This window comes from Paenibacillus sp. SER-28 (assembly GCF_052906305.1).
This window is the reverse complement of sequence record NZ_JBRECM010000002.1, coordinates 57,672-115,342: the sequence shown is the minus strand read 5'-3', so window position 1 is coordinate 115,342 and position 57,671 is coordinate 57,672. Positions and strand designations below refer to the sequence as shown.

At 43.7% G+C, this 57,671-nt stretch carries 55 protein-coding genes, 2 tRNA genes and 1 pseudogene (2 of these 58 cut by a window edge); 15 read left to right on the top strand and 43 right to left on the bottom strand.

What is annotated here, in order from left to right:
- The 9 genes from ACUYLD_RS06125 to ACUYLD_RS06085 all read right to left on the bottom strand — a co-directional run.
- On the bottom strand, window positions 1-3,844 hold the 5' end (the start) of the coding sequence (locus ACUYLD_RS06125) for an amino acid adenylation domain-containing protein (RefSeq protein ID WP_446674617.1). Its footprint begins 7,298 nt before the window's first position; only the first 3,844 of its 11,142 coding nucleotides appear in the window; it begins with the start codon at window positions 3,842-3,844; its stop codon lies beyond the left edge, outside the window.
- A gap of 220 nt (window positions 3,845-4,064) precedes the next feature.
- The gene (locus ACUYLD_RS06120) at window positions 4,065-4,814 is read right to left on the bottom strand and encodes a polyketide synthase (RefSeq protein WP_446674616.1); all 750 of its coding nucleotides are present in this window, start codon (window positions 4,812-4,814) and stop codon (window positions 4,065-4,067) included.
- Window positions 4,815-4,859: 45 nt separating this feature from the next.
- Entirely contained in the window at window positions 4,860-5,621 is a 762-nt protein-coding gene (locus tag ACUYLD_RS06115; protein ID WP_061828470.1) for an enoyl-CoA hydratase/isomerase, read from the bottom strand.
- Window positions 5,618-6,880, bottom strand: coding sequence for a hydroxymethylglutaryl-CoA synthase family protein (locus tag ACUYLD_RS06110; protein ID WP_069289930.1), 1,263 nt, complete (start codon window positions 6,878-6,880; stop codon window positions 5,618-5,620). The genes ACUYLD_RS06115 and ACUYLD_RS06110 overlap by 4 nt, the downstream gene beginning before the upstream one ends.
- 15 nt (window positions 6,881-6,895) lie before the next feature.
- Window positions 6,896-8,134 (bottom strand): beta-ketoacyl synthase N-terminal-like domain-containing protein, encoded by a 1,239-nt coding sequence (locus ACUYLD_RS06105; protein ID WP_446674615.1) that lies wholly within the window; start codon window positions 8,132-8,134, stop codon window positions 6,896-6,898.
- Complete coding sequence (locus ACUYLD_RS06100; RefSeq protein ID WP_254350025.1) at window positions 8,131-8,370, bottom strand: acyl carrier protein; 240 nt, start codon at window positions 8,368-8,370, stop codon at window positions 8,131-8,133. Before ACUYLD_RS06100 ends, ACUYLD_RS06105 begins: the two co-directional genes overlap by 4 nt.
- A 48-nt stretch (window positions 8,371-8,418) precedes the next feature.
- Complete coding sequence (locus ACUYLD_RS06095; RefSeq protein ID WP_446674614.1) at window positions 8,419-9,168, bottom strand: 4'-phosphopantetheinyl transferase family protein; 750 nt, start codon at window positions 9,166-9,168, stop codon at window positions 8,419-8,421.
- A 144-nt stretch (window positions 9,169-9,312) separates the two neighbouring features.
- Window positions 9,313-9,834, bottom strand: a complete 522-nt coding sequence (gene loaP / locus ACUYLD_RS06090) for an antiterminator LoaP (protein ID WP_061828474.1) — start codon at window positions 9,832-9,834, stop codon at window positions 9,313-9,315.
- Window positions 9,835-10,327: 493 nt separating this feature from the next.
- Window positions 10,328-10,963, bottom strand: a complete 636-nt coding sequence (locus ACUYLD_RS06085) for an MBL fold metallo-hydrolase (protein ID WP_254329811.1) — start codon at window positions 10,961-10,963, stop codon at window positions 10,328-10,330.
- Window positions 10,964-11,760: 797 nt separating this feature from the next.
- Here ACUYLD_RS06085 and cysK point away from each other — a divergent pair.
- Complete coding sequence (gene cysK, locus ACUYLD_RS06080) at window positions 11,761-12,702, top strand: cysteine synthase A (RefSeq protein WP_254329812.1); 942 nt, start codon at window positions 11,761-11,763, stop codon at window positions 12,700-12,702.
- Between the two features lie 459 nt (window positions 12,703-13,161).
- Here the strand turns inward: cysK and ACUYLD_RS06075 are convergent.
- Window positions 13,162-13,501 (bottom strand): annotated as a pseudogene (locus ACUYLD_RS06075) (YolD-like family protein).
- 146 nt (window positions 13,502-13,647) lie between these two features.
- Between ACUYLD_RS06075 and ACUYLD_RS06070 the strand changes: the two are divergent.
- Window positions 13,648-14,247 carry a YgdI/YgdR family lipoprotein gene (locus tag ACUYLD_RS06070; RefSeq protein ID WP_254329813.1) on the top strand — a complete coding sequence of 200 codons (600 nt, stop codon included), beginning with the start codon at window positions 13,648-13,650 and terminating at the stop codon, window positions 14,245-14,247.
- Between the two features lie 922 nt (window positions 14,248-15,169).
- On the opposite strand, the gene ACUYLD_RS06065 is transcribed toward ACUYLD_RS06070, so the two are convergent.
- Both ACUYLD_RS06065 and ACUYLD_RS06060 read right to left on the bottom strand, forming a co-directional pair.
- Window positions 15,170-15,979: a discoidin domain-containing protein gene (locus tag ACUYLD_RS06065; RefSeq protein WP_446674613.1), complete on the bottom strand. Its 810-nt coding sequence runs from the start codon at window positions 15,977-15,979 to the stop codon at window positions 15,170-15,172.
- Between the two features lie 546 nt (window positions 15,980-16,525).
- A tRNA-Leu gene (locus ACUYLD_RS06060) sits at window positions 16,526-16,611 on the bottom strand.
- 248 nt (window positions 16,612-16,859) lie between these two features.
- On the opposite strand from ACUYLD_RS06060, the gene ACUYLD_RS06055 reads away from it, so the two are divergent.
- Together ACUYLD_RS06055 and ACUYLD_RS06050 are read left to right on the top strand one after the other, a co-directional pair.
- Complete coding sequence (locus tag ACUYLD_RS06055) at window positions 16,860-17,018, top strand: hypothetical protein (protein WP_013311032.1); 159 nt, start codon at window positions 16,860-16,862, stop codon at window positions 17,016-17,018.
- Window positions 17,019-17,148: 130 nt separating this feature from the next.
- A complete protein-coding gene (locus ACUYLD_RS06050) occupies window positions 17,149-17,337 on the top strand; it encodes a hypothetical protein (RefSeq protein ID WP_023989396.1) in 189 nt (62 codons plus the stop codon).
- 77 nt (window positions 17,338-17,414) lie between these two features.
- On the opposite strand, the gene ACUYLD_RS06045 is transcribed toward ACUYLD_RS06050, so the two are convergent.
- From ACUYLD_RS06045 to ACUYLD_RS06035, 3 genes are all read right to left on the bottom strand, one after another.
- On the bottom strand, window positions 17,415-17,567 hold the full coding sequence (locus tag ACUYLD_RS06045) for a hypothetical protein (protein WP_165149143.1): 153 nt from the start codon (window positions 17,565-17,567) through the stop codon (window positions 17,415-17,417).
- 95 nt (window positions 17,568-17,662) lie between these two features.
- Window positions 17,663-17,989 carry a YnfA family protein gene (locus tag ACUYLD_RS06040; RefSeq protein WP_069291997.1) on the bottom strand — a complete coding sequence of 109 codons (327 nt, stop codon included), beginning with the start codon at window positions 17,987-17,989 and terminating at the stop codon, window positions 17,663-17,665.
- Window positions 17,990-18,041: 52 nt separating this feature from the next.
- On the bottom strand, window positions 18,042-18,224 hold the full coding sequence (locus tag ACUYLD_RS06035) for a hypothetical protein (RefSeq protein WP_013311035.1): 183 nt from the start codon (window positions 18,222-18,224) through the stop codon (window positions 18,042-18,044).
- A gap of 353 nt (window positions 18,225-18,577) precedes the next feature.
- Here ACUYLD_RS06035 and ACUYLD_RS06030 point away from each other — a divergent pair, with 353 nt between their 5' ends.
- Both ACUYLD_RS06030 and ACUYLD_RS06025 read left to right on the top strand, forming a co-directional pair.
- The gene (locus ACUYLD_RS06030; protein WP_446674612.1) at window positions 18,578-18,856 is read left to right on the top strand and encodes a hypothetical protein; all 279 of its coding nucleotides are present in this window, start codon (window positions 18,578-18,580) and stop codon (window positions 18,854-18,856) included.
- 31 nt (window positions 18,857-18,887) lie between these two features.
- Window positions 18,888-19,919, top strand: coding sequence for a glycosyl hydrolase (locus ACUYLD_RS06025; protein ID WP_348620070.1), 1,032 nt, complete (start codon window positions 18,888-18,890; stop codon window positions 19,917-19,919).
- Window positions 19,920-19,991: 72 nt separating this feature from the next.
- Here ACUYLD_RS06025 and ACUYLD_RS06020 read toward each other — a convergent pair whose 3' ends face one another.
- The 6 genes from ACUYLD_RS06020 to ACUYLD_RS05995 all read right to left on the bottom strand — a co-directional run bounded on the left by ACUYLD_RS06020 (window position 19,992) and on the right by ACUYLD_RS05995 (window position 24,587).
- The gene (locus ACUYLD_RS06020; protein ID WP_013311038.1) at window positions 19,992-20,207 is read right to left on the bottom strand and encodes a hypothetical protein; all 216 of its coding nucleotides are present in this window, start codon (window positions 20,205-20,207) and stop codon (window positions 19,992-19,994) included.
- A gap of 187 nt (window positions 20,208-20,394) precedes the next feature.
- A complete protein-coding gene (locus ACUYLD_RS06015; RefSeq protein WP_446674611.1) occupies window positions 20,395-21,498 on the bottom strand; it encodes a glycerol dehydrogenase in 1,104 nt (367 codons plus the stop codon).
- Window positions 21,499-21,631: 133 nt separating this feature from the next.
- Window positions 21,632-22,180, bottom strand: coding sequence for a GNAT family N-acetyltransferase (locus ACUYLD_RS06010; protein ID WP_134903680.1), 549 nt, complete (start codon window positions 22,178-22,180; stop codon window positions 21,632-21,634).
- A gap of 201 nt (window positions 22,181-22,381) precedes the next feature.
- Window positions 22,382-23,368, bottom strand: a complete 987-nt coding sequence (locus ACUYLD_RS06005; protein WP_446674610.1) for a ketoacyl-ACP synthase III — start codon at window positions 23,366-23,368, stop codon at window positions 22,382-22,384.
- Between the two features lie 31 nt (window positions 23,369-23,399).
- Window positions 23,400-23,750: a hypothetical protein gene (locus ACUYLD_RS06000; RefSeq protein ID WP_029517714.1), complete on the bottom strand. Its 351-nt coding sequence runs from the start codon at window positions 23,748-23,750 to the stop codon at window positions 23,400-23,402.
- 183 nt (window positions 23,751-23,933) lie between these two features.
- Window positions 23,934-24,587 carry a cell wall hydrolase gene (locus ACUYLD_RS05995; protein WP_165178363.1) on the bottom strand — a complete coding sequence of 218 codons (654 nt, stop codon included), beginning with the start codon at window positions 24,585-24,587 and terminating at the stop codon, window positions 23,934-23,936.
- Between the two features lie 457 nt (window positions 24,588-25,044).
- Between ACUYLD_RS05995 and ACUYLD_RS05990 the strand changes: the two genes are divergently transcribed.
- On the top strand, window positions 25,045-25,710 hold the full coding sequence (locus tag ACUYLD_RS05990; protein WP_069289961.1) for a cupin domain-containing protein: 666 nt from the start codon (window positions 25,045-25,047) through the stop codon (window positions 25,708-25,710).
- Window positions 25,711-25,822: 112 nt separating this feature from the next.
- Complete coding sequence (locus ACUYLD_RS05985; RefSeq protein WP_025719727.1) at window positions 25,823-26,053, top strand: hypothetical protein; 231 nt, start codon at window positions 25,823-25,825, stop codon at window positions 26,051-26,053.
- Window positions 26,054-26,240: 187 nt separating this feature from the next.
- Here ACUYLD_RS05985 and ACUYLD_RS05980 read toward each other — a convergent pair whose 3' ends face one another.
- A complete protein-coding gene (locus ACUYLD_RS05980) occupies window positions 26,241-26,369 on the bottom strand; it encodes a hypothetical protein (RefSeq protein ID WP_013371969.1) in 129 nt (42 codons plus the stop codon).
- Between the two features lie 168 nt (window positions 26,370-26,537).
- Here ACUYLD_RS05980 and ACUYLD_RS05975 point away from each other — a divergent pair, with 168 nt between their 5' ends.
- Entirely contained in the window at window positions 26,538-26,804 is a 267-nt protein-coding gene (locus ACUYLD_RS05975; protein ID WP_025719729.1) for a DUF2642 domain-containing protein, read from the top strand.
- A gap of 72 nt (window positions 26,805-26,876) precedes the next feature.
- Here the strand turns inward: ACUYLD_RS05975 and ACUYLD_RS05970 are convergent, their stop codons facing one another.
- Both ACUYLD_RS05970 and ACUYLD_RS05965 read right to left on the bottom strand, forming a co-directional pair.
- Complete coding sequence (locus tag ACUYLD_RS05970; RefSeq protein ID WP_250260959.1) at window positions 26,877-28,421, bottom strand: GH25 family lysozyme; 1,545 nt, start codon at window positions 28,419-28,421, stop codon at window positions 26,877-26,879.
- A 240-nt stretch (window positions 28,422-28,661) separates the two neighbouring features.
- Window positions 28,662-29,687, bottom strand: coding sequence for a YeiH family protein (locus tag ACUYLD_RS05965; RefSeq protein ID WP_446674609.1), 1,026 nt, complete (start codon window positions 29,685-29,687; stop codon window positions 28,662-28,664).
- Between the two features lie 118 nt (window positions 29,688-29,805).
- Between ACUYLD_RS05965 and ACUYLD_RS05960 the strand changes: the two genes are divergently transcribed.
- The gene (locus tag ACUYLD_RS05960) at window positions 29,806-30,693 is read left to right on the top strand and encodes a LysR family transcriptional regulator (protein WP_446674608.1); all 888 of its coding nucleotides are present in this window, start codon (window positions 29,806-29,808) and stop codon (window positions 30,691-30,693) included.
- A 64-nt stretch (window positions 30,694-30,757) separates the two neighbouring features.
- On the opposite strand, the gene ACUYLD_RS05955 is transcribed toward ACUYLD_RS05960, so the two are convergent.
- The 7 genes from ACUYLD_RS05955 to ACUYLD_RS05925 all read right to left on the bottom strand — a co-directional run bounded on the left by ACUYLD_RS05955 (window position 30,758) and on the right by ACUYLD_RS05925 (window position 38,888).
- Window positions 30,758-32,335, bottom strand: coding sequence for a glycoside hydrolase family 43 protein (locus ACUYLD_RS05955; RefSeq protein WP_442436309.1), 1,578 nt, complete (start codon window positions 32,333-32,335; stop codon window positions 30,758-30,760).
- 16 nt (window positions 32,336-32,351) lie between these two features.
- A complete protein-coding gene (locus tag ACUYLD_RS05950; RefSeq protein WP_446674607.1) occupies window positions 32,352-33,308 on the bottom strand; it encodes a pectinesterase family protein in 957 nt (318 codons plus the stop codon).
- A gap of 25 nt (window positions 33,309-33,333) precedes the next feature.
- On the bottom strand, window positions 33,334-34,218 hold the full coding sequence (locus ACUYLD_RS05945) for a dienelactone hydrolase family protein (protein ID WP_446674606.1): 885 nt from the start codon (window positions 34,216-34,218) through the stop codon (window positions 33,334-33,336).
- A gap of 23 nt (window positions 34,219-34,241) precedes the next feature.
- Window positions 34,242-35,603 (bottom strand): glycoside hydrolase family 28 protein, encoded by a 1,362-nt coding sequence (locus ACUYLD_RS05940; protein ID WP_446674605.1) that lies wholly within the window; start codon window positions 35,601-35,603, stop codon window positions 34,242-34,244.
- Between the two features lie 131 nt (window positions 35,604-35,734).
- On the bottom strand, window positions 35,735-37,255 hold the full coding sequence (locus ACUYLD_RS05935) for an extracellular solute-binding protein (protein WP_028540499.1): 1,521 nt from the start codon (window positions 37,253-37,255) through the stop codon (window positions 35,735-35,737).
- A gap of 28 nt (window positions 37,256-37,283) precedes the next feature.
- Entirely contained in the window at window positions 37,284-37,907 is a 624-nt protein-coding gene (locus ACUYLD_RS05930; protein ID WP_013311055.1) for a YesL family protein, read from the bottom strand.
- 21 nt (window positions 37,908-37,928) lie between these two features.
- Window positions 37,929-38,888, bottom strand: coding sequence for an ABC transporter permease (locus ACUYLD_RS05925; protein ID WP_023989418.1), 960 nt, complete (start codon window positions 38,886-38,888; stop codon window positions 37,929-37,931).
- 269 nt (window positions 38,889-39,157) lie between these two features.
- Here ACUYLD_RS05925 and ACUYLD_RS05920 point away from each other — a divergent pair, with 269 nt between their 5' ends.
- Window positions 39,158-40,057, top strand: a complete 900-nt coding sequence (locus tag ACUYLD_RS05920) for a carbohydrate ABC transporter permease (protein WP_013311057.1) — start codon at window positions 39,158-39,160, stop codon at window positions 40,055-40,057.
- Here the strand turns inward: ACUYLD_RS05920 and ACUYLD_RS05915 are convergent.
- Window positions 40,054-42,309 (bottom strand): helix-turn-helix domain-containing protein, encoded by a 2,256-nt coding sequence (locus ACUYLD_RS05915; RefSeq protein ID WP_446674604.1) that lies wholly within the window; start codon window positions 42,307-42,309, stop codon window positions 40,054-40,056. The genes ACUYLD_RS05920 and ACUYLD_RS05915 overlap by 4 nt on opposite strands.
- A gap of 168 nt (window positions 42,310-42,477) precedes the next feature.
- Between ACUYLD_RS05915 and ACUYLD_RS05910 the strand changes: the two genes are divergently transcribed.
- The 3 genes from ACUYLD_RS05910 to ACUYLD_RS05900 all read left to right on the top strand — a co-directional run bounded on the left by ACUYLD_RS05910 (window position 42,478) and on the right by ACUYLD_RS05900 (window position 45,638).
- The gene (locus ACUYLD_RS05910) at window positions 42,478-43,974 is read left to right on the top strand and encodes a GDSL-type esterase/lipase family protein (protein ID WP_446674603.1); all 1,497 of its coding nucleotides are present in this window, start codon (window positions 42,478-42,480) and stop codon (window positions 43,972-43,974) included.
- Between the two features lie 284 nt (window positions 43,975-44,258).
- Window positions 44,259-44,387 carry a hypothetical protein gene (locus ACUYLD_RS05905; RefSeq protein WP_257785365.1) on the top strand — a complete coding sequence of 43 codons (129 nt, stop codon included), beginning with the start codon at window positions 44,259-44,261 and terminating at the stop codon, window positions 44,385-44,387.
- Between the two features lie 543 nt (window positions 44,388-44,930).
- Window positions 44,931-45,638, top strand: a complete 708-nt coding sequence (locus ACUYLD_RS05900; RefSeq protein WP_446674602.1) for a DUF4352 domain-containing protein — start codon at window positions 44,931-44,933, stop codon at window positions 45,636-45,638.
- 235 nt (window positions 45,639-45,873) lie between these two features.
- Here ACUYLD_RS05900 and ACUYLD_RS05895 read toward each other — a convergent pair.
- The 11 genes from ACUYLD_RS05895 to lspA all read right to left on the bottom strand — a co-directional run bounded on the left by ACUYLD_RS05895 (window position 45,874) and on the right by lspA (window position 57,125).
- Window positions 45,874-45,947: transfer RNA gene (locus ACUYLD_RS05895), tRNA-Ile, on the bottom strand.
- Between the two features lie 124 nt (window positions 45,948-46,071).
- Window positions 46,072-46,236 (bottom strand): hypothetical protein, encoded by a 165-nt coding sequence (locus tag ACUYLD_RS05890; RefSeq protein WP_014282411.1) that lies wholly within the window; start codon window positions 46,234-46,236, stop codon window positions 46,072-46,074.
- Between the two features lie 146 nt (window positions 46,237-46,382).
- Complete coding sequence (pyrE, locus tag ACUYLD_RS05885) at window positions 46,383-47,024, bottom strand: orotate phosphoribosyltransferase (protein ID WP_061828494.1); 642 nt, start codon at window positions 47,022-47,024, stop codon at window positions 46,383-46,385.
- Complete coding sequence (gene pyrF, locus ACUYLD_RS05880) at window positions 47,021-47,815, bottom strand: orotidine-5'-phosphate decarboxylase (protein WP_081112405.1); 795 nt, start codon at window positions 47,813-47,815, stop codon at window positions 47,021-47,023. Before pyrF ends, pyrE begins: the two co-directional genes overlap by 4 nt.
- Window positions 47,816-47,882: 67 nt before the next feature.
- Window positions 47,883-51,098, bottom strand: coding sequence for a carbamoyl-phosphate synthase large subunit (gene carB, locus ACUYLD_RS05875; protein ID WP_446674601.1), 3,216 nt, complete (start codon window positions 51,096-51,098; stop codon window positions 47,883-47,885).
- 1 nt (window position 51,099) lies between these two features.
- Complete coding sequence (gene carA / locus ACUYLD_RS05870; RefSeq protein WP_235309402.1) at window positions 51,100-52,236, bottom strand: glutamine-hydrolyzing carbamoyl-phosphate synthase small subunit; 1,137 nt, start codon at window positions 52,234-52,236, stop codon at window positions 51,100-51,102.
- A 61-nt stretch (window positions 52,237-52,297) separates the two neighbouring features.
- On the bottom strand, window positions 52,298-53,620 hold the full coding sequence (locus ACUYLD_RS05865) for a dihydroorotase (RefSeq protein ID WP_446674600.1): 1,323 nt from the start codon (window positions 53,618-53,620) through the stop codon (window positions 52,298-52,300).
- Window positions 53,621-53,678: 58 nt separating this feature from the next.
- On the bottom strand, window positions 53,679-54,593 hold the full coding sequence (locus tag ACUYLD_RS05860; protein WP_069289975.1) for an aspartate carbamoyltransferase catalytic subunit: 915 nt from the start codon (window positions 54,591-54,593) through the stop codon (window positions 53,679-53,681).
- Window positions 54,590-55,156 (bottom strand): bifunctional pyr operon transcriptional regulator/uracil phosphoribosyltransferase PyrR, encoded by a 567-nt coding sequence (gene pyrR, locus ACUYLD_RS05855; protein WP_043882258.1) that lies wholly within the window; start codon window positions 55,154-55,156, stop codon window positions 54,590-54,592. Before pyrR ends, ACUYLD_RS05860 begins: the two co-directional genes overlap by 4 nt.
- Before the next feature lie 504 nt (window positions 55,157-55,660).
- Window positions 55,661-56,632, bottom strand: a complete 972-nt coding sequence (locus tag ACUYLD_RS05850; protein ID WP_069289976.1) for an RluA family pseudouridine synthase — start codon at window positions 56,630-56,632, stop codon at window positions 55,661-55,663.
- 1 nt (window position 56,633) lies between these two features.
- Complete coding sequence (gene lspA, locus ACUYLD_RS05845; protein WP_023989430.1) at window positions 56,634-57,125, bottom strand: signal peptidase II; 492 nt, start codon at window positions 57,123-57,125, stop codon at window positions 56,634-56,636.
- A gap of 235 nt (window positions 57,126-57,360) precedes the next feature.
- On the opposite strand from lspA, the gene ACUYLD_RS05840 reads away from it, so the two are divergent.
- Window positions 57,361-57,671 carry the beginning of a TraR/DksA C4-type zinc finger protein gene (locus ACUYLD_RS05840; protein WP_043882260.1) on the top strand. Its footprint extends 424 nt past the window's final position, so only the first 311 of its 735 coding nucleotides appear in the window; the start codon lies at window positions 57,361-57,363; the stop codon falls past the right edge of the window.

Genomic DNA, 57,671 nt, shown 5'->3' with positions numbered 1-57,671 from the left:
GGACAATACAGCTAACGTTGTTCCCTTCCAAACGTGACACTTTCTCCAACAACCCCGATTGCGTAATGACCAGTGAAACTTTGGAATCCTGTAGCATATACTCCAATCGGTCCTCCGGATATTCCGGATCGAGCGGCACGTAGGCTCCACCGGCCATCAGGATTCCCAACAGCCCAATCACCATATCTAAAGAACGTTCCATGCAAATCCCCACAAGAGTATCAGGAGTTACCCCATGTTTCTGCAAATATAAGGCCAGCAAAGTGCTCTTTTCTTTTAGTTCCCCATAGGTAAGCGATTCCTTTTCATATACAACTGCAATAGCCTCAGGTGTTTTTCTTGCCTGTTTTGCGAATAATTCAGGGAAGCACTTATCAGGATAACTTGTTCCGGTAGCATTCCAGTCATTAAGGATGATGTCCTTTTCCTCTGGTAAAAGTAACGAATGCTCCTCCAAGGGCCAAGTGGGATTCTCTATAAGTGCTTCCGCTAATTCTATATAACGCTCTGCCATCTGTATGATGATTGAATGATCGAACAAATTGGAGCGATATTTGATATTTAATATCATTTCCTCTTCCTGCTCTTGCATTTCCAATACCAACTCGTATTCGCCTTCCTGGTGAATTTCTTCAACCAATTCGACGAAAAAGATATCTTTATATGGCTTGCAAAGCTGCCGAAAGCTTGAAGTTGGAAGGAAGTTTTGATAAGAAAAGGCTGCTTGGAAAACAGGTGAGCTCGTCTGTATCCGCGGCACATTCAATTCTCGGACCAGAGCCGGAAAAGGATACGAGGCATGATCCATTCCATCGACTACTGTCAGCTGCAATTTTTTCATGAAATCCAGGAATGTCTCTGTTTCCGATACCTGACTCCGGATTGGAAGCATATTGACAAAATAGCCGATTAAATTATCAAAACGCTGCTCCGGGCGCACCATAACTGGCATTCCAACAATGATATCTTCCTGTCCCGAATACTGGTTAAGCAATACCGTATACATACCTAACAAGACTGTAGATAAGCTCGTATATTGCGCTTGGGCAAAAGACTTTACCCGTTTGACCCATTTAAGCGGAAGCGGCTTGGAATATGTTTGTGCTTCCATGCTTTGAGCCGGAAAACCAGAGCGGTCATATGGCAGCTCCAGGGTCGGTAAAGCACCTGACAGCTGTTGTGTCCAGTAGGAACGATACTTCTCCCCTTCTGCACTCGCTAACATCGTTTGCTCCCATTTAACAAAATCGCCGTAGCTCGCTGCGGGTGGCAACACTGTCGATGTCTTTCCCTGTACCACGTTCTTATAGGCATCTAAAAAGCTTTGTATAAACATGCCGAAAGAACTTCCATCAAAAATAATATGGTGGATGACAACCAGTATGAAATGTTCCTGTTCAGATCTGGACATAACATAAATACGCATCAAAGGATCCTGTTCCAGCATGAATGGTTGCTTTGTTTTATTGCTAATAAATGGAATAATCTTATCTACTTCCAAGGCTGAAATATCCTCCACTTGCACATGAAGCGGCTGCGTGGGCTGCAGCTTTTGATAAGGTATCCCATTTTCCTCTTCAATCACACTTTTTAAAATAGGATACTGTTCTAAAACGATGTGAAAAGCCCGTTTAATGCTCTCAATCTCAATCTTCGTATTAAACCGGAGGCATATTGGTATATTGTAAGCATTCATCTCAGGGGACATTTTATGTAATAGCCACAACCCTTTCTGAACTTCAGAAAGCGGATTCCTTCGGAAACTGAGCGAATTTTTCTCAGTATTGACCTGTACAGTGGATTTATCTTCTTCAACCTTTTGGGCTAAATATGCCGATAATAGTTGAATCGTCGGGTTCTCTAAAATTTCTCTTGCTTTAACCTTGATCGGATAGGACTTCTCAAGGCCGCGTATAAGCTTCATGACAAGAATAGAATCGATGCCATAAGCATGAAGATTTGTATTCAAATTCATTTCCTCGTGCTTGAGATTCAGTTCCCAACACAAAAATTGCACTATATACTCCTGAATCTTCGACTGAACCAACGAAATGGCATTTATGGTAGCATCATGGTTTTCTGCGGCGGTTTCTTCCATATTCGAATGTGATGGTGAAAACCCACTCCGATATTGATAAAGTGCTTGAAGCTCTTGTTTGATATAAGCATTGCGGCAGATCTTTCTTTGGATTTTCCCACTTCCCGTTTTGGGTATACTTCCCTTAAGCAGCAAATAGATATCGTAAATTTCAAGTTGATGCGTATTGGATACGGCATTCAGTATGTTTTCGACCAACCGTTTATATTCCTGCTCATGAAGGGGCGCTTCAATTTCCTGTACGACGATTACTTTTTCCTGACCATTGATTTCAGAGGAAAATACAGCGATGGGCAAGGTCAACTCTGGCATATTCTTTTGGATGGTCCATTCAATATCGACGGGATGATGATTTTTGCCGCGAATAATGATGACTTCCTTCTCTCTGCCGATGACATAGATATGATTATCCGCAATGAAGCCAAGGTCCCCGGAACGAAAAAAGCCGCCTTCTTTTGTATCGGAAAGGGCTACCTCAAAAGTGCTATTCGTTTCTTCCTTCCTGTTTAAATATCCCTCTGCCATCCGTGCGGATTTAATCCAAATCTCGCCGACTTCCTCCGGTAAGCATTGTGTATGTCTCTCAGGATGAACAATTCGTATTTGCGTCGGATCTTCAATCTCCCCACAGCTCACTACGGACTTCGATTTGTTCTTCTCATCCGTGTATTGGACTCTTCGTTGCTCCAAGCTAGGGATATCTAAATTAAGGAATCTCATCGACTGACCTGGTTTTATACTGGCGACAGGGCACAGCTCCGATAAGCCAAGGAGGGGACAAAATATATCCTCTCGTAGCCCTAATGCCCGGAATTTATGGATGAAGTTCTCGTAAGTTTCCTTCCGGATAGGCTCACCTGCACATATAATCGCTTGGAGATGGCGAAGTGAATATTGCTTAATTGAAGCGATGTCCAGTGTGGAGCAGCAATAATCGAACGCAAAATTTGGCGCTGCCGTATGGGTAGCCTGATACTTGTCCATCATATGAATCCAATTTTCCGGATTTTTAGCGAAGCTTTCTGGCGGGAGAATAATGCTCGATGCCCCGTTTAAAAGTGGGACTAAAATATTGTTATGCAGTCCAAAAGCATGAAATTGCGGCGTCCAGGAAACAACACGACTATTCCGGTCAATTCTCCATTGCTCAGCCTTGGCCTGATTCATCAAGCAGCTGTGACTAAGGATTACACCTTTTGGTAAGGATGTTGAGCCCGATGTATACATCAAAAGAGCAGTATCCTGCGGCACTGGCATTCTCATTTCTATGTCAACGTTAACGGCGTCTTCTTGAAAGATTTCATCAATATTCAGGATACGGATTGAATTAAACTCCTCCCGTGTTTGGAGAAATGCTTTGAAGTCCGTATTAGTTATGATACATACGGCTTGGGAATCCTTATAAATAGGCATCATCTTCTCAAAGATTTTTTCATCCGGCTCCGAATCTGTAATAGGTGTAGGTATGGCCACGATATTTGCATAAAAACATGCCAGCATGCTGCTGATATATTCCAGGCCCTGAGGAAATACAAGAAGTGCCCGTTCCTGCTCAGCCAGTTCTTTCAATAGGATGCTGCCCAAAGCCTGTATTTGATGTAGAAGCGTATTTCCGGAAAGAATTTGAGGACTCTGGCCTTCTTTCTCAAACGTAAATAACTCTTTTTCAGGAAATTTCCGGCAAGTTTCAATAAAAGAAGCGATCGGAATATCAAGGTTCCATGTTTGGTCATGTTTTCGCATCATTCTCCACCAACTCCTCAAAACACAAAGTTTATATAACATGAGCTAAAGGCTTATCACCCTGTCCATTTTGAGCTATTATTCACGTTTGAAGCATTGCCGGGAGTTGCCTGCTAAAAATATCAAAGAAAAAACGAGTGATGAGGAAGGCTATATGCTTCTTTCACATTCGTTGCTGGTTCGCATGAACAACCACAAAGGCATTCAAGGAATCTCTATTTGGTTATTTTCCAAACAAGTTGATAATTCGTTCTTTAACCTCCTCTTGATGAAAGGTCTTCTCATGCATGATAAGCTCTTGTTCTACGATTTTGGGAAGCTGTTCCCGGAGTGGAGCAACCAAATGATCCTTTAGCGTGATTAAAGAAAATCTGGGTTTCTCGGCTAGCTGCCGGGCAAGATCCATTACATAGCCCATCACTTCTTTGCGGGGCAGGGTCGGAAACGGAACTCCCCGTTTCTCCAGTTCAACGCCTCGATAATTGCCCCCATTTAACAATAGTTCTTCTCCCAAGCTGAACCCTAGCTTTTTAGGAATAATATACGTGGCACCCATTCCCGGTGTGAATCCGTATCTCATAAAATTAGTCGTGTACACACTTTCCCTGCTTAGGACTACAAAATCAGCAAATAGCCCCATTACAAAGCCTCCGCCCACCGCATGTCCCTGCATGGCAGCTATCACTGGAACTTTGCAGCCCAATGCAAGAGAGTAAATATTTTCATCAGTAAACCTCGAGATTCCTTCATGTAAAGCCAACAGTCCCTCTTGCGTCCCACCCGTGGCAAAGTAATTATCGTATCCTGTTAGAATTACGACTTTGCAGGTTGAATCTTCTTGGATCGTCTTGAACGCTTGTCTTAGTCCATGGGTCATTTCAAGCGTAAATGTATTTTTATGAACTCTATCTTGCATTTTCACTTGAATAATACCTCGTTCGATTTCAAGTAATTCAACCACGGATTGTGACATTATGATCTTCTTCCCTCCTACATCCCCATCTTGTGGCGTACGTCATCAGTCCATCCAAGGAAATTGCCCCGTTTCAACGTACCGGAAAATCCCTTTAAGATTTTGAGAATCTGAAAACACCTCTTGATTGGACGCCAACGCTAGTGGTTTACATTGACGCAAATCGTTGAGTTCATCCATAAAGCGCTTGTAGCGTAAGATCCCCTTCTTGGTCAATCGTCTGAGGCGTAATAAATGTTTGCGTAGCACCATCTCGCTCTGAGCATCGTACGCATCAACCAATCCCCATACATGGGCCTGTTGAACCGAAACGGGCTGCGTCATTAGTGTTAAATAATGCGCTTTTTGGAATCCAATCCTGCGGACTAAAAATGGTAGAACGCAAGCAGGGAAAAGTCCGAATAGCAATTCTGATAAGCTGAACTGTGCCGTCTCGTCAGCTATCACAATATCGCTGGCAGCAATAAATCCGACGCCACCAGCGTTTGCTTTTCCTCGCACATGAGAAATCGTGATATAAGGCCCAGTTGCTAGTTTTAACCACAGATCATACATAGGCTCTGGACTCATTGCATGTTCTTGTCCACTTTCCACTTTTTCACGCATTCCCTCAAAATCCGCCCCAAAACAGAACACCTCTGGCAGACCCTCCAAAACTACGATCGTAACCGACTCTTCACACAGTGCCAGCACATGCAAGCACTCCTCGATGAGGGTATTATTAATCGTATTGTTTGCCTCAGGTCGGTAAAACCGAATATAACAAATCGATTCTTGAAAGCGAACCTGAATCGTTTGATAACTCATGATTCCCACCTGTATTTACGGTGGAATTCATAGATTTCTTCCAAATACAACCGCTGTCTCCCTTTCCCGGAAGCTATGACCCCCGGAATCAATTGAAAATCCAGCTTGGCGTTGCGGGTTCCAAATCGTACGGCGCCACTGCCTTTTAGCAGGGATTCATATTCGTCCATAGATAACTGATAGCGATCATTCAAATTACGCTCGATTTCAAAACGCCGCAGATGTTCCTGGCTTTGCGGCATAACAACCCCGCTATAAAATTCAGAGCAGCAGCCTGACCCGTAGGAAAAACAGCCTATTCGCTTTGGAGCATCGAATGTACCCTGATCAATCGTACCTGCCAAGGAGAGGTACAAAGTTGCCCCCATAATATTTCCGACCCGTTGGCAATACGCTAATCCAGGCTTAACACGTTGTAAATAATCTGCCTCAATCTCATTTGGTTTGGATTGAGTCAACCTTCGCATCATCGTGCGATGCGCCCCTTTTACCATTCCGCCAAAAGGAGTATGAAAGGCAAGATACTGAAAGGTATCTTTATAATCCACTCCTTTCACCCGTTTTTGATATTCCAAAAACGCTTGCTCGCAACAATCCAGATAGGACATTAAAGACAAGTCTGCATCCCCAGCCTCGCTATCTGGAATCGGCCGACAAGTATCCATCACCTCATAGCCGTAATATCCATTAGCGCCTGCATCGATTTGAAAAACATGAGGATTTTCACTAATGAGCATTGCCACGGCCCCTGCGCCTCCACTTGGCTCAGCATAAGACCAATCCTCACTCAAGACATCCCCGCCTTCAGCAGCAATAAATCGTGAAATATCACTGGCAATTACAAGCGCTTTTGCTCCTGGCGAGACCTGAGAAAGAATAAAATTCACCGCCATTTGGAGTCCTGCAGTACCGGAATAGCAGGCTTGCTTGAGCTCAAATAATCTGCAATTCCGATTCAACCCCAAGTAGTGGTGAATATATGTACTGATTGATTTCCCAAAATCAATACCTGATTCTGTACAGGTGATAAGCATTTCAATTCGGTTTTTTTCCGCTTCTGAAAGAGCGTCCACCAGCGGTTTTGCCGCATTTACTCCAAAGGTAACTGGATCTTCATAAGGCAGGGCAACCGCCTTTTCCTTCATTAATAAATTTTCGAACCTTGCAGGATCCAATTGCCTGTGTTGGGCTAATTGCATAACATCCAGATAGGCAGAGCCACCAAAAACGTTCATTGCCTCAATTCCCACGACAACCATAATCGTCCCCCTCTCTCAAATACGCGACTCACATTTTTGCATACAAATGGCAGTATTGATTCCACCAAATCCCATGCTCAGATTCATGGTATTGTGAATAATTGCTGGTACAGACTCATTCTTCACCCAATTGCAGTCCAAATGGATAGGCTCCTCCAAATTACGGGTAGGGTGAAGTCTCGACTCTTTCATTTGTAAAAGAGTAGCCACAATTTCAACCGTTCCTGCCGCGCTCAAGCCATGACCGATAATGGATTTGGTTGCATTGATATAGGCATGTGACAATTTACAATCCTGTAGTGCCTTTATTTCTATCTCGTCTCCAACGACCGAGCCTGTCCCATGGGGATTAATATAATCAATCTCTTCCGGTATTAGCTTTGCTTTCTCCAAAGCTCTTCTAATCACTCGGGCTTCGCCTTCGTAAGAGGGATTGGGATTCCGGTTTCGATCCATTCCCATATCCCATCCTGCAAGTTTGGCATAAGGTTTCTCCCGATGCCTCACGGCAGAATCGGCCCGTTCTATGACTACAACCCCGCAAGATTCCCCATAGATGAACCCGTCCCGCGACTGATCAAATGGTCGACACGCCATTGCAGGTTCATCGGCATATCGGTCGCTTCCCATCGCTCCCAAGGACCGCAATGCCTGGCATTCCATATATGAAATATCCATCAATGCCCCCATTGCAATACAAACATCAACACGATCTGCTTGAATGGCCTCAATTGCTTGAATGATTGCGACTTGTCCACTCGCGGATGCACCACCGACGGTATAAGCTAATCCCTGAATGCCGAACTGTTCGGTACATAGTCCGCACAAATCAGTATCCATAAAGGAAACCCCATAGGTCGGCGGTACAAAGCACATTTTTTCCCGATAGGCCTCATAGGTCTGAAATAGCTCCCGTTGCTGAAAATTGGAGCCTCCAACCACCAGTCCAATACGGCTAGGATCAACGTTATCCAATTGGGCATCATCCCAGGCTTCTTGAAGGGTTACCATGGCTACCTGCCCCGAAAATGATGCTGTACGTAACATTCGTTTGGATAATGCCTTCGGATAAGACAAGGTTGGCAGCTCCGCACCTATAAATGAAACTTCGCCTCTTCTGCCAGGGCGCTGCATGAAGCCAAATGCATGCTGCCCTTTGAACAACGCGGAGGCAAAAGCAGCCTTCCCCTGCCCAATCGCCGAAGTCACGCCAATCCCCGTAACGACTAACTCAGACTTTTCATAATTTTTCATAATTTCGCATAAAGTGCATCTGTCAATTCTCCTATATTTTTCACGCCAGACAATTCGACACGCGGAATATGAAGAGATAATGTTTCCATCGTCTTGTTTACAATTTCGGCCCGATCTACTGAATCTGCACCCAAATCCACCAATCTATCGCTATACTCGAACGTGTGATCTTGTAATTCAGGAAGCACTTCACGAATACAACGTTTAACAATATCGAATACTTCTTCCTTATGCATGGGTATCCTCCTAAAAGATAAATGTTTTAAAACTCAACAACCCGGTATTCAATAAGCATGACCTACAAACGGATTTCGATGAAAAATTGTATTGAATTTCTCATAAATCCGAGAAGTATTCATACTCCATTCCGTCTTCCTTGGTGCTACAATCGTGCAGATATAGTCACCTAACCGGTAAGACTGGGCAGCATATTGTGGAAAATGTGAAAATGTACTTTGGAAGTATCCATCCACCAATCTGGTCTCATTCATTTCAAGTACATGCAGCGATGTTGTAAAACCTGTGCGCAATATTTTCGACAAGGCCTCCTTCACTGTCCAAAAAACCGTCAATAAAGCTGAATACTCCCCTACTCCCCGCACGACAGAGATTCTTTCCATTTCTTCCGTCGTCAGTTGGCTTTCAATTGTCTTATTTCGCTTAGAATCAATCCTCTCAATATCAATGCCCATGGGATGAGCTTCGGGAAAAACAACAGCCGCTCCGATATAGTCGCAATGGGCAATGCTCACCTGGTAACTGTGGACACCATTGATTCGAAGCATGGGCTGGCCAAAGACACCTGTCTCCACACTTACGTTGCGCAGGTTTGGCTCGCTTAACAGCACCGAAACCGCTTGTTTCGCACTTAGCCTGCCAAGCACAAAGTTGGTTTTCCGCCGATGGAATACCAAACTCTCGAAGTAATTACACTCATCCGAATGAAAAACTTCCCGATCAAGGGGAGCGTCTGCGTTATAATCTGCATGGACAAAACTGACGGCCGCCTTCATCACGGCATCTTCCCGCTTCAATATTAGTTGTTCTGCATACGAGGCTACGCATATCCCCCCTAGTAAACTACTAACTTAGCAGTCCAAATCAAAAAAGGCCTTCAAATCCCTTAAGGGTTCTGAAAGCTTCCTCATGGAGTATGAACTCGTCATAAGTTCTCCACTTTAAACCTTACTTATAATTTCCAACGCTACCCTCACTAACCTAATATCACCCATAAATTCCAACTGAATGACCGCTTGTCGTTTATGTCTATCTATTTTCTTGACTATACTCCCCCTTCCTTTAAGTGGGCCATCTAGAATACGTATATTGTCTCCTTCAATAATTCCAGTTGATGATTCTATACAATAGCTATCATTGCATAGACTCTCTAACATTTGTTTCTCTGAATCTCTCATTGAAGCTTCAAACTTCGAGTATCTCAATAAACGAATGATATCACTAGAAGTGCAAATCATTGAATTTGTACTGGTTACGAACTGCAAGTCAGGTAAATTCGACTCAATAAATACATAGCTTGGGAACAAAGGAGCCCATTCTTTCTTTACTATTCCTGCTACTTTAAAAAGTCTCTCTTGGAGAGGTATAAAGGGTTTGTAGACTTCAGAATCCAACCACTCATTAATAAGCTGCTTGACCTGTTCTTCCCTACCCGTTCGCACAAAAAACACGTACCAGCTCACTTAACTCATCTCCTATAAAAACGTACTGCCAAATCATCTTCTATAATGTCTACTACCCATATACATAGCTTCGCCCTTTCACTTATCCTACTTGATAAGCTACAATCTCTCACGATATATCCCTCATTAATGGTTAACGTGACCCGCCAGCGATTAACCACAGACAAGTTCCTTTATTTTTCATATAATCATATAATTGGAATAATGTTTTTCCATTATAATCCTCTACTCAAACCCTGTCAATTCACAGTTGATTGGGAACGGCAAGTTCATCATTGGATTCGCAAACCTTTCTGAAAATGGCTCAATTTGAGGTCATTATTATCTTTCGAGTACAGATTTTGTGTTTCTAGCGGCTCATAAAAAAACTGATCTGGGTGTTTTATACTAGTGAACTTGAGCATCTGAGGCATACACAAGCGATAGATCGTTATGTACTATTTTTTATATTCAATATTTTTTCTCACCATTAGAACTGGGCCACAATACAGACTCATTTGAAATCGAACAGTCCCTTTTGGTTCGGACGCATTCTAAATTTAATAAAAGATTCCTTACTCGTAAATTGAAAATAAATATTTTCATCCATGAGGTGATTGAGTGTAAAACCAGGCGCTTTACCAAATGAATGAGCAGGATAAATTTGAATAGAGTCATCAATTTCTCGCTTTATTTTTTGAACGCTATTATATAATTCTACCGGATCTCCTCCATTTGGGTCACAAAAGCCACAACCTTCAATGAAAATTGTATCCCCAGTAAATAAGCGATCTGACAACAGGTAGCATACACTTCCCACGGTATGTCCGGGGGTCAAAAGACTTTTGATTTCCGTTTCACCAACCTGGATTGAATCCTTGTCTTTAATTGAATGTAAATTTCTACATCTAAAATTATAAAAATCGATTTCGTTTATTGACATGAATACTTGCGGGTTATATTTTTCCAGGAGTGGATTTACCAAATTAATATGATCCCAATGTGAGTGAGTTAATAGTATCGCTTTGAGATCGCCATTCAATTGTTGAAGATAGGATTCTACATTCAATAAATCCCATGATGGGTCAACAATAGCTATGTCTCTTGTTTTCTCATCCATTACAAAATATACATAGTTAATGAAATTCATAAAACAAACTCTTAACTGTTCCATATGATAAGTCAGATTCATATCAGCTTCACTGAACCACCTTCCCAATGATTAATTAAAAACAACAAAATTCTGTTTGAAGGATTTATACCTCTTCATTTTTGGAGATAATTTACACTCAATTATAAAGCCCCCATTTCGTGGTACCTACGATTATAACCATTGATGCAATAGAAAGGCTCCGACTCTCTGTTACAAGATCGCTTAATCTTGCCAAAAAACATGAGTTTTCAATATACTGTACTGGCATACAGTTCCAAAATCCAGCATCCTCAAGGCTTTTGTGTGTTCGTATATGTTCTCATTTGGACTGTATTCTACACAAAATACTACAGTCTGTTCCCAATAAAAAGAGCAGAAGGGATTAATTCCTTACTGCTCTTTTTGCCTTCTACTAAATACAAAATCATTATCCGCCGACCACTAGGTTAGCGGGTAGTATCTTTTGCCGTATGTGTTGTCTTACCTCATGCCACTATCGTTTATTACACTGTAATCTAATTTCTATCCTCCAACGCATCCTGGAAAAAAGCTATTATGAACCGTGATAATTATTCCGAAATTAAAAAATGATACACGGTATACATTCTTAATGACTCTCTTGGTTCTGAATAAGCTTGAACTACTTTTTTATGAGTAGTAACTTTAGGCTTAGACTGTCTCCATCCGTTCCCGCTCCGCACTATGAATTAACAGGACATGGTTATGAAGAAAAATTCGTGATAATATCTATGTCATAGTAAGTAGATATGAATTAATTGTTTGGAGGGATAATTTTGACTAAAATTCACCAAAAGTTGACAGAGTTAATTGGAAACACTCCTTTGTTAGCACTGTTGAACTACAGCCAAATCCAAAATATTGAGGCAAACGTGGTAGCAAAGTTGGAATATTTTAATCCGGCTGGTAGCGTTAAGGACCGCATTGGATATGCTATGATTAAAGACGCTGAGGAGAAGGGCTTAATCAATAAAGACTCCGTTATTATCGAGCCGACAAGTGGAAATACTGGAATCGGACTTGCATTTGCAGCTGCGTCTCTTGGATATAAACTTATAATTACACTTCCTGAAACGTTTAGTATCGAACGTCGTAAGCTTTTGACTGCGTTCGGTGCTGAGCTTGTGTTAACATCGGGATCCGAGGGGATGAGAGGCGCTATCAAGCGTGCTGAGCTCTTGGCTGCCGAAATACCAAACTCTTTCATACCACAGCAATTTAGCAATCCTGCCAATCCAGAAATTCATCGCAAAACTACAGCGGAGGAAATCTGGCAGGATACAGACGGCGGTGTAGATATTTTTATCGCGGGAGTAGGTACAGGTGGAACTATTTCGGGCGTTGGCCAAGTATTGAAGGAACGAAAACCTTCTGTAAAAGTGATAGCCGTCGAACCGTTCGATTCACCAGTGCTGTCTGGCGGTACTCCAGGTTCACATCAACTACAAGGACTCGGTGCTGGTTTCATTCCAAATAACTTTAATGAGGAATATGTGGATGAGGTTTTCAAAGTTAAAAACGAAGATGCGTTTGAAACTGCACGCCTGCTTGCCCAAACAGAAGGGCTACTTGTTGGTATTTCTTCTGGGGCTGCGGTTTATGCAGCAACACAAATTGCGAAACTTCCAGAAAACAAAGGCAAGATGATCGTGGTCATATTACCTGATACAGGTGAGCGTTATTTGTCCACTCCGCTTTTCACAGACGTAGGATTATAAAACGCCGAAGGCAGGGATCCCCCTGCCTCTTTTGTTAATTTTCCAGCCACGATAAGCAAGAACCTATAGAATTATTTCATTAACTTAAATTGATGCTTTTCTTCGCTAGCGGTCCATTTTTCGCACAACGAATGGACCGCTAGCGAAGAAAAAGTTACCTTGGCCCAGCGCGATGTCGTTGTAGCTCATCAGGCTTTTTCTGTAAAAGTGAGCTTCTCCGTAATAGTCTTGTACCACTCTGTAAGCCTCTTTCTTTAACTTGATGCGGGTGTAACGCATCATCATCAGGAAGTCTTCGATTACGATATGAGGATCTGCTTTTTTAGTTAATCAGCTAAAACACTAGCGTCAAATGCTCCTAGAAAGACTTCGACTTGAAATGTCGTAGGTAAGGCGGTTGAAAATATTTCTTGTTTGTTGGATAACGTCAGTAGAATATTTACTCCCCTTAGATTTTTGCTAGATACTTGCTGAAATAATATCCTCCAACTTAATCCAGCTAAAATCATCCTCATCACGAAACAGTTTTACCTCCCTGCGAGCAGTATTTATAGACATGATTACACCTGTGAGTTCTTCGTCATCGAACGGGCTAAAAACCACTATCGATATAGGTTGACGTGTGTTGTAAGAGACTATGAGCGCCTGCTCAATTAGCTGCACTTCTTGATCATCCAGTCCATCCATGCTTATCACGCCGTCGGTGATCCTTCATAAGCTTCAGGCATGCTTCCTTATGTTCAGGGATGATTATCCGACTTCTTTCCCATAATCCACTGCCCTCAAGTTTCTTTCCCATGTATACAGCCTATGTGTTATGTAGAAATCATATTCCGAACATACGTTCTAGAAAGGCTTTTTGTATGCCGAATCCAAAACTTTTGTCCTAGAAAAATATTCCTAGGTCTGATAGACTATACGAAAATACAAAATCAGGGGGATAATATGAAAATTGTAACAGGTATATTGGTGGCTGCCGCGTTTCTAACGCTTGCAGCTTGCTCGCCTAAACAAACTGCCACAACAAATGACACTAAACCAGCTACTACGCCAACGAATACTGCCGCACCAGCAGCACCAGTGGAACAAAAGCAAGAAGATACGGTTACACCTATTAAAAAGGGCGAGACAGTTACAATACAAGATTTCGCTGATATAACAGTAACGGGAAATAAGATTTCCAAAAAAATCGAACCCTCTAAACCGGGAGACTTCCACACACTATACGAATCCAAAGAAACAGACTCCACCTTCTTTGCTCTAATCATTAAAGCCAAAAATCTTGGGGCAGAAGGTATTAAAGCGGATAAAATAGCGGAAGTAAACCTAAAATTTGATAACAAATATGATTATGATACATTCAGTACTATTGAGGAACGTGGTGGTGAAGACTTTACTTACACCAACATAACTAGCGTAGACCCACTTAAAACGGGAACACTGTACTATCTTTCAGAGATCCCCAATGAGGTGGCTAAAAGTGATAAGCCATTAAAAGCAGAGATAAAGATTCAGGATAAAGTTTACGAATATACGATCAGATAAAAAACAACCCCGGAGCAATCCGGGGGTTTAATATTCTGTGAAATACTTATTCGCATTGCTCATAGGTCTACTCTGTCCGCACTCCAGTCCTCTATTATGACAATATCTCGCAATTAGACTTATCAGCCCATAAAATTTAGTTATCCTTCTTTGACAGCAATCCAGCTCGTATGTCTGCTGTAAAGGAAATGACGGAAAATACCGATACATACATTACAGATGAAAAAGCAAATACCGTAGCCGATGCGGATTTATTGGAGATTATATATGATCGTTACATCAGACATTTTTTGGAATTTACTTACTTGGATTTTTTCGCTTCTAATTGTTTATCCTTTCAAGGTATTAGTGCGATGGTTGGTAGGATTTTTAAAATTAAGAAATTCCAATACTTCTTTTATTACTTTTATTGTACTTACTTTGTCGTATCTTATATTTACTACACTTAATTCACAAACAATAGTAGATATAATTAAAAGAGTTTTATTTACTACTCCTATTTTCGTAGTATATTTAGTAATTGATCTTCAAAAAAGTAATGAACATAGTAAATTTATAAAGTTTGTTTATCATCCTGCAGTACAAATAATTGTTTCCGTCCTTATGTTTATTGCTGTTCTAGCTTTCTACTCTCAACAATTACATGACATTTTCTATATAAAGTCATTGTTGATTGCTACAGTTTATATGTTTGTCATTCTTAGACGGAGAACTAAGAAAACAAGAAAAGTTAAAAATAACGAAAATAAGGGGACTTCATCATCTGTGTAAACAGATATGATAACATATGAATAGAGTAAAGCATTAATTAAAGTGATTCGAAACAAAGTTTTAATACAGCAGTTATACCATGGTATCGGGCTAAGAAGAGATAAAAATGTAAATCCCCACTGACCAATTAAAGGTTAGCGGGGATTTGCTTTTATTTAGAGTATTCACTTACTTCAAACGTTAGAATACGATCATACAGCATGTAGTCTTTACGGCTACTGAATGGGCCTTTATTATTGTCATGTTTATTGATTACATAGGATGCTGATCCAGAACCAGCCTGTTTGCCTTCGTACCATGCAATAAAGTCATTGACCTCTTTCATACTCAAATCGAATTCTTTCTCCAAGCCTGTTGTCATGGTGACTACTAGAATAGCATGATCCCCGCTTGAAGTTTGGTCCGGGTCCTCTGTTCCTGGATTAGGAGTAGAGCTCGATACTTTAGACATCATCTCTAGTTCACCAATAGCTAAAATCTGATTTCCATTGTTGGCTGTTATATTGATTCTATAATCCTTGTATGAATTAGAATTAGAGAAAGTGAATTTTTTGGGAGTGCTATCTAGCCATTCAGTGATATTTGACTGAGTGTCTAGAATGTTCCAAGTAACCCCATCATTGGAGCCTTCTAAAGTCCAATCTTTAGGGGCTCGGTCACTTGCCGTTGTTTGTGGATATATAACATACTGACCTATAACCACAGGAGTAGGAAAGTCATATCTTAACCATGCTGCATTTACATTTGAGCCCCAAGCGCTAGAAATAGTAGCAAAATCTCCGTCGAAAGCTCTATTTGCGGATGAAAATTCATTACTTGCGCTTGCCACACCAGATGGAAAGGTGTTAGATGTCATATTTGGAATTAAATTTTCTGAATACTCTGCCTCGGCTGCAAAAGCATTCGATAAGGGAAGGGATAAAAGAACTAAAAATAAAATCGTTATACATGCTTTCTTCATTAAGGTAATCCTCCAATATGTTTAATAGACTAAGAATAATTTAATTGAGGAACTGTGTCTAAACATAAACTTGCTGATCTATAAATATAATCTATATATTTGCATATTTATTTTTTATTGGATATAAAAAAAGACTCATACCAGCTATTATACTGGTTGAGTCTTCGCTTTTATTTCACGATAAATCTTACTTTTGTTCAATCAGCATACTTATCTAGTATCACTCGGAGTTATGTATCGGATATCGACACCTACACCGCCTTCAGCCCACATTGCCATTGGCTAGGGAGCATCCTATCAAGGAGATTCAACATCGATTGCGACATTCCACATCTCAAGTGACTTCAGACACCTATGCTCACGTCACCAAGAAGCTTAGTCGTAAAACGACAGCACACCTCGATGTCTTCGATCCAAAAGCTCGTCCCCAATCCGTCCCCAAGAGCGAAAAAGGCACTCGCTCCCTGTGATATGGAAGTCATGATTTCAATCAGTAAAAAATAAAGAATCCCTTGATAATCAAGGGATTCAAGAGAAAAACCATAGTGCCGAGGACCGGGATCGAACCGGTACGGTAGTCACCTACCGCAGGATTTTAAGTCCTGTGCGTCTGCCAATTCCGCCACCCCGGCATAAATTTAGGAACGCTAATCTTTACACTTACTTGTCTTACAAGTATCTGAGAAACATGCATCTGATTAAGAAGTGTTCTCGTTATGTAAATGTCGTTCAATTGGGCACCAACATATAATACGATAATTTTATCGAATTGTAAAGTGTTTTTTAAAAAAAATAATAAAATTCTCTGTTTTGTATAACTTGTGCACATTTGAATCACACTAATAAACGTCTTTCCAAACTACCAGAAGGGGTGTTACGAATGCGTGAAGGTATGATTCCAGCTGTTCTTGGAACGGTAGTATCGGCTTCAGGCGCTGTGTTGCTGAGCAGTAAGTACAAACTTGCAGCTACAGGCATTCTCGGTTTCGGACTGGCTCATGTTGTTCTGGGAGCGATTGATCTGATTGAGCATCGCTAGTTGTTTGGGAAGTGCCGGGTGGGATTTAGTCCCTCCCGGTTTTATTTTTATCAACGTTTAGTCTGGAGCACAAGCGTTTATGTAAAGTATAGAAGCTGAATGTACCTAATAAAAGGAGCTGTGATGTGCTATGAGAGATAATAACTCTGAAAAAAATCGTACTGACGATCAAATCGAACATAAACAATCCCTCGACAAGCGCGAGCCAGGATTTAATCGCATTCCTGACACCGATGCAGATACACCTGCTGCTACCGATATGATTGATGAAGCCATAGGTCGCGGGATAGACAAGTTACGTAACGATTTCACAAAATAAAGCATGGGTAATAGGACACGGGTTTGTGAGCAGCCCTTAATTTTATTTGTTTTGATATGTACAGTGATTTCGTAAAATCACTTAAAGATCAGCATAATCCAGCCAATGATCGAGATCCACAGCACGATGCTGATTAAAAGTCCACACATGATACCAAAAGAGAAATTACCTTCATTCTTCGGCATAGTACTGCCAAATTTCAATCTAAGCTTCATTTGATTCCAGTTCATAGAACCCCCTCCTTAAGTTCTATTTCGGAATATGAAGCTTATTTTTTTAGACCTATAGTCATGTTTTCGAAAATAAAAAAGGGTTTTTCGTCCTATCACCCTGATCGCGGAAACAGGATTACAGTTATACCGACCAAACAAATCAATCCACCAATGAAATCGTACAAGTCGGGTGTCTTTTTATCAATCCACCAGCCCCATACGATGGAAAGAACAATAAAGACACCTCCGTATGCTGCATACACACGCCCAAAGGAGGAAAAAACCTGAAAGGTAGCGATGATTCCATACACAGCCAAAATTACTCCGCCGCAAAGTCCGACATACCATGTCTTCCCTTCACGCAGCCACTGCCAAATCAAATATCCTCCTCCAATTTCAGCGATGCCAGCCAATATAAAAAGTAAAGCTGCCTTTAACACCATTTCACATCCCTAATTCTTCAAATTCTTTTCGTTTTTTTGGATATTTCAATTAGAGCACTCGAGCTAAAATGATAATCAATGCAATCACACCAACCAGAATCAGCAGGTTGCTGACCTGACGCCATAAGCTAGGCACTCCCTCGGAGTGGAGCTTCCGCTGATTGGCATCAAAGTTCGCTTTTGCTCCTTCAGCATCTGCCGATCTAGAGAATGGTCTGTTTTCTTCATTCATAAGAGTACCTCCTTTTCAATCCACTTTAATCATACCAAACTTTTCCGTCGATTTCGCGGTGCTTTTATGTATATACTTACCACATATTTCTGATTGCATCTTCATATATATGAAGTGCATATCCATATGTCAATATTTCGCTGAATATAAAGTATGATGTCGAATCAAGGTAGAGTGGGTATTTAGACGTCTTTCATTGCAGGACGGTAGTTATGGTATAATTTAGTCAACTTGTTCAAGATCGTAACCAGCGCTCAATTGTTTACTGCAATTGTAATTAAATTCACATCTAAGAATCCACATCCCGGTTACAACCTGCATATTCTGTTTGTAAACCCAGGAGGAGGATACCGATGTCCCCAATCTTTATAGCAAGTTTAATGATGATGGGCATATTTTTATTTCAGGCAGCCATCGTTTTCGGCATCATACATTGGATTTCGAAACGCACTCAACGTCCAGCACAAACCAAAATGTATCTCACAATGAGTTTGCTCGTTGTAATTTTAGGCTTCCTTGTATGGGACAACTGGACACACTCACAGGAATTCAATGGATGGGCCATGATTAGTCTGCTGGTGATTATTATTATTGCCTATATACAGCTTAGAAAGCAAAAAGAAAAATACTAATCCCATTACCATGCATCAAAGGAGGAGCGCCATGAAATCTCACTCAACACGCTTTTGGTTACAGAGGGTGCTACTGCTAATGCTTGTTTTACTCTTCAGCGGCTCTCAGCAATCTTTCATTGTTGCCGATGCCGCTCCGCCAATTAATGTTCAAGCCTCTGCCAAAGCGAAGCAATTACTTGCCTACCTATCTAATGTACCGGATGATATGCTAATTTCCGGGCAGCATGATTACTTAGAGGCACCGGATGAACAAAATAACAAGCTACAACAAATCAGCGGACAATACGCAGGACTTCACGGCTATGAGTTTGGAGGATTAGCTAATCAGTCCCGTACGGCCCTACAAGAGCAACGTCAGCATGTTGTGAATAGTGCTATCCAATGGAGTCAGGACGGCGGAATCGTAGCTATTACCTTCCATCAGGCGCTACCGGGCACACCCAAAACGTGGAAAAATGTACAAGCAAAAATAACTCAAGCTGAATTTAATCGTTACATCACGCCGGGTACCCCGCAATATAAACAACTGATCGCCGATCTGGATGAGGTGGCTCTGTCCCTTAAGACTTTACGAGACGCGGATGTACCTGTTTTATGGAGACCCTATCATGAGATGAACGGCAACTGGTTTTGGTGGGGGAACAAGCAAAATTACGCTAAGTTGTGGAATCTAATGTATGATCGGTTCACTCATGTCCATCATCTGGATAACCTGTTGTGGGTGTGGAGTCCCAATGCTCCAAACGCATATAGCACTCCCTATAATCTGTCCTTCCCAGGTATTAACCGGGTAGATATTCTTGCAGCTGATATCTATAATAACGATTATAAATCCTCCTACTACACTGAATTGCTAAAGCTTGCGCAGGGCAAGCCTATGGGTATCGGAGAAAGTGATATTCTGCCGAGTGCGAAGGTGCTGCAAAACCAGCCAGCCTGGGCCTATGCCATGACATGGGGAAAGGAACTGTCTGCAACCAATTCACAAGCAGCAATCAGACATTTTATGAACCAAAATAATATCATCACACGAGACCTTCTTCATGAGTCCCTCCGCTGAAAGAAAAAAGCTTCCACTTCGCTCTAAGAGCAAAGTGGAAGCTTTTTTTATACTAAATCCAAATAAAGCTCTCTAACTATTTCTGATAACCTCTTCTAGATCAATATCGGCATACGCCTCTTCACCAAGATGTACGGATACAATGGTGTAGATCCGCTTGGACAGTCTAGACATCAGCCGATCACCTGGTGCTACAGAATATTCTTCCCGATAATCTCCAATTTTGTGAAAACCGCTGGACATATGGATGTACAAGTTACCCCTACGTGTTTTACCATGCACCAACATCAAATCTCCTCCTGCTGTGTAACCAACCTAATTTCCCTGTTACATGTATATCGGTCAGAACAAGATAGGATATAAGTCCCTGGTACCCTACTTTCGTTTCACAAGTTAGTGCACGTAAACGAAACGGGTCTGCCAGTGATGTGACAGACCCGTTTTTGTAAACCCATTTTCGTGATTTAGGAAGAAACTATTCTTGATAGGATTCTGCTATTGCATTCGCTGCAATGATTGCATTGTACACGTCAGCAGGACTAACCGGGAACGGCATGTTGACCATTGTATCATTCGATGCACAAGCAGCTTCAGCCACTTGGCGCCATTCAGCCTCAACAAATTCCTCTACACCCAAGTCACGAAGCGTCAACGGAAGGCCTACATCCTTCACCAGTTTAATCACGGTTTCCAGTTCCTCTTTCGGTGCATTTTCCAGCACTAGCTGGGTTAACAAGCCGAATGTAACTTTCTCACCATGCTGTGCTTTATGGAGCGAAGGAACAGCCGTCATGCCATTATGAATGGCATGTGCTGCTGCCAATCCACCTGATTCTGCACCAACACCGCTCAGATAAATAGTAGCTTCAATCGTATCCTCAACCGCACGAGTATATACTTTACGATCCACAGCACGTTTGGCCTTCACAGCATTTTCCAGCAACGTATCATAACAAAGACGAGCAAGTCCCAGCCCTGTAGTGGAAGGCTTGTTCAGAACCAGGTTATCTCCATTGGCCTGATAGCAGGCACGAGCTTCAAAATAAGTGGCCAGTGCATCACCGATTCCAGCTGCAAAGAAACGTGCAGGCGCTGCTGCCAGGATGCCTGTATCCGCCAGTACAACGTCTGGATTAGTAGGCAGGAACAGATATTCATCAAAAGAGCCATCTTTTTTGTATATAACCGCAAGCGCGGTACAAGGAGCATCTGTAGAAGCAATCGTTGGGAAAATAACAACAGGCAGCTTTTCATAATAAGCCGTTGCCTTGGCGGTATCCAATGTTTTTCCCCCGCCAATCCCTATGATAATGTTCGAACCATGTTTACGCACCAATTCGCGGTTACGATCAATCTCTTCTTTTGTACATTCATATTGAAATTTCTCGAAGACCACCTGGTTACCAGCTGCTTTAATCGAAGCACCTGCCTCCTTTTGGGCCCTTTCAAGTATGAACTCATCACAAATGACAAAGGCTTTATCGCCATAATCCTTAATATAGTCATTTAACGACGAGAGTAGATTTTGTCCAGAAATAAATTTCTTGGGTGAAGTAACGGACCTTACGACGTTTGCCATGTAAATTCCTCCTCAGCTTTGACTCATACTCAAATTAATAATGATTTGGGCATGTGACCCTTTAACTATAAACCTCTTTTCACATTATTAAAAGGCTTATTATGGAATATTTTATGAACAAATTGTGTATCTATTATATTTGAACAGTCGAGCTCCATTCAGAATACAGGATACCCATCATGATACGATCATAACTGTTACCATCACGAAGAACAGCGGAACGAACTCTACCCTCAAGCTGGAACCCCGCCTTCTCATAAGTTCGGATCGCTTGTGTATTGTACTCAATCACATCCAAGCCGACCCGATTCAAATTGAGCTCATAAAACGCATAACGAAGAATCAGCCGTACCGCTTCTGCCCCAAAGCCCTTGCCGCGGTAGTCCGTATTACCTATACCTATTGCCAGCTGTCCGCTGCGATTATTCCACTCAATCCCGTGGATAGCGACAAATCCGATCAAGACATCATCTGCCAATGTTCTTAATCGAAAATAGACCTCGTTAGAGCGGGGAGATCCTTCTGACTCCATCTGTTTCAACGTGTAGGGGAGCGCCAAATCCGTATCTACATTTCGCAGATACTTCGCATCCTCACCCCATTTGAACATCACTTCGGCATCTTCTTCCCTGACTGCGGCCAATTTTATTCGTTCCCCATAAAATAAATTTTCGATCTTAATGACTCTTCAGCTCCTATAATGAATTGTGTGCCATGTTTTCCGTCATAATTGTCATGCTATCCGATGTCCGCACTATAAGCTCTCCCTTTTAATTCAATGTTTAAATTTTACAAAATAAACAAACATAGCACAACCAAATCATTACAATTGTCATTGTGTGACACACAAAAAAGACCTTACAGCTGCAAGGTCTTCGCATAACTAATATTTAAACAACATAGCAACCAGCTGATATCCAGCTCCAATCGTCCAGAACAGCACATAATCACCGCGCCGGATACGACCCGATTCAATACCTTCATATAGCGCAATGAACGGGCTACTGGTACCTGTGTAACCATATCGATCACCCACATAAATCATTTGGGCATCCTCTAGCTCCAAGTGATTCTGAATCTTCAATACATTTGCTAACGAGAACTGAGACAGACAATAAGCCCGTACATCCTGAGGCGTCAGCCCATTCTTTTTTAAAATGCGTTCAAGCAGATCAAATGTAGGAGGCAAGGCCATATTGGCATCGAACGGAAGCCACTGAATATATTTTCCGGGAGCATTCCTTTGGAGTGTTGCCGCTAACCCCTGAGCCGGGTACAAAATTTTATCTATATTGACTGGGTCCGTAAAATACATTGAATCTATAAAACCGGTGTCTTCTTCTGTACGCTCCAAAATAGCCGCACATGCAGCATCTCCATAGTTCGCATAAGTAATCTCATCCTCCGGATCGGAAATGAGTGAATTATAATCTGAACCGATAATAAGCGCTGTCCGCACGTCAGGATTAGATAGCATCGACCGACTGGCTTGATCGACAGCGACTGTCATCCCTGCACAATTCGCGTTGGAATCCATCACGGCCACATCATGTCTCGCCCCAATCGCCTGGTGAACAAACAAAGCATTCATCGGAAACAGTGACTCAGGAACTTGAGTGGAGAACACGATCATATCCACATCACGGCCTGTCATACCGGCCTGTTCCAGAGCTTTTTGCGCAGCTGCAATTCCCATGGTTAGGCCGTTTTCGTTCGGATCATCAATGATATAACGCTGTTTTCTACCCATATGCTCCATGAAGCGTCGAATATCTTTGCCCCGCTCGTCAAAATGGCGAACATAGTATTCGTTATCCAACGAATGGGGCGGATGGTACACACCCAGTGCTTTTATTTTGATATGGCTCATCAGGTTTCCCCCTTACACATACGTCAGCGCATTATTGTACGACAATATCTACGTTGTTTAATCCTGCTTCACGTGCTACTCGACCAAGCTGCATTTTAATAATGGTTTGTTGTAGACTGATACCAAAGATTACTTTGGCAAATCCAGTTTCTTTATAACGTACAAATGAGCCCTTCAATTTTTCCACTTCTCCCGGACCCAAAAGTGCCATCTGGGTACAATCTACCTTGAGTGTAAAGCTGGACGCCTGAATGGATGAAGTTTTGGCTACATAATCTTTTACAAAGCTATCATACTCCTCCTGGCTAAAAACTCCATTCACCGCCATATGTACCGTTTTCATGGCTTGATCTACTTCGATAGTGTAAGGATGTTGACTCATTTAGAAAGACTCCTTTGATTTCATTTTTTTGTCTATTAAGAGTATCGGAATAATAGGTAGAATTTTTAATATTAAATCAGATAAATCACCACTAAAATATTACAAATTTGTGAATATAAAAAACCGTCACTGCTCCTAGAAGAAGCAACTGACGGCTGGAAATTTGCGTATTCTCATGTGCAATTAATTCGTAAACGTATGGCGACCGAGTGAGATGACAGCCGGGCGACTTTTACTCCATTTGGCTGTGGCAATGGCCGGGTTGTAATAAAACAAGGACCCATTAGTCGGATCAGCACCATTAAGTGCCTGCCTGGCTGCACGGTATGCCGTCTTGTTTGGTTTCAGGCGGTATTGACCATCCTGTACAGCGGTGAATTGGCCAGGCTGCAAAATAACGTCCGGGATCGAGCTTGGAAACTCGCCGGACTGCACACGGTTTAATACGACAGCGCCAACAGCCACTTGACCTTCAAACGATTCTCCGCGCGCCTCAGAATAAATGATACGAGCCAGTTGATCCAGCGCGGTTACGCGCACCTCTCCGAAGGATTTCAGCTTGGCTTGTGTTGCCGCTCCGGCTACTCCATCAGGTGTCAGACCGTTATCTCGTTGAAAACGAGCCACCGCTTTACTGGTCAGAGAACCATAGTACCCAGTAAACCCAGCCTTGAAATAACCGAGCGAATGAAGCTGCTGTTGAAGCTCCAGCACCCGTTCGCTTTGAATCCCTTTCTTCAAAGCTGACGTTTGTGCTTGTGCTTGTCCTGGTGCGACTGACAATACAGTACCTAGCATACATGCGCAGGACAGGATTAAAATAGATAATTTTTTCATATTCCAGACAACCTCCTCTTTCATGTTCTGTCCGGTGCAACCATTCCGGCCTGTACAACTCAGGGACGTTTATCCGATGATGTTTCTTATGACATAACTTATGCCTAGCTGCAGAAGTGACGCGTGGCTACATACGGAATGGGACAATCATACTTTCACACGTCCGTTGCAGTATACCACAAGCCGCATTTACGTATCATCCGGCTCTGGTCCTAAGACTACCCAAGCAAATAAAACGCCATCCCTAAAGGGGTGACGTGTATTAAAAGCAATGGATCATGTTCTAACCGCACTTGAATACGTGACTTTTTTCGCTATTTTTCGCTTCAACTTGCCCGGGATCGGAGCCTGATTTCTACTAATTCAAACCACATTTGCGCGCACACATATATGGGCGTATGCATAGAGTAGCGTACGATCATCAAATCTTGAATAACAGAAAGGCTGGAAACGACGCGTGAATTCATATATGGATTACACCTCTCCTACTGTACAATTCACCTATGATTTAAGCGACAATGTTTTGTTTCAGAAGGATGCTCAAAATTCGATCAACGAGCTGTCGATCCAGCAGCTGAATACATTGGCAAATGTATCGCTGCTGGATATTCGCCTCAGCACTGCTAATGTTGTGGAGCCTCACTATCACCAAAATGCCACAGAACTGGTCTACTGCATCTCTGGAGCAGTAACCGTGTCACTGATTAACCCATTTACCCGTGAGTTACGACATTTTCCGATCACACCTGGCCAAGTGGCTAACGTCCCTCAAGGATGGTGGCATTATCTGGTCGCCACGATGGATAACACTCATTTGTTGACGATGTTTGATGCCCCGACCCCTGAATTCATACTGGGATCTGACATTTTGCGCCTAACGCCAAATAACATTCTGGCTCATACTTACTGCCTGGATGAGAATAAGGTTCAGGAAGCGCTCGCCCCTATTAAAAAACCTGTCATCATCGGTCCTCCCAATGACTGCAAGCAGCAGCCCCCCCGAAAACCAGGGATACATGTAAGGCTTGCTGATGCTTCATCACACCATCAAGCCGTCCCCCAAAGAGATTACGCCTATACTAACGGATATCCTGGCTTCTCTTTTAATCCCTATCAAGAATAGGCTAACTCTAGTCAGGTCTTAAGTTGGAGAGAATACCTTTTCCCTGTATGTTCGCCGTTACCATAAGACCGTCCCTCTCATAAAATGCCAATGTATAAGAGGGGGTGATGGAATGGACGCTTACTACAACTGTTTGAACTGCATGAATAAAAAGGTGCGTATTCTCACCATTGACGGAAAACAGTACGAAGGAACTATTATGGATGTAGATCGTAATAATGTGTACTTAAAAACAGAACGGAACGGACGTGTACAAACGTCTGCCTTTTATCCTGGCTACGGGTATGGGAATCAAATCTTAACTTTGAGCCTATTCACCCTGCTGGCGATTGCGTTAATTTAATCCTGATCCATTGTCCGTTCCTGTCTATAGATGCCAGTGTAACTCAAATGACAGCTGCCCAGCCCAGCACAGTTTGTGTAGGGCTTGTACGCTGTTATTTGAGGTGTTTTACATACGTTCCATCCTCTAAAACACTTAACCCCCCATCGGTTATATACCAATGAGGGGTTAAGCTACTCAGTTCATTTTAAACCCATAAAGACTTCGTAATGATAACGAGCAGAATGAACAGTACCAGAATAGCTCCTGTCGATGTCCATACTCCTGGGTAGCCCCCTACTGAACCGCCACCACAACCTCTTTCACATTCACTCATGGTCATTGCCTCCTTCAATTCAAGGTACAACATAGCTTATGTATTGAGCTTTCCCACGGACCGGGCTTTTCGGCAATGTTATGAATGTTTTTGCTGATGGGCATTAGCCTACACCTTTCCTAGGCAGGAGCATAGGATAACACAACTAATCTTGAAGGAGTGAAGCAATTGAATTCAAATCAAATGCTCAATTACAACGTTAATCAACCTTTCCCCCACCATCCTACCTCTCACCACGTCGTGGTGCACCCTGTAGATCCGTACGTCGTAGAAACATTAAAATCGGTGATCGGCAAGTACGTTGTACTTGAGACAACACGTGGCAGAATTGATGGATGTGTAGTGGACTGTAAGCCTGATCATGTCATTTTAGATGTATACGGAAAAAAATTCTTTGTTCGAATCAGCGAAATCGTATGGATTATGCCCAACTAAACAAATTAGACATTAAAAATCCTCGCAGATCCTATTCCGGATTCGCGAGGATTGATTATAACGTTGATTATGCTAATCACGCTCTCCTGCCAGTGAAGCCCGGAGTTCATCTATCGTTCCGTTGTATTCATCCAAATCGACTTGGCCTTGAATACCCGGAACACTGCCTGTGCTACTGTACTGCCAAGCCCACCAGCTATTCCAAGCTGGGACTGCGGTCGGCTTTTGCGTAGTGCTGTATCGGGCTACCCACAGCTTATACATAGAAAATGTAGGATCAAACTTGGAAGCAAAGACATTGCCCGTGTATACGATCGGCTGACGCCCGGTAAGCCTCTCCATTTCATCCAAAAAAGCATGCGCCACTTCACTAATCTGTGCAGGAGTAAGACCTTTGGGGTTATTTTCATAGTCCATCACAGGGGGGAGATCCAGCCTGCCTCCTGCTGAATCTATAGCCCTGGCAAAATTAGCTGCTTCCTGACGAGCTCCCTCCGCAGTAGTAGCGTTCAAAAAGTGGTAAGCGCCAACCAGGATGTTAGCATCTCTGGCACCCTGCACATTTACTAAAAATTGATTATCTTGATATTTTGTGCCCTCTGTAGCTTTAATAAAAGCAAATGTCTTGCCTGCCGCCGCCACTTGCTGCCAATCAATATTGCCATTATAGTGTGAGACGTCAATCCCTTGCGCGTGTCCATCAGAAGAAATCTCAGGTACAACAGGTATGGTAGGTATAACGTTCTCGGTAGTTGATGGCTCCTCTGTTTCCTGATCCAACGCTATAACCACCTTACCATCATCCGCATTGAGTACATGAAAGGATGTACTCTGATTAAGATCGACCACGATGCGTACCGAGGCTGGGTTTGTACTAGCCATGGAGTATCTTACTTGAGAAACATCTGGATCTTCTGTGACTGGAAAACTTCCTTGTCCACCATTGTTAAATGATTGCGATGCTGGAAATTCCTCAGCAAACTTTGTATCCGGTATGTCTACAACAATACGGTCTGCATGAGTCAACGTGGTTACTTTTGGGGTTACTTTTCCATTAACAGTTATAGTTAATTGGTGATTATCGAAGCTAATTTGGTTTATAGCCGTGCGCGCACTCTCTTTAGGATTACTTACAGCTGGAGTAGCAGGATGATCATGAGTGGACTCGCTATTGCCGCTTGAAGTAGGAGGAGTCGTCAGGAACACGGTTTTAAGCTCGTTGTTCCAGGTCACATTCATTCCTGTCTGCTCCGATACAAAGCGAAGCGGAACATAAGTCGTCCCCTCTTTAAGCAAAGGAGCTACAGCCAATCCCATTTGATGATCATTGACAGAGGCTATGGGATTGTTGACCTGAAGACTGAGGTTAAGATTTTGCTTATGTATAGTTATGGTCCCTGTCTTGGACTCCCAATTCACGCTATAACCCAATTCCTCTACAATGAGACGGAGTGGAACCAGTACATTCCCCTTTACTTCTTGAATCTGAACACCTTTGCCAACACTTATATCTTTACCATCCAACTGAAGATGTGAACTCGAAGATGCAGCATGACTTTCTCTTGGAAATGCTAGTAGAAACAGAAACAAAAAAGCAAATAAACAAATTTTCTTCATTATGTACCCTACCAATCTCTATATTTTTGCTTATGAAATTCTTGCACACTATAATTCTCAGGACCTCTATTTTGATAGACGCGTATCATATGGTAAAAGTTACGATTGATTCAGTACATATTTCAGTCTTATCATACAAAAGTACTAAAAAACTCTGCCAGCTATACAGCGAGCAGAGCTTTTTTCAGTTTTATTAACCTAGTTTACTAGCAATCTTATCACCAAACGAATACTTCATGTTCACACTGTTAAAAATGTTAACCCTATAAGAATGATCGAGGTAACAGATAGTACCAGTAAGGGAAGCATTGCTTTCTCCCGCAAAGCCTTAAAGCTCACATTCAGCCCCATGCCTACCATAGCCATTGTTAACATAAAGGTGGTAACTTGAGAAATTCCGTTCGTCAGACTAGATGGAACTACAATATATTTTCCAAAAACATAGCTGCCCACAATACTTGTAGCTATAAAGCCGATGAGGAACCAGGGGAACTCCACTTTAGCGTCTGTACGAATTTTTCCAGTTCGTTTCATCCAAACCATTAAAACAAAGCTGAGCGGTATGAGTAAGAAAACACGCCCCAGTTTAGCTAATAAGCCCATTGCAAGAGCATCCTGTCCGGCAGGCGCTGCAGCTAAGGCCACATGTGCAATTTCATGTAAACTGATGCCCGACCAGATTCCATATTGCATATCCGCCAAAGGAAGCCAGGGCCGAAGCACAGTAAACAAAATGGCAAATACCGTTCCAACCAAGGCAATGAGTCCTACTCCTATGGCTGTATCCTCATCTTTGGATTTTAACAAGGGAGAAACCGCTGCAATCGCTGCTGCACCGCAAACTCCTGTTCCAATACCAAGAAGAAGCGAAAGCGAAGCATCTGCCTTGAAACGTTTTGCCAGCCAAACCGTAAAAAAGATGGAAAATACAACGGTGCCCACATCACGCAAAAGTAAACCCAACCCATGATGAATGACAACATCCATGTTCAGCTTCAGCCCAAATAACACAATCGCTCCACGTAGTATTTTCTTTGCTGAAAACTCAACCCCCGAGCGCACAGCTTCAGGGTATCCCCACAACTGTCGGTACAGAATAGCGAGAAACATGGCACAGGCCAATGGACCTACATAATGAAAACCTGGCAATTCGTTCAGGCCGTAGCCTGCCAAAGCAAATAACAGCGTGAGGATAATGCCAAATATACGCTGGAATAATCGCCCTCTGTTCGAAAATAATTTGGTGTGTTGTGTATGACTGTTCATGGTGAACCCCTCCAATTCTACATGCATCCAGCTTAATATGTTTTTTTTCATAAGAAAAATAAATCATTATAATAATGATAATAAGTAAATAGATATGATGAATTTGGAGGAATGGGCTTTGGACCAATCTTTAATCGTATTTGTTAGGGTCGCGGAGAAACAAAACTTCACACGAGCTGCCGAGGAGTTACACATGACCCAACCTGCGGTAAGTCAATATATTCAAACGCTGGAACGTAGCGTAGGGACCCGCCTCCTGGAGCGTAGTAATAAATATGTGCGCTTAACCAAAGCAGGTGAAATTGTGTATCATCATGCTCAGGAGATTATCCGTCTCCATACACGGATGCAGTATTTGGTGGACGAGCTGATGCATACAGCAAAAGGAAACCTGTCGATCGGCGCAAGCTACACGTATGGCGAATATGTACTGCCGCATGTGATCGCGAAAATGAGAATCCAGTATCCACTCATTCAGCCCTCCATTACCATCGGTAACACCCAGGAAATTGAAAAACTCATGATCCATAATCAACTGGATGTAGGCATTATCGAAGGAGAATTTCAGCATGACCATTTACACATTGAATCATTTGCTGATGATCGAATGTATATCGTCGTTCCGCAAAATCATCGTTTGGTTGGTAAATCTCAAGTGGATTTAAGTGAGCTGCAAGAGGACATCTGGATTCTGAGGGAAGAAGGTTCTGGAACCCGGGAAGCGGCTGAAAATATGTTTGCACGGTTCCGGTTCTCCCCTTCTCATATGATGAATTTTGGCAGTACACAGATCATCAAAGAGTCTGTAGAAGCAGGCTTGGGGATTTCTTTGCTGTCCCAATGGGTCATTCAGAAGGAACTTGCTCTGGGCACATTAAAAGTACTGGATATTCATAATCTTCCGGTCATTCGAAAATTCTCCTTCCTAACTCCTTCATCGACATTTGAAACGAAAGCAAGCACCGCTTTTTTGGAGATTTTGCGAAGTTATAATGTGAAAAGGTAAAGTGCAGAAACCACGAAAAAAAGCACCCATTAAGGTGCTTTCAACATATTCATTATCATGTTTTTTATGAGGAAAGATGATCCTTACCATGATATAAGAAATGAGAAAAATCAGCGTAGCTTCCTTGGAATTGTTGCATATCATGAGCAGCAATACCTACAAAATTCCCTGTAAAACCACCGGATAAAAAGCTGATATCCTGCATTTCAAAAAGCCGCTTCCAAGCAGGTTTGTCTCCGACTCCATAATAAAATTGCCCGTGGGATGCATGGACTTCCACAGCTAAATGTATAGGAAGATCGTCCTGAAGCGTAATCGCTTGGGGAACTAAGGTAAATGTGTTGGCTTCACATCGCATCATGCGCAGCACCTTCCCTTGTCCCTCCTCATAGCTAATATAGGCGTACAAATAATCTTCTTCATTAAGGTACAGTAGAAGCCCCGCCATTTGCAAATAGCTTGTTGGCTGATACTCCAATGCTGTTTCCACCCGGAAATGATGATCCGTTTGCCGAATGGCAAGCACATGATGCTGGAACAGACTTTGAATGGATTCTCCAGCTAGAATCCGAAGATAACCGGGGCGCTGGCTTAATGAACACCAGCTATCATCCGCCAGGATACGCAATGTGTTCCACGTTTTATCTAATGTGGGTCCCTCGAAAAAATCCTCGAAAATATAACCCTGCTGCTCTTGTTTAACCGAGAACTTCCCTTGAGGTGCGGGCACCTCCAATTGAGGTGTATGGCCCCCGGCGGTTAATCGCAGCCAGCCTTCATCATTCCAGTACACTTGCTGCAAGGCTGTTTCCCGTCCTAAAATGGCATATTTCCCCTCTACTGGACGTGTGCATAAATGAGCCATGTACCATTCGCCGTCCGGTGTTTGTACAAGACTGCCATGTCCTGCGCATTGTAACGGGAAATCCAGTCGATCACGTGACGTAAGCATGGGGTTGTGCGGGTCTACTTCATATGGCCCGGATATCTGCTTCGACCGTGCTACGGTAACGGCATGTCCCGTACCCGTTCCGCCTTCCGCTGTAACAAGATAGTAATAACCGTTTTGCTTGTAGATGTGAGGCGCTTCTGTTTTCTTCAAAGGAGTACAATCAAAGATTTTAACAGGCTCGCCAATGAGTTGTTGTTGCTTGCTGTCATACTCCTGCATGACGATACCGGAAGATTTATTACTTTCCAACATGCGGTAATCCCACAATGCGTTCAACAGCCATTTGCGTCCGTCCTCATCGTGAAATAAAGACGGATCAAATCCGCTACTGTTAAGATAGACGGGTTCCGACCAAGGTCCTTGGATCGTAGGCGCCGTCATTACAAAATTATGGACGTCCTTGAACGGACGCTTGGTGCTTTTCACATCCGTATAGAGCAGATAAAAAAGGTCATCCGCATAGCTAAGCTGCGGTGCCCAAATGCTGCAATTTTTCGGGTTTCCTCTTAAATCAACCTGATCGGTCAAAATATCTGTGCAATGCTCCCAGTTGGCCAAATCTTTGGACTGGTAAACCCGTACTCCAGGCAACCACTCAAACGATGACACCACAATATAGTAAGTATCCTCGACTCGTGTAATACACGGATCGGGATTAAAGCCTTTTAATATGGGATTTTGGATCATCATGAGACCTCACTTCTCCTTACTTCCAAAATGTGACTTCATCAAAAACCTGTTCCTTGCTCCATACTTCTGTTCCCGTTTCAAAACAATCTGCCCACGGAACACGCTGCTTACGTAACGTAGCAACTTCATCGGGTCCGTTATATTCCTGATAACAGACCGTTTTCTCGTTCGCGACATTATCCCAATTGTTCCAGCCACGTGGGTCAATATGATCGCCCATTTTACAATCGACAAATACGGTCTTGGCATACTCCCGCCACGGACGTCCCAAAAAAACCGGGGTAATATCAGCTTCTGCGGTTAAGTAGCAATGGTTGAATACATAACCATACGCTTGTCCTTGCGGCGTAGAGGCGGCTGTGACGTAGCTCGTTTGGTTGTCATGATGGCGTAAACTGCGAATTTCGCAATCTTCAAAATACGCGGTAGCCCCACCAAAAATAAAGTCCACCGTACCCTCTATATAACAATGCTGATAAAGCTGCCGATAGTGCCTATGATGCTCCTTCAAATGGATTCCACCAAACTGGAGTCGTTCTTTCGGTGCAGGAGGTAGAGGGCCTGTAAATAAAGTATCCTGGTGCCCTTTAAAGGTACAGTTTCTAAAGACCGTTTCATCACAATGAGCGTATACCGCAACGGCCTGCCCAATGGCTTCTCCCTGTCCTGCCGTGTTGGAAATCGTGAGATTTTCCAAGATCAGATGGCTACCGCCTAAAAATAAAGTAGGTGTCGCAAAGGTCCCTATTTCCTCTCCCGCTTCATCCCGTTCCTTGGCATACCGATCCATTCGAATCTCTACCTGTCCGATGCCTATAATATGAAGATATGAACGGTAAATTCGTACCTCTTCCTCATAAGTACCTGATAAAATAGTTAACGTTTCCATTTCGTTGGAATCCGACTGCTCCAATACAGCAATCGCCTCCTGAATCGTATGGAAATCACAAAAGGATTCTTTTCCAACTAGCATGGTTACCCCGATCCTTTCATTTGATTTACAGGTGTTCAGCTAAAAATAACTGCCACGCCATTCGCATTTCCAACGTCTCCATATGTCCACCGCCCGCAATCACAGGCTGCCAATGCTCAGGGTGACCTGCTTCCTGGTAAGCTTCCAGCAGACCTTTTGCCAAATGCTCGACTCCTTCAATAGGACACATCCGATCATTTTGACCTGTTATACTCATCCGTGGACGAGGTACGATCCGCTTTTGAATATCCAAGGTGGTAAAATGCTTCAACAAGCCAGGGACATAGGAATAGAAACCATGATGATCCAACCCCCTTTTGGCGATTAGCGTATGGGCATCTACCTGTCCACAAATATCAACCGTCACCTGTATCCGTTCATCTAACGCAGCCATCCACCATGCCATGAGTCCGCCCATCGACATACCGATTGTTGCGATACGGGAAGCATCGATATCTTCACGCTGGCACATATAATCCACCAAGCGACGGTTATCATACAGCATCATGCCCCACAGCACTTGGCCCTGCCAGAGCATTTCCTTTACCAGCTCGCTCTCAGTTTTGCCCCCACGTTCATTGAAACCCCACATGTCAATGCAGCATACACAGTACCCCATGTCTGTCAGGGTAGTAGCAAACGAGGGCTGCTGCAAGTAAGGGCTACTATGGATCAGTTCCTTGCGCCCGTTCGTATAATTGCCTCCATGCGAATGGTTAAAAACGACCAATGGGAACGGACCGTTCCCTTGTAAGGGTGTAGCTACATAAGCGGGTACAGACTCGATCCCGTTCAAGTCGAGCAGGAGACACTCCAGTTTGTATCCCTCGCGCTCTTCTTGATTCAGCAGAGTTGCCGTTACAGGGCGATCTGCCGGAAGGTCGCCCAACAATGCTTGCAACTTATCCACGTTGTACCTCCTTTCATGCCCTCCTAATTCATCTTATTTCGTTCAGAAGGTTGTATCGTTACTTGTTCTATCAGCTTTTCGGGCTGATCTGTATTCTTTGAATGACAACGATTGATTTCAACGTCTTCTCCATTTTCAATGTAAAAGGCAGGACCTTCATGATTCTCAATCGTCACATGTTGAAAACGAATATCCTTCACATTACCTAGATAAAAACCACGGTTGTTCATATCTTCAATCCCTGTCATCATGGCCGGACGACCGGGAATTGCATTTTTAGCCATAGAAATATCAATATTGGAAAATGTAATTTCAGCAATATATTGCTCTGCAAGTCCGTATAAGAATCCAGCAGCCGCATGAACCTGTCGTGCCGTAATATCGGAAAAATGGATTCGTCTAAAGCACGGGGTTTCATTGGTAATGGGATAGGGATTTTTATCCCACACATATTTGTCTTTGCCCCGAGGGCCGCAGAAATAATAAAGGTTCAGAATAAATGGACAAATTACATCTTCCATCACAATGTTGCTGACGCGAATATCCTCGATGGTTCCGCCACGTCCTCGTCTGGATTTCAGACGTATACCCCGATCCGTTTGCTTGAACACGCAATTACTGATCGTAACATTACGAATATCACCACTCATTTCGCTTCCCAGTACGACTGCGCCATGTCCATGCACCATCGTACAATTTGTAATCGTAATATTTTCACATGGAATTCGCTCTTGTGTATCTTCGGTTCCTGCTTTGATCGCAATACAATCATCGCCCACATCTATATTGCAGTTGCTAATACGAACATTGGAACAGGATTCAGGATTAATACCGTCCGTATTGGGGGAGTCCGCCGGGTTAAGAATGGACAAATTATCAATCGTAACGTTATAGCAAGCGATGGGGTTTACAGTCCAACTGGGGGAATTTTTTAACATAACATCTTTAATGGTAACCCGCTGACAACGGTCAAAGCTGATTAATTTGGGTCTCGGATATTGTAACTCCTCTGGATGATTCCGGTGCTTTTCCCACCACGGTTGACCATTTCCGTCCAGCGTTCCGCTACCTGTAACTGAAATATTCTCAAGGTTCTGTCCATAAATGCATGACGCATGTACTTCTCGCTGAACGCCTTCCCATCTGGATTCTACTACAGGGTAATCAGCCAGTTCCGTACTGAAGGACAGAGTTGCGCCAGGGCTTACATGCAGCTCAATGTTACTTTTCAGAAAGATAGCTCCTGTCAGATACGTCCCAGACGGAACATAAACGGTTCCTCCTCCATCATTGCTGGCCGCTTCAATGGCAGCCGCAATCGCTTCCGTAGCCAACGTCGTACCATCCTGAACTGCTCCATAATCTACAATGTTATACAATTGCATTTCGTTCTCTCCTGTCTTTATATTTTGTGGATGTTAGATCCATTTTGTATTGGGAAAGCATAAGCTGCCCCCGGGTTTCAACATCCAAGAAATCATTCAAGGAGTCTGGGGGCAACAGCCATGCTCAGCTATTATTTTTTCGTTTTCTTATACGCTTCCTCGTACTCAGCAGTAATCCGTGATCCACCGGAGTTTTTCCAGTTTTCTACGGCTGCTTTAAACCCGGCTTCGTCAAGCTCACCCATAATAAATTTGAAGGAGGCGTCGGTAATGATTTTCTCCAGCTCTGTTCCTTGCTCATTAGCGGTGACTGAATCCAGTGGCACGGTTGGGTCCAGAACAGCAAATTCATTATTTTCTCGGACTAATTCATTAGCCAGTTCCTTTTCTGGATTGGCATCTTTTAAGTTATAGGTCACTTCACTTGGTCTGGAGCTTGAAAACGGCTGAACATCTGCTTGCCACAAATCTGTATTCGTAATTTTGAAGGCTCCATCTTTTTCGATTTTATAATGAGTGCCTTCAATACCGCCGGTCATATACATATATACATCTTTGTCAATTAAATCATCTACAAATTGCAGCAGTCTCTTCAACTCAGCTTCCGTTTTCACTTCGGATTTTGGAAATGCCAGCAAACCTCCTACCCCGCTTCCTTCAGACCATACGTGGTATTTGCCATCTCCATTCGAAATCTTGTTAACCGGTACCAGCTTCAGTCCCTTTTGTAGGCCTTGGGACAAGGTTCTGAGGTTAGAGATATCGATCATGCCCGTATAAATACCTGCTTTACCTTGTGCAAATTGTTGCTGCTGATCCGTTTTAGCGGTTACAGCAAAGTCTTTAGAGAGATATCCATTTTTGTATAATTTATTGGAATACTTTAAGGTCTCCAAATATTGAGGAGTATCAAATTCTGGCGTAAACTTTCCGCTTTCATCTACTTTCCAGCCATTAGGTGTGCCAAAGTAGGAACTTAAAGTTTTGAAGCTGCTGTAGCGTAGATCCGATCTGTCAACAAACCCAGTCGTATCATTTTTTCCATTTCCATCCGGATCATCTTCTGTAAACGCTCTCGCAACTTCATACAACTCATCCAGTGTCGTCGGCACCTTCAGTCCTAAGCGATCCAGCCAATCCTGACGAATGACCAGACCCGCCCGAGCCAGATTCTTCTGGAACGGAACGCCATACAGTACCCCTTCAATGGATGCGGCTTCCCGAACTTCAGGCGGGATCTTCTTCAAATTTTCATAATCATCCAAATACTTTCCTACATCCCAGAATAGCCCTGATTTCAAAGAGCTTCGTACTGAAGAATTTGTCATCATCGTCAGTGTCACCATATCGGCCAATTCGCCGGACGCAAGCGCGGTAGTGATTCTCTCTTCTTTGGAAGCGTCAGGCACCCAATTGAACGTGATTTTAGAATTGGTGTATTCTTCAATTTTGCTTTTGATCGTTTCTGTAGGCGGAGAAGCTGTATGCAATACGTTTAACCAGGTAAATTCCAGTTTGGACTTCGGATCATAGGTTTGGCCGCTTTGATCCTCAGCTCCCTTGTCACCGCAAGCAGCTAAAAAAACACTCATGACCATTAGTACAGCAAGAAGACCTGATACTCCCTTTTTCGTCGTGATTCCCTTTTTCATTGTGTTTGCTCCTCTTCTGTTTATATATTTATGCCATATCTTCCTCTTTCACCAGAACCTCTCGTTCTATTTTGCTGAACACCTGATGCGTCATCCACATCACGAGATAACCCATAATACTTGCTCCGGCAAAAGTTAGAATTCCTGGGTACAAGCCTAGAATCAATGCAAAAAGCACGACAATGGCTACAAAAAGAACAAGCGTATATTGTAAATACGAAAATCCAATCACTATCGACATTTTGACCTTCAGTCTGATACCTTTCCAATCATAGTGAGCCAGTAGCGGGAAAATGTAGGCCAAAGAGATGAGATACAAAAAGGCTCCAATAAGCGTCACCACACGAACATACCAGGACGAGACATTGACTATATCCACGTAGAGTACGTAACCCACAAGGCTGTAAAGCCCGCCAATGATTGCTGCTTCTTTAAAGCTTTCTCTAAAGTAACGTACAAACGTCGAGAAAATGGCGACTTCCTCATTGCCCCGAATCCACTGCCTTAAAATACTAAGCATAGCAACGGTCGCAGGTCCGACACCTATAAAACCCAAGCCCAGAATCGTCGCAACCGTCCAAAGCAAATTAAGGTAGACCAGACGCAGCAGGCGCATGCACCATTTGTTCATGTTTTCTACAAACCGTACCATTTTGCATCCTTCCCGTCGTCATTAGTAAACGCCGTCTTCACCAAATTTCTTGGCCAGTCGATTGGAGCCCATAATCAGGATTAAACCTACCACACCTTTAAAAAGTCCTACCGTCGTACTGAAACTTAATTGTCCATTCTTTAAACCCGCAGTATAAATGTAGGTGTCAAAGATTTCGGCAACCTCGCGATTTAATGAGTTCAATAACAGATACATATGCTCAAAGCCCAAATCCAACGTGCTACCGATTTTCAAAATTAACAATGTAATAATGACTGGGCGGATCGCAGGCAAGGTAACGTGCCATGTCTTTCTCAGGCGTCCAGCTCCGTCCATCTCTGCTGCCTCATACAATTGCGTATCTACCACTGTAATCGCAGATAAATAAATGATGGTAGACCAGCCGAGTTCCTTCCAAATCACTTGCCCGATGTAGACGGTTCGCAGCCATTGGGGAGAAGTTAAGAAGCTGATCTTCTCACCGCCTAGCGCGGCAATCATTTCATTCAGCACCCCACCGTCTACGGTTAGGAATACATAAGAAATCGAAACAATGATAACCCATGACATAAAGTGCGGGATGTAGATGATGGTTTGAATAATGTTCTTAAAAAACATCTTCCTAACCTCGTTCAGCATGAGTGCCAAAATGATGGGCAATGGAAAAAAGATTACAATGTTCAATGCGAACAAAACCAGCGTATTGCGAAGCAGCATAAAAAACGTAGGCTCGGTAAACAAACGAATAAAATGCTTCATTCCTACCCATGGACTGCCCGTGATTCCCTGAAAAGCTTGATAATCCTGAAATGCAATCACCAATCCTCCCATAGGAAAATACTTAAAAATAATGAAGTACACCAGTCCGGGTAAAACCATTAAATAGAGCAACTTGTGTTTCTGCATTCGTAAAAGGCTTTCCGTCGTTCTTTTGTTCTTTTTCATTTTCATGTTTGGTGCGGGGACACTGGAAACTTTCATTAGTTCGACCTCCTTCAAACGTTCCTGTATACGTTTTCAAGAGTATGCGATTTTCGGCATTCCGCATATAATCATCAAATGATAGCGTTTACAAAACTGGGTGTGCAGCCTACTTTTCAACATTATCACCTTAGCTAATGATTACTACACAACCTAATGAGCATCCGCTTATTTCCATGATTAGAGAACACCTCAAGATTTGATTATATACGGAATTCTTTCCTGTTGATAAGGTTGACATGTAAACGATTACGAGGAGGTCAACCACATTGACACAGCCATTACGAAAACAAAAATTACGAAAAAAAGAATCGCTGGGCAGCCGTATTTTCAACATTGTAAACAGTACACTATTGATTCTCATTGCCCTCACTTGTCTCTTACCTTTTTTGAATATCATCGCCAGCTCTTTTGCCTCAACCGAAGAAGTGATAGCCAAGAAGTTCATTTTATTCCCAGTTACTTTTTCCTTGGATGCCTACCGCTATATTCTGTCGACTCCCACCATTTTTAGAGGTCTCGGGGTTTCGGTCGGAGTAACGATCGTCGGTACAGTTGTAAGCATGATATTTACTGCTTTTATGGCTTATGGATTATCCCGAAGATATCTACTAGGCCGCAATACGATTAACTTCATTGTCGTGTTTTCTATGTTGTTTAGTGGGGGGATGATTCCGACATTCCTGGTTGTAAAAAGCATGGGGCTTATCAATTCGTATTGGTCCTTGATTCTTCCCGTGGCCATTAATGCGTTTAACCTGATTATCATGCGTAACTTTTTTCAAGCGCTGCCAGATGATCTGGAGGAATCAGCCAAGATGGACGGGTGCAACGATTTTGGTATCTTCTTTAAAATTATGTTGCCATTAGCCCTGCCTTCTATTGCAACCATCTCTCTGTTCTACGCTGTTGCCTACTGGAATACGTATATGCACGCCATTCTCTATATTAATGATTCTGCCAAATGGCCGATTCAAGTCTTGCTACGTCAAATTGTAATCGTTTCCAGTGGTATGCAGGCAGAAGGAACTGCTGTAGATGTCATCCCGCCTGCGCAGACGATTAAGATGGCGGTCATTGTCATTGCGACCGTTCCGATGTTAATCGTGTATCCATTTGTACAAAAGCACTTTGTCAAAGGAGCTTTGTTAGGAGCGGTTAAAGGTTAATTGGCTTGCTTCATCTTTCGGTAAGCTCCCGGTGTAACCTGTTCCTTTTTCCGAAAAGAGCGGATAAAGTTTTGTGAATTATGATATTGCAGTCGCTCGGCGATTTCTTTAATCGTCATATCTGTCTCAACGAGCCACTTTTTGCCCATTTGTAAACGGTAGCCCATCAGATATTCACTAAACGTCGTTCCGTATTCTTTTTTGAAAATACTGCTTAAATAATTCGGATTGTAATGAAGTCGGTCTCCAATGAGTTCTAATGATAATTCCTGGTCATATTCAGCACGGATAATAGCAGCAATTTTCTCCGAGAGACAACGGAATTGCTGGTTGGTCTTCTCTTTCATGCTTTTTACCATGGGGAAAATAACTTGCTCTATCAGCATACGTTCTATCTCTTCCGGGTTACGGATGTCCAGCAAACGATGATACAAGGCATGATTGTCTTGCGTCAGCAACACTTCAATCCCTAATAGTTGCTCCAATTGGATGAGGTTATTCACAAATCGTACCAACAGCACTTCAAAGTTCATGGAATGATTATTTTTTATCATCATTTCCTCTAATAAAGAGTGCACGGTATGATATACCTGCTCTTCGTCCCCTATTCGGATGGCATCAAACAGTTTTGATTCCAATTCCGTAGGATAATGAAGCAGCACCGGACCTGAAATGACCATGGAAATATCTTCATAAAAAATAATCGACTCTTTGCCTAAATTTAAACGGTGATGCAAAGCTTGCTTGCTCATCTCACAGGCTTCTTTACTTTCTAATAAGTTATCATACACCGTACTAATGCCGATGCTGATGGATACATTCAAATACTCTTTTACGTTTCGAACCAAAAGGGTCGCATCATCCAGGACTTGCTTTCTCGTTTCCTGTTCGCTCTTACCTGTCAAAATTAATATGGTGGCCTGAGTGTTATCGTTCAAAATGATGGGAAGCATTCGCTGCTGCTCTGGAATCGTTTCTTCTACGATTTTGTTAATAGCCAGCAGCAAAACGTCTTTATCCGAGGGATCTCGATCTCCCAGATTATCCAGTTGGACTAACAAGGTAATATACATTTGATTCTCGATCTGCGGATAACCCAAGCGTGGCATTTTTCGTGCCAATTCCTCTGCAGAAATACGTTTGCGGAACAGGTTGAGAATCAATTGGGTTTCCAACTGTGGCATTTCGGACTGAATGAGACTTTCCAAGCTTTCCTTCTCGGTTACAATGTTGTCGATGGAATTAATAATCCATTCAATTTCATTTTTAGAAGGTTCATTTTTGAAAGCGAAATTAGGATTTTTAGGCAAGCTTCGTTTTATTTGCTGAAATGGCTTGGTAAAGTAAATGGCAATGAAGTACGCTACTACCACCATTAAGAGCGTTAATACAAGTCCCATCATGATGATTCCAAATTTGGTCGTTTGAAAGGCATCCGCAATTTCTTTCTTATCCAATACCGTTAAGTAAGTCCAATTGTTATAGGCAGATTTGGCGTAAATGACTTGTCGTGCAGGCTGCTGATCCGTTTTCTCCAAAGTTAACATACCTGTGTTGTTCGGCTTCGCTTCTGAAATGTGCTGAAGCTGCTGGGTGGACAATAATTGTTCAGCAGGCTGGGTTTCATACATTAAATCGCCTTGTTTATTCAAAATAAAAACAGCCATATGATCCTCGGTTTGAATCGTATGATTTAACGTTTGCAGCGAAATATCCGACAAAGCAATGGCTTGCTTCTTCTTAGAGAATACAGGCAAGGTATTCACAAAACGAATTCCTTTATCTGTTTTAACCCAGAATAGCCCCTTCTCTTGGTGGTCGATATAGGTATTAATCAGCTTTTCTCGTTCCGTTTTCGTCAAATAGGACAGGCTACCATTGGAGATTCTCCAATTCTGATCCAGACTGATTAGTGAATATTCCGTTCCTTCTAATCCCATCGTAGCAATATAATTGAGCTGAGTATTCACATTCCGATACGCTATAAAATCTTTTTCTGTAATGGGATTTTTCACAACATCATTAAAGGAACTGGTCGTGCTATACGTATTAAAAGCATATTCAATCGTTTGAATTTTTTGCTCCAGACTATTTCTGATCTGTGCCATGTAGCTTTGCTTGGTATTGGAAACTCTCTCCACAACGGAGCTAATTGTTGTAAAATAGATGTAGCTGCCAAAACTGGCCACCAATCCTACTCCCAAAACCAGAATCGTAATAAAAATAGTGTAGAACATTCTTCCTTTTTTCATTGCGCTCCCCCTCTGGCTCTTTGCTTCACATCAAAATTATAGCGCTTTCATAACAAGGTTTAAATCATTTTTTTCACGTGTGCATTATTTTTTACATCCGTATCATTCCAATTTAAGTCGATTTTGTTTGGTTTGCGGCAGTTAAAAAGAAATTTGGAGGAGTTACTTATGTTACATGTTGTTAGTCCTAAAGAACCGATTATAAAAGAAGAATTTCCGTCAGACACTTCTTTTCTCTCCCTCTATCCCGTAGCAGTTCGTGAAGCTCGTCCTTTTATATTGGTATTACCTGGCGGTGGCTACGAGCATTTGGCCTCACATGAAGGAGATCCTATAGCCCTATGGTTGAATGATCTAGGTATTCATGCGGGTGTGCTGAAGTATCAAGTCGGCGATTTCGAGATTACTTCCTTGTTGGAGGATGTAGAACATGCTCTGCAATGGATTCGCCAAACACCGCATGACTGGCTAGTCATTCCTGATCAAGTGGGGCTCATCGGTTTTTCTGCAGGCGGTCACTTGGCCTCCATTGTCTCCACTATAGGGACAGTAAAGCCAGATCTTCTGTTGTTGGGATACCCTGTAATTTCATTTCATGAGCCTTATACACATATCGGAAGCCGTACGCATTTTTTAGGGGAACAGCCGACGCTGGAGCAGCTTCAAGCCTTTTCATCCGATCAGCAAGTAACTTCACAGACACCTCCAACTTTGATGTGGACTACAGCTAATGATGGCGCTGTACCAGTAGAAAATAGTCTGTTGTTCGCTTTTTCATTATCCAGAGAACATATTCCGTTTGAACTGCATGTATTTGAGGAAGGAAGACACGGCTTGGGATTGTCAGAGGGCAACCATGAATGCCATCAATGGCTTGATCTGGCGGAAACTTGGCTTCAAAAACATGGATATGCTCAGGCAAGGCAACAGATGACAACTCGACTGTTTATCGCTGGGGACTCCACTGCAGCTCAAAAAGGGGCTACCGAAAAACCGATGACAGGCTGGGGCGAACACTTGCAAAGCTACTTGGCACCGTCTGTTCATGTCGACAATCGTGCTGTCAATGGACGAAGCACCAAATCTTTTATAGCAGAAGGCCGGTTAGCTGATATTGAAAAAGATATTCAAGCTGGAGATTATCTGTTTATTCAATTTGGACACAACGATGAGAAACAAGAAGACCCCACTCGCTATACCGATCCTGATGGAGAGTATCGTCAAAACTTAATTCAATACATTCAGTCCGCTCGGGAGCGTGATGGAATTCCAGTGCTATTGACCTCTGTAAGCCGCCGCCGATTCACCGCAGACGGTGAACCTGATCCGTTGGCTGTAGGAGCCTATCCTGCTGCCATGAGAAAAGTAGCCGCGGAAACCAAGACACCCCTGCTCGATATTTTTGAAGCTTCTCAGCAGCTTTATCGTTCAATGGGTGAAAAAGAGTCACAGCAGCTATTTATGCATTTGCCTGAAAAAGCGCATCCTAATTACCCCGCTGGTGTAACGGATAATACCCATTTTTCTGACGAAGGAGCCAAACAGGTCGCCCAGCTTGTAGCGGAAGCCATTCGACAGTGTGCGGAACTGTCTGCATTAAAACAGCGTATCGTAGAAAAGAATCTAGACAGCGATGAGAAGCTTGCACACCAACTTGTAAACTGATATCAAGAACTAAATAGATACAAACACAAAACGGACTTGGAGCTAATCACTCTGACGTCCGTTTTTTATTCCGTGTGGATCAAAGACTATACAGCTAGGAGAATAGTTCAAAAGTACAGTAAAGACTTATTGGGAGTATTATCGTCCCTAGCGCGTCCGCATCTGTAGGCCCTTCTCCGGTAATTACGCCTGTCGTAGAAGTTAACGGAGTATACTACAGAACGGCTACGTTGCCACGTAATTATTCCTATGCGTTGTCAAATTACCCAGGGGATACTTATAAAGTGGCGAGCGGAAATGTCACCGTCTCCGCTTCCGGGGTGGTAACCACCACTACTGCAACGAATGCAAGAGTTGAGATTTACGGCGGTAACGGTAAATTGAGAATGGTATACACTGTTAAGGTATCTTAAGATAAAAACGGTAAAAATAGCACTGTCCGTTTATTGGGCAGTGCTATTTTTATGGACGGGCTGATGTCAACCCCTATTCTCATAGCTATTCAATGTCCTGTTCTTTGAACTCTAAAGATCATGTTTAAACCGAATCCAATTAAAACGAGGCCCATAGCTTTATCAATAACATTTTGTACTCTCGGAGACATTAACCATTTCCTTACATAACTCAACAATAATACGATTGTGGCAAACCAAACAATGGAAACAGCTGCACAAAGTAAAAAATGAAGGCTTGATTGTAGCCAGGCATAATAAATTTCGGTAAAAACGTGAGAAAAAATAGTGAAATTAGTTATTTGTAAATATTTATAGAAAAATAGATCTAGTTCTGATAGACTATTGCTACTATATTATTATGCTGGAGGATATTGGGTTCATGAAAAATAAAGCTTTTTTCTCTCTTTTGTGTGCTTTTATATTTTTATAATGGGATTAACAGCATGTGGAGTATCATCAAGTAAAGATCATTCATTATTATCTAAAGAAGAATTTGAACAAATGTACGTCAATGCTGATCAGTTTGAAGACCGCTCTATTGATTTTTATGGACAAATCACTAATGGTCCTAAGGAGGATAGAGATGGGATTTATGTTCAAGTAAATGCTGATCCGAAAAATAATGAAAAAAACACTTTTGTCTACGGCAATAGTTTTTCCAGCTTCTCTAATGCAAAAGAGAATGATTTTATCCACGTAACCGGTACTGTCATTGATAAATATCGCTATAGAACGACCTACGGCACCTACACCTCAGCTCCTGCCATCTCGGCAAATAAAATAGAAAAATCTATGTTTATTGATCCTACATTGAGCACTATAGAAGTAAATAAGTCAATAAAACAAAAGGGCTATATCATGACTCTTCAAAAAGTCGAGTTTGCTGAAGAGGAAACACGGATTTATATGGCAATCGAAAACAAATCTAAAAACACGATAAATTATTATGACTTTTATACTAAATTGGTTCAAGGAAACAAACAATACGAACCAACGACTGATAGTGTAAGTTATACTTATCCTGCGTTACAGTCTGAAATACTACCTGGTATGAAGACAGAAGGAATTCTGACATTCTCAAAAGTTGACCCTTCTACGGACTTAACCTTAATTGCAAAGGGGTCTGCGGAGGATTTTTCCATTGAATATAATCCGTTCAAGTTTAAAATCTCAAAAAATAGCCTTTTGGGAGCTTCTCCTAGCCTATAGATTGCATCCCCTAGAATAGATATTGATCCCCACTGGGTAGTTTAATATATTCTAAGGGGGCATTCTTCATGGCAATGAAAGATTAAAAAAATTAAATCACATTTAGAAAAAGTGAAGAAAGAGAAGGTTCGCAGCAAATTATAATCGCTCCCTAATAAAGGGGCTATTCCCCTCCATTTTCTCACCCTCTATAAACAACAAAAAAACCCTTGCTACGCAAGGGTTTTTGAGGAAATGGGCCCTGAGGGACTCGAACCCCCGACCAATCGGTTATGAGCCGACCGCTCTAACCAACTGAGCTAAGGGCCCTCAAAAAAATTTGTATATTCACGTTACATATTCATAACAGCAACGTTAATTAATATACAACATTTTCTTGTGTTTCGTCAATAGTCTTTCGAAAATTTTCTTTTATAAAATTATTTTTATGGACTTACGGAATAAATCGGACACCATAACGACCTTTGCGCGAGCGGTACACCTCCACTGCGCGGGGATCATTGTAGCCATACATCCAGCCGTCGTGCTCCAACCTTTTTGCCAGACATCCTGCCTGAAATTTAGTCGTGTACAGTCTGCCATAGTAAATCCAATACATCCGAGCTCCCTCTTTTCACATGATGGTAGGAGTAGTGTAACCGGATCGAATTCGATTTACACGGCCCGAGCCATAACAATCTACAATAGTTAGCAACGAGTACGAATCGTTCTAATCATTAGCTCTGTTGTTCCCTATAGCTCATCTTATTTGCCAAAGGAAGCCGGGTCCTGACGCCAAGAACGCAGCAGTTCCATCTCTTCTTCCTGAATGGTTCCTTCACGCAAGGCAACATTCATCAGAGCTGTATAATTGGACAAGCTTTGCAGCTCCACACCTGCTTCTTCAAAAGCTTGAGTCGCTTTGTCTAGCTGGTAGCTGAAAATGGCTAGTACCGCTAACGGCTGAGCGCCTGCTTGTGCTACAGCCTGTGCTGCTTTAATGGAGCTGCCTCCTGTAGAAATGAGATCCTCGATGACCATAACCTTTTGTCCTGGGCTGATGCGGCCTTCAATTTGGTTCTCTTTCCCATGTCCTTTAGCTTTGTCCCTTACATAGGCCATTGGCAGATTTAGCTTTTGCGCCACCCAGGCCGCATGAGGAATCCCTGCTGTAGCTGTCCCTGCAATGACTTCGGTTTCGGGATATTGCTCACGAATGAGGGCAGCAAATGAGTCTGCGATCAGCTCGCGTACCTCCGGGTAGGACATGGTCAGGCGATTGTCGCAGTAAATTGGCGATTTAATGCCCGATGTCCATGTAAAAGGCTGCTGCGGGCGCAATGCCACCGCCTGAATACGTAACAGATGGGATGCAATTTGCTCGGGTATACTATTCAATGTAGTCATACTTGTATCATCTCCTCAATAATGTGTTCCGCTGCGGCGCGTGGGTCTGCTGCTGCGGTGATAGGACGTCCAACGACAATGTAGCTGCTGCCTTGGTCAATGGCTTGTCCAGGAGTAAGCACACGTGATTGATCGCCTGTAGCACTACCTGCCGGGCGTATGCCAGGGGTTATCGTCTTAAATTCTGCTCCACACACAGCACGAATGGCAGGCACTTCCAAAGGGGATGCTACCACACCATCCAGTCCCGCCTCACGGGTCAGTTGTGCGTAACGAACCACTGCATCCTGTACCGTACCAGGAATACCTAACTCCTTATTCATGGTCATCTGATCCGTGCTGGTCAGCTGTGTGACTGCAATAATGAGCGGCATGGAAAGCGAGCTGTCTGCCGAAATAGCTGCTTCTGCACCAGCTTTAGCGGCTGACATCATATTAACGCCCCCAGCAGCATGTACGTTGAACATATCCACACCTAGGCGTGTAATGCTCTCTGCCCCTCCCCGCACCGTGTTAGGGATATCATGCATTTTCAAATCCAGAAATACGGAGTATCCTCTGGACTTTAGCTGTTCTACAAAAGCTGGCCCTGCACTATAAAACAGTTGCATACCTACTTTTATATAACAAGGAATCCCCTCTAGCTGCCGAATTAACTGCTCAGCCTGTTGTGCATTGGGATAATCTAACGCAACCATCAGCCGTCCTGCCATCTGCTGAAATGCTCCATTCACCGTTCTACATCCCCTTTTCACGTCAATTCGGGTACATTTGCCCGTGATAAAGGACATCCGTCAGCCGAAGCTGATGAATGTCCTTCCCTGTGCTACTTATTTCCTCACATCTATTCGTAACGCATTATTTGCTCAGGACTGGCATGGATTCGGATGTGAAATTGATTGTTTCCAGCATTCTTAGCAAAGCGCGTACTGTATCCAATGAGGTCATGCAGACGATGCCATTCTCAACTGCTTCACGGCGGATACGGAATCCATCACGCTCTGGCGTTTTGCCTTTGGTCAGCGTATTGAAGACAAAGTTGGCTTCACCCGTACGGATCATATCCAGGATGTTCGGGTTCCCTTCGCTCAGCTTATTGATCGTGTTCACTGGAATGTTGGCTTGCTCCATAGCAGCCGCTGTTCCACCTGTTGCAATAATTTTATAGCCCAGTCTGTAAAAGCCCTGCATCAACTCGACAGCTTCTTCCTTGTCCTTATCCGCCACTGTAATGATGATCGCCCCAGTGGATGGAATTTTCATACCAGCCCCCACAAGTCCTTTGTACAGGGCTTTGGCATACTGAATGTCGCGTCCCATAACTTCACCTGTGGATTTCATTTCCGGGCCCAGCGTCGGCTCTACACGGCGTAGTTTGGCAAAGGAGAATACCGGAACCTTAACCGAGACATAATTACTTTCAGGCCATAGACCTTCTGAATAACCTGCATCTTTAAGCTTACCGCCCAAAATAGCCTGTGTAGCCAGATTCGCCATTGGGATATTTGTTACTTTACTCAAGAAAGGAACTGTCCGCGAGGAGCGAGGATTAACCTCGATCACGTACACCTCGTCTTGATGAATAACAAACTGGATATTTACCAGACCGATCGTTTTCAATTCCTTAGCGATGCTGATTGTAATTTCCACAATTTTTTGTTTCAACTCGGCAGACAAGTGCTGTGGTGGATACACCGCGATAGAGTCACCTGAGTGAACCCCGGCCCGTTCTACATGCTCCATAATGCCTGGTACCAATACTGTCTCGCCGTCGCAGATGGCGTCGACCTCAACTTCTTTACCCAGCATATAACGGTCGATGAGCACCGGATGCTCTGGATTGATTTTAACCGCTTCTTCCATGTACCGCAGCAATTCCGTATCTGAGTACACGATTTCCATAGCGCGCCCACCCAAGACGTAGGATGGCCGTACCAGGACCGGATAGCCTAGCGCCTGTGCGGTTCCTACTGCTTCATCTACCGATGTGACCGTGTTGCCTTTAGGCTGTGCGATAGCCAGACGAGACAAAAGTTGCTCGAACTTTTTCCGGTCTTCCGCTTCATCGATACTTTCCAGACTCGTACCCAAAATATTCACGCCTGCCGCACTCAGCGGAGCTGCGAGATTAATGGCCGTTTGACCACCGAACTGGACGATAACCCCAATCGGTTTTTCCTGCTCGATGACATTCATGACATCTTCGAAGAAGAGCGGTTCAAAGTAGAGGCGGTCGGATGTGTTAAAGTCCGTAGATACCGTCTCCGGGTTGTTATTGATAATCACTGCTTCGTAGCCCGCTTTTTGAATAGCCCATACCGCATGTACGGTGGAGTAATCAAATTCAATCCCTTGCCCGATCCGAATCGGTCCAGAGCCGAGTACGATAACTTTCTCTTTGCTAGATGGAATTACTTCATTTTCCACCTCGTAAGAGGAGTAGTAGTACGGAGTTGTGGCTTCAAACTCGGCTGCACACGTATCTACCATTTTGTAGACCGGACGCAGGTTTTGAGCTAGACGGAATTCACGTACCTCACGCTCGGTTATCATACTGTTGTTTTGGCCCATACTGCGAATCTCGGCGATCGAACGGTCAGTAAAACCTTTACGTTTGGCCTGATAGAGTGTTTCGGAGGTCAGCTCAGACTCTCCAGCGATGATGGCTTCGAACTTGACGATTCCCTCTACCTTATCGAGGAACCACCAGTCAATTTTCGTCAAATCTTGAATCTCCTGCTGCTGCCAGCCGCGACGGAACGCCTCGGCTACCAAGAACAACCGCTCATCATCTGCTTTAATCAGGCGATCCTGGAGTACGTCATCAGACAGCTGTTCGGCTCCCTTAAGATGCAGACGGTGTACACCGATTTCCAACGACCGTACCGCTTTATGGATGGATTCCTCGAATGTGCGTCCGATGGCCATGACTTCACCCGTTGCTTTCATTTGCGTGCCCAGCTTGCGGTTGGCAGAAATGAATTTGTCAAATGGCCAGCGTGGTATTTTGCTCACGATGTAATCCAGTGTTGGCTCAAAGCAAGCATACGTTTGTCCCGTTACCGGATTCACAATTTCATCCAACGTGTAGCCCAGTGCGATTTTGGCAGCCATTTTAGCAATCGGATATCCGGTTGCCTTGGAAGCCAGCGCCGAGGAGCGGCTTACGCGTGGGTTTACTTCAATTACATAGTATTGATAGCTGTGCGGATCAAGCGCAAACTGTACATTACAGCCACCTTCGATATTGAGGGCGCGGATAATTTTCAGAGAAGCGGAGCGCAGCATCTGGTATTCGCGATCTGACAGCGTCTGACTCGGAGCTACTACGATACTGTCGCCAGTATGCACGCCGACTGGATCAAAGTTCTCCATATTACAGACAACGATGCAGTTATCATTGCCGTCACGCATGACCTCATATTCGACTTCCTTCATACCTGCGATACTTTTTTCCACCAAACATTGTCCGATTGGACTGTATCTCAAGCCAGAGCTGACGGTTTCACGCAGTTCTTCTTCTGTGGAACAGATACCACCGCCTGTTCCCCCTAGCGTATAAGCCGGGCGAACGATAATTGGATAACCGATTTCGTTAGCAAATTCCAACGATTCTTCCAAGGTTGTTACAATTACACTCTCCGGTACAGGTTGTTCCAACTCGCGCATCAAATCACGGAACAGATCACGATCTTCGGCTTTTTCTATCGAATTCAGTTGAGTTCCCAGCAGCTTGACGTTTTCACGCTCCAGCACTCCGGCGCGAGCCAGTTCCACTGCCATATTCAGACCTGTCTGTCCTCCCAGCGTAGGAAGCAGCCCATCTGGACGCTCTTGACGGATAATCTGTGTTACAAAATCAAGTGTAATCGGCTCGATGTATACTTTGTCTGCCATGTTGGTGTCTGTCATGATGGTTGCCGGATTACTGTTGATCAGTACTACCTCGACGCCTTCTTCTTTGAGCGCTTGACAAGCTTGTGTACCAGCGTAATCAAATTCTGCTGCCTGACCAATGACGATAGGACCGGAACCGATCACAAGTATTTTTTTAAGTTCTGTATTTTTCGGCATATTAGCGCTCTCCTCTCACTGCGGCGGCGATAGCAGCCTGACGCGGTTGCTTTGGATAATTTCTTTTGTGCTCACGGATCATGTCCAGAAAGCGGTCAAACAGGTATCCATTATCGTAAGGTCCTGGTGCAGCCTCTGGATGATATTGCACCGAAAACGCGGGATATTTGGTATGTTTAAGACCTTCAATCGTTTTATCGTTGTTATTAATATGTGTCACTTCAAGCTCAGTACCTTGGATCGAATCCTCATTCACCGTGTAGCCATGATTTTGCGATGTGATAAAGCAGCGTCCGCTCTCCAGTTCTTTCACCGGATGGTTACCACCGCGATGTCCGAATTTCAGCTTTTCCGTATCCGCTCCCGAAGCTAAAGCGAACAACTGGTGTCCCAAGCAAATTCCGAAAATCGGATATTCCCCTAACAGTTCAGCTACCGTACGAACGGCATGGGGTACGTCTTTTGGATCTCCAGGGCCGTTAGACAGCTGGATACCGTCCGGGTCCAAGCGGCGAATTTCCTCAGCCGTCGTATCATGTGGAACGACAACTACATCGCAGTCCCGTTTATTCAGTTCGCGCAAAATGCCGCTTTTTGCACCGTAGTCAATCAATACGATCCGCTCTCCGTTGCCAGGACTACTGTACGGATGAGGTGTGGAAGTCATAGGAACCTGATTGCGCAGTTCTTCAATGGTCAAGTCAGACATCATTTCTTTCAGTTCTTCCAGCGGCTGGGAACCAGTCGTCAAAATGCCCTTCATCGTGCCGTGATGGCGAATAATCCGGGTAAGCATGCGGGTGTCGATGTCGCTAATGCCAATGATGCCATATTCCTTCAGCAAATCGCCCACGCTGTATTGAGCACGCCAGTTACTTGGCGCTGGCTCGTAATGTCTAACAGCAAAGCCATGGACATAAGGCCGTACCGATTCAAAGTCATCACGAGTAATTCCATAGTTGCCAATCAGCGGGTAAGTCATCGTTACGATTTGTCCGCAGTAAGAGGGATCAGTAAGCACCTCTTGATAGCCTGTAATCCCTGTGTTGAAAACGACCTCGCCTGTTTTATCACCTTCCGCACCAAATGATGTGCCTGTAAACAGCGTGCCGTCCTGAAGTAACAATCTTGCCTGCATCCCGTCTCACTCCTCTATATTGTTTCCTGCTATAAGGTTCTATTTTTTTAGTGGTTTCTATTTATTTTGCTTCGTCAGCAGACCATACCAGTTTGCCGTCTACCCAAGTTTTCACAGGCCAGCCTTTGAGCTTCCAGCCTGTAAAAGGAGTGTTGCGTCCTTTGCTGGCAAACGTTTGCGGATCAACTGCCTGCTCCTGCTCCAGATCAATCATGGTCAGGTCAGCTGGAGCTCCTTCTTCCAGGCGTCCCGTATCCAGGCGGAAGACACGCGCTGGATCAGCAGTCATACGACGCACCAGAAAGTCCAGCGTCCACTGTCCGGTAGCTACGAATTTCGTGTACAACAGCGGGAAGGCCGTCTCAAATCCAACGATCCCGAATGGCGCCAGCTCCATACCTCTTGCCTTCTCTTCCTCACTGTGCGCTGCATGGTCGGTTACGACGATGTCAATCGTACCGTCTTCCAGTCCCTCGATGCATGCCTGCACATCACGTGGGGAGCGGAGCGGAGGATTCATTTTCCAATTCGCATCCAGCCCAGGGATGTCCTCATCTGACAATACCAAGTGGTGTGGGCATACCTCAGCCGTTACCTTGATACCAAAAGATTTCGCGTGGCGGATTAACCGCACTGACTGCTCTGTGCTGACATGGCATACATGATAGTGCGCCCCGGTTGCCTCGGATAACAAAATGTCTCGTCCGACGTGAATGGCTTCGGATTCGTTCGGAATGCCTTTAAGTCCGTGGCGCTTGGCAAATTCGCCGTCCGTCACAGCCGCTCCTTCAACAAGCGTGTTATCTTCACAGTGTGCAATAACCGGCATATCCAGTGCTTTGGCCCACGCCATGGCGTCCTTCATCATTTGCGCGCTTTGCACCCCGACACCATCGTCAGTAAAGCCGATTGCACCTGCTGCTTTGAGCGCTTCAAAATCTGTCAGCTCACGACCCAGTTCGTTTTTCGTAATGGCTGCGTAAGGAAGAACCTTGGCAAGCCCGGCTTCCTGTCCCTTTTTCAATACCAGCTGGACTGTGTCGACATTGTCAGTCACTGGGCGTGTGTTTGGCATGCAGGCAATCGTGGTAAATCCACCTTTCACCGCCGCGCGGCTACCCGTTTCAATCGTTTCTTTATATTCAAAGCCAGGTTCTCTCAGATGCACATGCATGTCGATTAAACCGGGGATGACCAGTTTTCCCTGGGCGTCGATCTTTTCGATTTCGCGCTCCTGCCCAGATGCCCCTTCTTCCATAAGTAGGCTGACTCCAGCATCCGCATTTTCAATAGCCAAAATCTTTCCGTCGGCGATTAGGATGGATTTCAATTCAGCCTCGCCCTGCTCGTTCAATACGCTTGCATTCATAATTAATTGTTTCATCTGAAATATTCCTCCGCTCAGTTTTCTGCAACTTTTCCTACGATCCTACTGACAGCTTCTACAGCTTCATTGCCCGTTCCATAACCGCCATGCGGATCGGAACCCCGTTTGCCATTTGTGGAAAAATTCGTGATTGTTCGCTTTCCACAACCGCACTATCAATTTCCACGTTCCGATTCACTGGAGCTGGATGCATGATAATTGTTCCGGGCTTCAGGTTCGCTGCTCTTTTCTCTGTCAAACCGTACTGCTCTCGGTACTCATCCGCTGAGCGCAACATCCCTTCGGCATGCCGTTCCAGCTGTACCCGAAGCATCATGACCACGTCCGCCTGTAGTGCCTCTTGCATCGGAACATAAGGCGCGTACGCCGCAAGATCAGGTGCTTGCATATTATCAGGAGCGCAGAAGCTAACCTTGGCTCCGAATTTTTGCAAGGCCCACAGATTCGAGCGAGCGACACGGCTGTGCAGAATGTCTCCTATGATGGATACTCTCAAGCCTTTAAGCTCACCGAAAGTTTTGCGCATGGTGTACAGGTCCAGCAGAGCCTGTGTCGGATGCTCATTGTTGCCGTCCCCTGCATTAACCAGTGGAACACTGACCTTCTCAGCAAGCTCTTGCAGCACCCCGGCTGGCTTTAACCGGATGACTCCTGCATCAATGCCCATGGATTCGAGCGTACGTACTGTATCGTAAATGGACTCCCCTTTTTCCACACTGGAAGCCGCAGCGGAAAAGTTCAAAACCTGAGCGCCCAGCCGCTTCTCTGCCATCTCAAAAGAAAAGCGGGTGCGAGTGCTGTTTTCAAAAAACATGTTGGCCGCAAAGCGTGATTGCAGTACTGGAACCAGTTTTTCTGGTTGATATTCCCAATAATGAGCACGATCCAGAATGGACTCGATTTCATTTCGGCTAAGTTCCTTTAACCCGAGCAGGCTACGTTCTTTAAGTTGACTGGCTGTTGTGATCATAGCTGTTCCCCCCGGTTCTGAATGATTGTCACTTCGTCCTTACCGTCCGTCTCTTGAAGGGCTACTACGATTTCCTCAGATTTGGAGGTCGGGATGTTCTTGCCGATGTAATCCGGACGAATCGGAAGCTCACGGTGTCCGCGATCTGCTAGCACTGCCAGCTGAATCATTTGCGGTCGTCCGCAGTGCATCAATGCATCCATCGCCGCGCGGATGGTGCGGCCTGTGTACAGCACATCGTCAAAGAGAATGACTTTCTTATCATGAACCGATACGTCAGCAGGATTCATCAAAAGCTCTTTTCCATTTCCTTTAGCTTCGGCTACACTGCTTCGGTCATCCCGGTAGGCTGTGACATCCAGCTCTCCCCATGGAATTGGTGCGCCTTCAATCTCAGCAATTTTTTCAGCCAGTCGTTGCGCCAGATGAACTCCGCGTGTTCGAATACCTACTAGCACACAATCGTCAATACCTTTGTTTTTCTCCAAAATTTCATGTGCAATCCGTGTCAATGCCCGACGAATCGCAATTTCATCCATTAGTACATGTGTTTCATTACTCATGCTTCCAGCCTCCTCAGGTGATGTTCCCTTCAGACCTGGTCCCGTGTTCGGATACAAAAAAGACTCCTTGCCCAAGTTTGGCAAGGAGTCTCGTATGAACAGTCTTCCACTGTTCTCCGATCTCTCGGACACACTGAAGACATACCGCCGCAGCGGATGCACTGATCAGTGATCCATTCACGTTACCTTGCCAGCCTCACGGGACTGATTTAAAGGTGCTATTCAGGATTTCCTTTGTCCTGCTTCTCATAGTGTGAGATGGTTAGCCATCTCTTGGACAAAGTTCATCGCAACTACAAGAAGTATGACAGATTGAAAATCGTGTGTCAACACCCGTTCAACCGGAACCACCGGAAGCACTCTAATAATTATACAACTTCATTGTATAATTATCCATAGTTGTTTTTACCCATACCTTATCCCACAATAAAAAAACCGCCATTTAGGCGGTTTAACTTAATAATTTATTCAGGTTTGTGAATAGGAATGCAAATTGTCATTGTTTTAGCGACTACGCAGGGACGCTAAAACATCCTCCATATCAGGAGGGATCGGTCTGTTGAATTCCATGTACTCTCCAGTGGATGGATGCTTAAAGCCCAGTACCGCCGCATGCAGCGCCTGACCATCCATACGAACCCCTTTGCTGCGCCCATACATAGGGTCGCCAACCAATGGGTGTCCAATAAATTTCATGTGAACACGAATTTGGTGTGTGCGTCCTGTTTCCAATTGAAGTTCAAGCAGGGTATAATCCCCCAATCGTTCAATGACGAGAAAATGGGTGACTGCATGCTTGCTGTTACGTTCCGTCACTGTGAACAATTTACGATCACCGGAATCGCGGCCAATCGGAGCATCTACCGTTCCCTGATCGTGGCTCAAATGACCGTGAACTAAAGCTATATATTTCCGAGTCACACTATGGTCCTTAAGCTGTGCTGCAAGTGATGCGTGAGCCTGATCATTTTTAGCCGCCATCAGCAGTCCTGATGTATCCTTATCAATACGGTGAACAATACCAGGACGTAATTCCCCGTTGATGCCGGAAAGATCGTGACAGTGGTACATCAGTGCGTTAACCAATGTTCCCGAAGAGTGTCCCGGTGCAGGATGCACGACCAGACCACGTTGCTTGTTAATAACAATAACGTCCGAGTCCTCGTAAACGACATCCAACGGAATATTTTCCGGTACAATATCTACACTTTCTGGCTCCGGTACCGATAATACAATACGATCTCCTTCAGCCAGCTTGTAGTTCGCCTTGATCGCCGTACCGTTCACCAGCACGCGACCATTTCCGATCCACAGCTGTATCTGAGAACGAGACACTTCCTTCATTTCTTCGGCGATATATTTGTCTATACGCGTTTTGGCATCCCCGGAATCGGCCGTCCATTCCAGAGATTCACCCTCCAGTTCGTCCTCATAAGACAGACCTGCGGCTTCGCCGTTTTCATTCACTTCGCTCATGCTATGACTTCCCTTCAATGCTATCATTGCCATTTCCTTTTTCCCGACGCGATTCCAGCAATGTATCCAAAATAATCAGTGCTACACCGATGACAATCGCCGAATCTGCCACATTAAAAATGGGAAACGTATAGCTCCCAAAATTAAATTGTGCAAAATCAACTACTTCCCCTGAAATAGCTCGATCCAAAAAGTTACCGACTGCTCCCCCCAGCACCAAACTTAGCGCAACAGGAAGTAGCTTTTGTCCAGCCTTGACTGTTTTTCGCAGGTACCAGACGATACCAATCACCACTACAATTGTAATCACGATAAAAAGCCAACGTTGACCTTCCAAAATTCCAAAAGCGGCTCCACGATTTCGATGGGAGGTGATTAAAAAGAAATTGCCGATGACTGGTATTTGTTCGTACAATTCCATCCGCGTAGCCACCAAATATTTGACTCCCTGATCAATCAAAAAAATAATTAGCGCAATACCAAAATAAATCACAGTCCTTCGTCACTCCGATCCGCTTATATCCGTTGTTGAACCCATTTATTGTAGCATAAGCATTCTCAGATCGTCCACGAATCCCGCAAGCTTCAAGTACAGATCATCCATAAAATCAACTCCTTCGCATTTGATTAGAATTTCCTATGTAAAAGAGGTCTTCCCGGTGCAAACTACATGGAGCATACTCGACACAACGCATGCGCATGTAAACCTAGAACAAGGAGAGGATTCCATGTCCCCATTGACGGAGCAACAATTGCAGGGCTTGCGTAACGAACTGCTGGAACGCAAAAAAGAAATTGAGCATCGTTTGCAAGACAACGACCATTACGGACTCGGCGATTCCCAACGCGACCAAACCGGCGAGCTTTCTCCTATTGATAACCACCCAGGAGACCTGGCTACCGAAACCTACGAGCGAGCCAAGGATATTTCCTTACTGGAACACGACGAATTCCAATTAGAACGCATCGAATCAGCTCTGATGGCTATGGAAAAGGGGACGTATGGCATTTGTGCCGCCAGCGGTAAACCCATTCCCTA

Excerpts from the sequence above, each read along its gene's own strand:
- ACUYLD_RS06065 (WP_446674613.1), bottom strand. The coding sequence starts at position 15,979 with ATGAAGAAAGCATGTATAACGATTTTATTTTTAGTTCTTTTATCCCTT.
- ACUYLD_RS06035 (WP_013311035.1), bottom strand. The coding sequence starts at position 18,224 with ATGAATGAAGAAAACAGACCATTCTCTAGATCGGCAGATGCTGAAGGA.
- ACUYLD_RS05955 (WP_442436309.1), bottom strand. The coding sequence starts at position 32,335 with ATGATGATCCAAAATCCCATATTAAAAGGCTTTAATCCCGATCCGTGT.
- ACUYLD_RS06105 (WP_446674615.1), bottom strand. The coding sequence starts at position 8,134 with ATGAAAAATTATGAAAAGTCTGAGTTAGTCGTTACGGGGATTGGCGTG.
- ACUYLD_RS06050 (WP_023989396.1), top strand. The coding sequence starts at position 17,149 with ATGAGAGATAATAACTCTGAAAAAAATCGTACTGACGATCAAATCGAA.
- ACUYLD_RS05935 (WP_028540499.1), bottom strand. The coding sequence starts at position 37,255 with ATGAAAAAGGGAATCACGACGAAAAAGGGAGTATCAGGTCTTCTTGCT.
- ACUYLD_RS05980 (WP_013371969.1), bottom strand. The coding sequence starts at position 26,369 with ATGAGTGAATGTGAAAGAGGTTGTGGTGGCGGTTCAGTAGGGGGCTAC.
- ACUYLD_RS05970 (WP_250260959.1), bottom strand. The coding sequence starts at position 28,421 with ATGAAGAAAATTTGTTTATTTGCTTTTTTGTTTCTGTTTCTACTAGCA.
- ACUYLD_RS05860 (WP_069289975.1), bottom strand. The coding sequence starts at position 54,593 with ATGATCACAACAGCCAGTCAACTTAAAGAACGTAGCCTGCTCGGGTTA.
- ACUYLD_RS05910 (WP_446674603.1), top strand. The coding sequence starts at position 42,478 with ATGTTACATGTTGTTAGTCCTAAAGAACCGATTATAAAAGAAGAATTT.
- ACUYLD_RS06110 (WP_069289930.1), bottom strand. The coding sequence starts at position 6,880 with ATGGTTGTCGTGGGAATTGAGGCAATGAACGTTTTTGGTGGCTCTGCC.
- ACUYLD_RS06115 (WP_061828470.1), bottom strand. The coding sequence starts at position 5,621 with ATGAGTTATCAAACGATTCAGGTTCGCTTTCAAGAATCGATTTGTTAT.
- ACUYLD_RS06100 (WP_254350025.1), bottom strand. The coding sequence starts at position 8,370 with ATGCATAAGGAAGAAGTATTCGATATTGTTAAACGTTGTATTCGTGAA.
- ACUYLD_RS05865 (WP_446674600.1), bottom strand. The coding sequence starts at position 53,620 with ATGAAACAATTAATTATGAATGCAAGCGTATTGAACGAGCAGGGCGAG.
- ACUYLD_RS06025 (WP_348620070.1), top strand. The coding sequence starts at position 18,888 with ATGAAATCTCACTCAACACGCTTTTGGTTACAGAGGGTGCTACTGCTA.
- ACUYLD_RS06045 (WP_165149143.1), bottom strand. The coding sequence starts at position 17,567 with ATGAACTGGAATCAAATGAAGCTTAGATTGAAATTTGGCAGTACTATG.
- ACUYLD_RS05995 (WP_165178363.1), bottom strand. The coding sequence starts at position 24,587 with ATGAAAAAATTATCTATTTTAATCCTGTCCTGCGCATGTATGCTAGGT.
- ACUYLD_RS06020 (WP_013311038.1), bottom strand. The coding sequence starts at position 20,207 with ATGTTGGTGCATGGTAAAACACGTAGGGGTAACTTGTACATCCATATG.
- ACUYLD_RS06120 (WP_446674616.1), bottom strand. The coding sequence starts at position 4,814 with ATGTCACAATCCGTGGTTGAATTACTTGAAATCGAACGAGGTATTATT.
- ACUYLD_RS05985 (WP_025719727.1), top strand. The coding sequence starts at position 25,823 with ATGGACGCTTACTACAACTGTTTGAACTGCATGAATAAAAAGGTGCGT.
- ACUYLD_RS05965 (WP_446674609.1), bottom strand. The coding sequence starts at position 29,687 with ATGAACAGTCATACACAACACACCAAATTATTTTCGAACAGAGGGCGA.
- ACUYLD_RS05950 (WP_446674607.1), bottom strand. The coding sequence starts at position 33,308 with ATGCTAGTTGGAAAAGAATCCTTTTGTGATTTCCATACGATTCAGGAG.
- carA (WP_235309402.1), bottom strand. The coding sequence starts at position 52,236 with ATGCAGGCAAGATTGTTACTTCAGGACGGCACGCTGTTTACAGGCACA.
- pyrF (WP_081112405.1), bottom strand. The coding sequence starts at position 47,815 with ATGTCCTTTATCACGGGCAAATGTACCCGAATTGACGTGAAAAGGGGA.
- ACUYLD_RS05850 (WP_069289976.1), bottom strand. The coding sequence starts at position 56,632 with ATGAGCGAAGTGAATGAAAACGGCGAAGCCGCAGGTCTGTCTTATGAG.
- pyrR (WP_043882258.1), bottom strand. The coding sequence starts at position 55,156 with ATGAGTAATGAAACACATGTACTAATGGATGAAATTGCGATTCGTCGG.
- ACUYLD_RS06015 (WP_446674611.1), bottom strand. The coding sequence starts at position 21,498 with ATGGCAAACGTCGTAAGGTCCGTTACTTCACCCAAGAAATTTATTTCT.
- ACUYLD_RS06000 (WP_029517714.1), bottom strand. The coding sequence starts at position 23,750 with ATGAGTCAACATCCTTACACTATCGAAGTAGATCAAGCCATGAAAACG.
- pyrE (WP_061828494.1), bottom strand. The coding sequence starts at position 47,024 with ATGACTACATTGAATAGTATACCCGAGCAAATTGCATCCCATCTGTTA.
- ACUYLD_RS05915 (WP_446674604.1), bottom strand. The coding sequence starts at position 42,309 with ATGAAAAAAGGAAGAATGTTCTACACTATTTTTATTACGATTCTGGTT.
- ACUYLD_RS06085 (WP_254329811.1), bottom strand. The coding sequence starts at position 10,963 with ATGAATTTCATTAACTATGTATATTTTGTAATGGATGAGAAAACAAGA.
- ACUYLD_RS05930 (WP_013311055.1), bottom strand. The coding sequence starts at position 37,907 with ATGGTACGGTTTGTAGAAAACATGAACAAATGGTGCATGCGCCTGCTG.
- ACUYLD_RS05940 (WP_446674605.1), bottom strand. The coding sequence starts at position 35,603 with ATGCAATTGTATAACATTGTAGATTATGGAGCAGTTCAGGATGGTACG.
- ACUYLD_RS05900 (WP_446674602.1), top strand. The coding sequence starts at position 44,931 with ATGTACGTCAATGCTGATCAGTTTGAAGACCGCTCTATTGATTTTTAT.
- ACUYLD_RS06055 (WP_013311032.1), top strand. The coding sequence starts at position 16,860 with ATGCGTGAAGGTATGATTCCAGCTGTTCTTGGAACGGTAGTATCGGCT.
- ACUYLD_RS06070 (WP_254329813.1), top strand. The coding sequence starts at position 13,648 with ATGAAAATTGTAACAGGTATATTGGTGGCTGCCGCGTTTCTAACGCTT.
- carB (WP_446674601.1), bottom strand. The coding sequence starts at position 51,098 with ATGCCGAAAAATACAGAACTTAAAAAAATACTTGTGATCGGTTCCGGT.
- ACUYLD_RS06030 (WP_446674612.1), top strand. The coding sequence starts at position 18,578 with ATGTCCCCAATCTTTATAGCAAGTTTAATGATGATGGGCATATTTTTA.
- ACUYLD_RS06005 (WP_446674610.1), bottom strand. The coding sequence starts at position 23,368 with ATGAGCCATATCAAAATAAAAGCACTGGGTGTGTACCATCCGCCCCAT.
- ACUYLD_RS05890 (WP_014282411.1), bottom strand. The coding sequence starts at position 46,236 with ATGTATTGGATTTACTATGGCAGACTGTACACGACTAAATTTCAGGCA.
- ACUYLD_RS05925 (WP_023989418.1), bottom strand. The coding sequence starts at position 38,888 with ATGAAAGTTTCCAGTGTCCCCGCACCAAACATGAAAATGAAAAAGAAC.